We start from the raw sequence: 57,671 nt of genomic DNA on the forward strand, positions 1-57,671 counted from the left end.
CGTATGGGAGCCGGCTCTTCCCGGGGGCTGTCGATTTCACAAGCCACGTCCCCGCCTGCTAAAGTTGTTCTTCGCACCGCGCCGCCACGGCTGCTCGGAACGCGAGCACCTCTAGCTCAATTGGCAGAGCAACTGACTCTTAATCAGTGGGTTCTGGGTTCGAGTCCCAGGGGGTGTACCGATATCGACCTGAGGTCGCCGGGGACGGCGACCGCGCCCCTCGCGACAGGGCGCCGCCTGACACCGATTACGGTGGAGCGATGTCATCCTTGCGCAGCGCTCTCGGCCGACTGAACTCGGCCGCCATCGCGACCGCGTACCGCGCCGAGACGGGCCTGCGCGACTGGTGGGCGAGCCGCGCGGCCCGCAGCGGATGGAAGCCCGCCGTGCTCCCGTACTCCGGCTACTCGTGCGGGACCTCCGCGCGCGTGCTGGGTCGCGTGGTGCTGGCACCGCCGTCCTTCGACATCGACGCGCGCCGAGGGATGCGAGGGTGGCGCCACCTGCTGACGCTCGAGCACCCCCGCGCAGACGTGCAGATCGCAGTGGGAGGCGTCACGGTCGCCGTGAAGGCCGACGACTCGGGCATCGTGGATGCACGGATCGAGCTGGAGCGCGCTCTCCCCGGCGGAGCGGCGAGCGCGACCCTCAAGGTTTCCGGGCGCGATGCCGTGCGCGCGCCCATCCACGCCGTCAGCGATCGACCGGTCCGCGGCGTGGTGTGCGACATCGACGACACGGCGTGGGTCACCGGCCTCGCGCATCCCTTCCGCGCCGCATGGCGGACGTTGAGAGGAACCAGCGGATCTCGCCGATCCGTGCCGGGCATGGCGGACCTCGTCGCCCAGACGCTGAGAGACGAGCATCACCCTGCGGTGGTGTACGTGAGCAACGGCCCGTGGAACTTCGTCGGCACCATCACGCACTTCCTGGAGCTGCAGGGGTTCCCCGCAGGCGCGCTGCTGCTGACGGACTGGGGCATCAGCCGGACCCGATGGTTCCGCGACGGGAGACTGCACAAGCGCTCGTCGATCGCGCGACTCATGGAGGACATGCCGCATGTCACGTGGGTGCTCGTGGGCGACGACGGCGAGCACGATCCCGAGATCTACATGGCGGCCGCCGCCGACCATCCTGGTCGTGTCGCGGCCATCGTGCTGAGGCGGGCAGGTCTCTCGCGCGAGGGAGAGGACGTCGGCAGTGCGCACGGCGTGCCGGTCGTGCGGGGAGACGATGGCGACGCGCTCATGCCCTTGCTGCGAGCTGCGCTGGTGAGGACGGACAGGCCGGCGGGCGGCGTGAGCTGACCATCGCACCCACCCGGCGCAGAGCGAAGGCCCGGCCCCGCCTGAGCGGGACCGGGCCTCTCGCGTGGTGCGGCTAGCTGGTGGCCAGCGCGCCGTCGGAGGAGAACACGAGGCCGACGGCCACCTCGCCCGAGGTGATCGCAGTCTTGGTCAGCGGGCCGCCGGCGTCGAGCGAGCGGAACTCCGCGACCTCGATGCCGTAGGTCTCCTCGAGGCCGGGCTGGCAGAACGGACGCTCGGGGCATTCCGGGGGGCCGCCGAGGACGATGCCACCGCAGGCCTCGGCGAGCTCGCTCAGGGTGGTCACGCCGTACTGGTCGATGAAGCCCTGCGTCACGGCGAAGGCGTTCTGGTCCTGTGCGTCGGCGGGGCTGCCGACGGCGAGACCGTTCTCCTCGGCGAGCGGCTCGAGCGCGGCCACCGTCTCGGAGATGTCGCCCGACGCGACGGCGGTCTCGACGTCGCCGTCGAGGAACTCCGCGAACGTCGCGGCGTACTCGGGGACGATGTCGATCTCCCCACTCGTGAGCGCGGGCAGGTACGTCTCGCGGTTGCCGATCTCGCGAACCTCGGTGTCGTAGCCTGCCTCGTCGAGCACCTCCGCGTAGATCTCCGCGAGCGTGATGTTCTCGGAGAAGTTCGCCGCGCCGATGGTCAGCGAACCTGCGCCGTCGGCGCCGTCGATGGTGAGCCCCGCCTGGTCGACCCAGGCCTCGGCGACCTCCTCTGAGGTCTGACGGTCGATGTCGACCGACTTGTTGAGCTCGATGAGCGTCTCGGTGTCGAGCGCTGCCGACACCGCGTCGAGGGCCGCGATCACGTCCTCGCTCGCGGCGTCAGCGTTGAGAGCGGGGATGATGTTGTCCGAGGCCTGGAGCTGCTGGTCGTCCTCGAGGACCACGAGCTGCTCGCCGGGCACTGGCAGGCACTCCTGAGCCATGGCGGACTCGCCTCCCGTGGCGCCGCCGGTGGCGCCCATGGTCGGCTCGTCCGATCCGTCGGTGCCGGGATCGGAGCTGGAACAGCCTGCCAGCGTCAGGGCGGCGATCGAGAATGCCGCCAGGGTCAGGTTGCGAGTGCGCATGGGTGCTCCTCGAGTAGGGGACTGTCAGCGTCGCCAACCACCAGCCTGCCTGGTTTCTTCCCAGCGCGCTGCCCGACGAGGCGTGCCCGACTCGTCGTTCTCGGCGCGAAGAGCACCGAGCGTGGCCCGCGCCGCATGCAGGGGAGTGGTCGGTCAGGCCGACGCGGCGGCCGCGTCGCGCAGCGGAGCGGCGGTCACCGCCTTCTGGAGCCTGGCCATGATCGCATCCGTCGTGAGCGCGAGCGCGGCGACCAGGATCGCTCCCGCGAGCACCTCGCCGTAGCGCTGCGTCGCGAGCCCCGTGTTGATGATCACGCCCAGTCCACCGCCGGCGACGAGCGCGGCGAGCGGCACCGTCGCGACCGTCTGGACGGTCGCGGTGCGCAGGCCGGCCGCGATGAGCGGCACGGCGAGCGGGAGCTCGACCCGCGTCGCCACCTGGAACCGCGTGAGTCCCTGTCCGAGCGCGGCCTCGCGCACGTCCTGGTCGACCTCGGCCATGCCCGTGAAGGTGTTCGACAGGATGGGCGGGAAGGCGAAGATGGCCGCGGCGAGGATCACGGCCTGGTTGCCGAACCCGATCGCCGATGCGGCGAACAGGGTGAGGAGCGCGAGCGTAGGCACCGCACGGGTCAGGTTGGAGGTCACGACGGTGACGCCACCCCCGCGCCGCCGATGCCCGAGCCAGACGCCCAGGGGCAGCGCCACGAGCACCGCGAGCGACACGGCGGCGAAGCTCATCCACAGATGCTCGAGGGTGAGGCCGATGATCGAGTCCTGCGCGAATCGCCAACCGCCGTCATACGTCGGCGTCGTGATGCCGTTCGCGCCGGTCCAGCTCTCGGGGTCGGTGAGATAGTCCCAGGCCTCGGAGATGGTGCTCATGCGGCGGCCCTCCCGCGCGTCCACGGCGTCGCGAGGCGGCCCGCGAGGACCAGGATGAGGTCGAGGACCAGCGCGAGCGCGAGGCACAGCAGAGTCGCGGTCATGATCTGCGCGCGGTAGTCGGACTGCAGGCCGCGGAACATCAGCTGGCCCAGTCCGCCGTAGCCCACGACCACGCCCACGGTGACGAGCGCCACCGTGCTGACGGCGGCGATCCGCAGGCCAGCGATGATCGAGGGGAGCGCATTCGGGAGCTCGACCTGCAGCAGCAGCCGAGTGGGCTCGTACCCCAGGCCTCGCGCCGCATCGGTCACGTCGCGGTCGACCGACTGGAGACCCACGACGATGTTGCGCACGAGCACCAGCAGCGCATACGCGACCAGCCCGATGAGCACGGTGGTGCGGCCGATGCCGGTGAACGGGGCCAGCAGTCCGAACAGCGCGAACGACGGGATCGTGTACAGCACGCCGCTGACGCCGAGGACCGGCCCCGACAGGGCGGGGACGCGCCGCGCGAGCACGGCGAGAGGGAAGGCGATGGCGATCGCGATCGCGAGCGCCTGCAGCGTGAGCGTGGTGTGGATGACCAGCTGCTCGGAGACTTCATCCCAGTTGCGCTGGAGGTAGTCCAGCGAGAACCAGGGGTTGGCGGGCTCATCCACCTCACTGACGCTAGCAGGCCCGATGCGACACGCCGGGACGGTGCGCCTCTCGCGCGTTCCTCGACACCTCCCTCAGGGCTCGGCTCGGCGGCACGGTTCGGCGGCACGGTACGGTGGCGGAATGGACCACGCTGGCATCGCCTTCGACCACGTGCGCAAGGAGTACCCCGACGGCACCGTCGCCGTGGAGGACCTCAGCCTTGAGGTCGTGCCCGGCGAGATCCTGTGCCTGGTGGGCCCGTCCGGTTGCGGCAAGTCGACGACGTTGCGCATGGTCAATCGCCTGGTCGAACCCACCTCCGGCACCATCACCGTCGACGGGGCGGACGTGATGAGCCAGGACGCCGTGCAGCTGCGCCGGTCCATCGGCTACGTCATTCAGCACGTGGGCCTGTTCCCGCACCGCACCGTCGCCCAGAACGTCGCGACGGTGCCTGGCCTGCTCAAGTGGGACAAGCAGCGCACGCGAGCGCGCGGCGAGGAGCTGCTCGACCTCGTGGGGCTTCCTCACGACAAGTACGGGAGCCGGTACCCGCACGAGCTGTCGGGCGGCGAGCGTCAACGCGTCGGCGTGGCGCGGGCGCTCGCGGTCGAGCCGCCCGTGCTGCTCATGGACGAGCCGTTCGGCGCGGTCGACCCCCAGCGGCGCCGGAGCCTCCAGCAGGAGTTCAGGGACCTGCAGCGCAGCCTGGGGACCACGGTGATGATGGTGACCCACGACATCCGCGAGGCGGTGATCCTCGCTGATCGCATCGCGGTGTTCTCGCAGGGCGGCGTGCTCGAGCAGCTCGGCACGTCGGAGGACGTGAGCGAGAACCCTGCCAACGCGTTCGTCGAGGATTTCCTGGCGGACTTCGGCGCGCTCCGAGACTAGGCCGGTGGCGAACGATCAGCGCGCCGGCGAGCCTGGCGTCGCTGAGCCGTCGTCGGCGATGCCAGTGATCGGCGAGGCGGAGTCGCCTGCGCGCGGTGCCGCCGCGTCGCCCGCGCTCGGCGCCGACGGTTCGCCGTTGCGGGAGCGGCCCAGACGCCCGGGCTCGCGCCACTTGGATCGCCACCATGCGACCATCCCGCCCTCGGCCTCCTGCGCTTCCCGTTCGAGCCTCTCCTCGGCCTGACGCAGCTCGCGGTGGCGCCTGCGCCTGCGGCCGGTGGTGACGATCCGGTACACCGAGATGCCGATGAAGATGAAGAGCACGATGACGAGGATCGGCACGAAGATCGCGACCAGGCACAGCGCGACGGCGATCGCGTCCTCGGCGAACGAGGCGAGCGGCGCGCCCGTGCCGCCGGTCGTCGCGTTGACCGCGGGGCGGGAGGCCGCCTTCGAGATGTGCATGGTGAGGGCGACGACGGCGCCCACCAGACCCGCGATGAGCGGGTTGTCCTGCCAGAAGTTCGACTCGTCCACCACGGTCGCGGCTGCGGTGGCGGCGAAGATGACTCCGCCCACGAGCGGGCGCACCGCCGTCTGGATCAGGTCATTGACGTGATCGACCCCGGGGATCTTGTCGAGGATGAGCTCTGCGGTCAGGAGCACCAGCGAGATGATGATCGCGGGCCATGACTGCAGCCACTCGAGGTGCGGCGGCAGGTCGATGAACTCGGTGAAGCGGGCGAAGACGCCGACGATCACCAGGGGGATGAACGCATTGAGCCCAGCGGCCGCCGCGAGCCCTGCGCCGGTGAGCGCTGCGAGCATCGATTCCTCCATCCCGGACGTGGCCGGCGGCACGCGCCGCAGGCATGACGCTCCACGATAGCCCGTCGTGGCCGCCGGCCCTGTCGTCGCGCGGATCGGGAGGCCCTGCGGCCATGCCGTCACGCTGAAGAAGATCAGGGGATCACCCCATGGAAACCAGGGTATACACAGAGCGTATAGTCGCGGCATGGACAAGTTGCCGGCCCTCCTGGGCCTCATGAGCGATCGGCCCACGCACGGCTATGACCTCAAGCATCGGTACGACGAGGTCTTCGCCGCCGGACGGCCCCTCGCGTTCGGCCAGCTCTACGCGACCATCGCGCGAATGCTGCGCGACGGGCTGATCGTCACCGCCGGAGCAGAGGTCGCCGAGGGTCCCGAGCGCAAGCGCTACGAGGTCACTGACCGGGGACGCGAGCACCTGCGTGCCTGGCTGCGCACCCCTGACGACCCGACCCCCGCCCTGCAGACCAACCTGTTCGCGAAGACCGTGCTCGCCCTCATGCTTCACGACGACGCCGAGGAGCTGCTCGACGTGCAGCGCGCTTCGCATCTGGCCCACATGCGCGCGCTCACGTCGGCGAAGGCAGCGGCCCCGCTGCTCGAGCGGCTCGCCATCGATCATGCGCTCTTCCAGATCGAGGCAGACCTGCGCTGGATCGACCTGACCGGCGCTCGCCTCACCGACATCCGCAAGGAGATCCACCATGGCTGACGCACTCATCAGCGCCTCGGGACTGCGCAAGTCCTTCGGTCCCACCGCGGCCCTCCGCGGCATCGACCTCGACGTCGCGCGTGGCGAGGTGCTCGCCGTGATGGGACCCTCGGGCTCGGGCAAGTCGACGCTCATCCACTGCCTCGCCGGGGTGCTCGCGCCCGATGAGGGCACGGTGACGATCGACGGCACCGATCTCACGTCCTTGAGCGCCGATGCGCGTGCCAGGTTCCGGTTGGAGCGCATCGGCTTCGTCTTCCAGTTCGGGCAGCTCCTGCCTGACCTGAGCGCGCGCGACAACGTCGCGCTGCCCCTGCTCATGGGAGGCGCGCGGCGGCGCGCCGCCGTAGCGACGGCCGACCACTGGCTCGGCAGGCTCGGTCTCGCCGACCAGGCCGGCAAGTCGCCTGGCGACATGTCGGGAGGCCAGGCGCAGCGAGTCGCGATCGCTCGCGCCCTCGCGACCGAGCCCTCGGTGGTCTTCGCGGACGAGCCCACGGGATCGCTGGACTCGCTGTCGGCGGAGACGGTGCTCGAGGCGATGCTCGAGGCGGCGCGCGAGTCGGCGACCACGGTCGTGCTCATCACGCACGACGCCCGCACAGCTGCGCACGCCGACCGCGAGGTCATCGTGCGCGACGGCCGGCTCAGTGGCGCCGCCGCGGTGGCGCGGTGACGGCCGCATCGGCTCGCCTGCTGCTGCTCGGCACCGCAGGCGCCGCGCGCCGGCTGGCGGGCATCGTCGCTGGCGTCGCAGTCGCGGTCGCGATGCTGATCGTGCTGCTGGGGACGTACCTGCACATGCCTGACCGCGACGAGCGGACCGCGTGGCAGGTGCTGGTGGGCGAGCGCCTCGAGACGTCGGCCGACGGCACCACGACCGCGCCGGATCCCACCACTGACCAGATGCTGATCGCCAGTCGCCAGGACTACGTGCACGGCCAGCTGGTGACGGTCACGGCCGCGGCGGTCTCACCCGCGACCGACGTCGCCTTCCCCCACGGGCTGGAACCGCTCGTGCCGGGACAGTTCTACGCGTCGCCTGCGGTCGCCGACATGATCGACCACCTGCCCGCCGACCAGTTCGCCGATCGCTATGGCGAGCTCGTCGGAACGCTGCCCGACGCGATGCTGCGAGGACCGGACGAGCGCTCGGTGCTGGTGGGCGCACCGTGGGAGACCGTGGCGTCCAACCCCAACGCGCGCGTGCAGCCGGGGTTCGACACGGTGGGTCAGCGCTACGACGTCACCACCTACCGCGTCATCCTCGCGATCGGGTCGATCGCGATGCTCGTGCCCATCGTGCTGCTGATCTCGATCGTGTCTCAGCTGGGAGCCGCCCAGCGGCGTGAGCGGCTCGCGACCGTGCGCCTCATCGGCGCCGGCCGGAGGGCTGTCGCGGGCCTGTCCGCGCTTGAGATGGGAGCCGCGACGGCAGCTGGCGCGGTGCTCGGCGTGCTGGCTGCGCTCCCGTTGCGCGCGGTCGCATCCACGCTGTCCATCAATGGCGCCCAGTCATTCCCGGCGGATCTCACCCCATCGCCGGCATGGGTGATCGCGACGATCGCGGGCGTCACGGTCCTGGGCGCCGCAGTGGCATGGTGGCAGGCCTACCGCGACGACGTCGGCGCCCCAGGGGCGAGCCGCGAGCGTGCGGAGAAGCGCGTGACCGGATGGCGAGTGACCACGCTCGGCGTCGGCCTGACCCTCTTCGCGGGCTCGGCCTGGGTCGCGAACACCTCTCCCGCGGCCTCTGCAGCGGCGGCAGTGGTGCTCATCGCGTCCTTCGCGGTCCTGACCTTCGGCATCATCATCGCCGGGCCGTGGCTCACGCGCGCCGTGAGCAGCGCGTACGGCAGGGTCGCCGCCCGCGCGTCGGCCGTGGTCGCGGCCGGCCGCCTCACCCGTCATCCGCGCTCGACCTTCCGCTCGGTCGCCGGGCTCGTCGCCGCAGTGTTCATCGTGAGCGTGTTCGCGGGCGTGGTGAGCTCGGTGCGGGCCATCACCGTGCCCTCGGAGGAGCCGGGCATGCTCTCGCTCGACGTGGTGCTTGCCCACGCCGACGCCGCGCACGCGGACGCGATGGTGGCTGCCGCACGCGACGCCGATGGCGTCGAGCGCGTCGTGGTCGGGTACCGGCCGGGCGATCCCGATGCCGCCGGCGTGGTCATGGACGCGCAGGATGCCCGCGCGATCGGCGCGACCGCCGTGCCGGACGCCGCCGCGGTCATGGTCGACACGTTCGCGATGCTGTGGGGCACGTCGCTCGACGTCGATGCGCAGGCACCGGTCCCCGAGCCCGCCGACGGCACCGAGGGGCTCGAGCCGGCGGTGGTGATGGCCGTGACGGACGGCTCGCCAGCGGCGATCGAACGTGCTCGCACGGCGCTCGACATCGCGGGCGACCGGTCGCTCGCGCCCACCTCCCGCACGGACGCGGCCGCTGGCGGCGCAGCGGACATCACCCAGGAGCTCGCGGTTCTCGCGTACATCGGCATGGCCATCGCGATCGGCATCTCAGCGCTCGCGCTCGCGGTCGCGACCATCGCCGCCGCCCTCGAGCGACGCCGGACGTTCGGCCTGCTCCGGCTCGCCGGCATGCCGGTGGCGCAGCTGCGCGGCGTGGTGGCGACCGAGGCTGCAGTGCCCCTCGCGTCGACCCTGGTCGCATCGGCAGGTCTGGGGTTCCTGGTGGCCTGGATTCTGGTCATCACGTTGGGCAACGGGCTCGAGTTCACGTGGCCGGATGGCCGCTACTGGGTGGCTCTCGTGGGCTCGACGGCCTTGGCCGCGCTCGCGGTCGCAGCATCGTTCGGAACCGTGAGGCGCTCGACGGAGATCGACTCGACGCGGTTCGAGTGACGCGCTGCGCTCGGCGAGGGATCGCCGGCCCTCGCCGAGCACCAGCGAGCCCCCGGCGATAGCCTTCGAGGGACGGCGACCACTCCGACCCGGCGCCGGGAGGGGAAGGCCATGGGATTCTGGGACATCATCGGGCTCATCTTCGCGGGACTCGTCGTGGGCGCGCTCGCTCGGCTGTTCCTCAGGGGCCGGCAGGACATCAGCATGATCGTCACGATCCTGCTGGGAATCGCCGGTTCGCTCGCGGGCGCGTGGCTGTGGCGATGGCTCGGCGGGTCGGACACCTTCGGCATCGACTGGATCGCGTTCTTCATCGGCATCGCGGTCGCGGCTCTCCTGATCACCATCTACGTGGCGATCCGCGCCAAGGCGCGCGGCCGAGACTGAGCGCGGCGCCGCGGTGGCGCCCGCAAAGAGAGGAAGGGCCCTCCCTGACGGGAGAGCCCTTCCGAGTCCGTCGTCGACGGACAGCACACGGGTGGCTAACGGGACTTGAACCCGCGACCCTCGCGACCACAACGCGATGCTCTACCACCTGAGCTATAGCCACCATCGGCCCACTCGCGAGGGCCGACGACGATCATACCGTGTCCACTCGACTCACCGAAACTCTGGAGAACCTACGCGGGCGCGGCGACCTTCGCAGCGGCCTGCTTGGCTGCGTCCGAGTCCGGGCCGGGCAGGGGGGCGAGAATCGTCTCGCGGTAGTAGCGGAGCTCGCGGATGGAGTCGTGGATGTCGCCGAGCGCGCGGTGGCCGCCGGTCTTGGCGGGGGCGTTGAAGAACACCCGCGGGTACCAGCGCCGGACGAGCTCCTTGATGGAGCTGACGTCGACCACGCGGTAGTGGAGGTGGCCCATGAGGTCGGGCATGTCGCGCTCGAGGAAGCGGCGGTCCATGCCAACCGTGTTGCCGGCGAGCGGGACCTTGCCGGCGACGGGCACGTGCTCCTTGACATAGGCGAGCACCTGGGCCTGCGCATCGGCCATCGTCACGCCACCCTCGAGCTCAGGGAGCAGCCCGGACTGGACGTGCATGGACCGTACGAAGTCGCTCATCTGATCGAGCGCTCCCGCGGGCGGCCGGATCACCACCTGGACGCCCTCTCCCAGGATGGTGAGTTCCGCGTCAGTGACGAGGCAGGCGACCTCGATCAGCGCGTCCGCCTCCGTGTCGAGGCCCGTCATCTCGCAGTCGATCCAGACCAGGGGAGTGTCAGACATGCCCCCACTCTATTGCGGGGCGCAGACGCCGTCCGTCGGCCCCCTCCCCCGAGGTCCTTTCCCGCGGGGTTGACATCCTCCGGTCGGACATGGTTACTTAGTTACTGGACTAACTAACCAATGAACATCACGACGAACCGAACTGGAGCGCGACCCCATGGACGAAGGCCGGCCCCTCTTCCTCCAGATCGCCGATGCGCTGGAGGGGCAGATCCTCGACGGCACCCTGCCGGAGGAGTCCCAGGTGCCGTCCATCAACGAGCTGGCCGCGTTCCATCGCATCAATCCCGCCACGGCACTCAAGGGGGTGAACCTTCTGGTGGACTCGACCATCCTCTACAAGCGGCGAGGCATCGGGATGTTCGTCTCGCCGGGGGCGAGGGACCGACTCCTCGCCGACCGGCGCGCCGACTTCGCCGAGGGCCACGTCCGGCCGCTCATCGAGCGGGCCAAGGCGCTCGGCCTCACCGCACAGCAACTGCACGACCTCATCGACAAGGAGATGACATGACCGCGATCGTCGAGGTCGAGGACCTCACCAAGCGCTTTGGCCGCGTGACGGCCGTCGACCACGCCACCTTCTCGCTGGAGGAGGGCGGCATCCATGGGCTGCTGGGCCGCAACGGCGCCGGCAAGACCACCCTGATGGGTCTGCTCACGGGCCAGGAGTTCGCCACGTCGGGCGAGGCCCGCATCTTCGGCGAGGGTCCCGTCGAGAACGCGCGGGCCCTGCGCCGCGTGTGCTTCATCAAGGAGTCGCAGGTCTACCCGGACGACTTCCAGGGCAAGCACGTGCTGCGGGCCGCGCCGTGGTTCTTCGACAACTGGGACCAGCAGTTCGCCGAGCGCCTCGTGGACGTGTTCAAGGTGCCGCTCGACCGCAAGATGAAGAAGCTCTCGCGCGGCCAGCGCAGCGCCATCGGCGTCATCGTGGGACTCGCCTCGCGCGCGGAGCTGACGTTCCTCGACGAGCCCTACGCTGGCCTCGACGCCGTCGCGCGGCACCGCTTCTATGACGTGCTGCTCGAGGACTACACGGCTCACCCTCGCACGGTCGTGCTGTCGACGCACCTCATCGATGAGGCGGCCGACCTGCTCCAGCGGGTGGTCGTCATCGACGAGGGCCGCATCGTCATCGATGCGGACGCCGACGAGCTGCGGGGGTCGGCGACCACGCTCGTGGGCAAGGCGAGCGCGGTGGACTCCTTCGCGGCCGGCCGCACGGTCGTGGACCGGACCACGCTCGGCGGCATCGCCTCGGTGACCGTGGCGGGCCTCAGCAGCGATGACCGCCGTGCCGCCGCATCGGCCGGGCTCGAGGCCACTGCGGTGTCGCTGCAGGAGCTGATCGTGAGCCGCACCGGCGGCACCGACACCGACGACCAGGAGAGGGGGGCGGCATGACCGCCATCGACCACACACCGACCATCGCGCCCGCGCCGCGCCGCGTGCTCAACGTGATGCGACTGCACGTCGCGAATCCGTTTCCCACCCTCGCCCTGCCGTGGCTCATCACCGCGGCGATCTTCGCCGTCAACCTCGCGATCTGGCTCATGATCGCCAATGCCGCCGGGGGCGTCGACAACCTCGAGTCCGATGCCTTCCAGTACAACGGGGGCATCTCGTGGATCGTCTTCTTCATGACCGTGGTCGCGGTGCAGGCGATGAACCTGACGTTCCGATTCGCGCTGGGCTTCTCCGTCACCCGCCGCGTCTACTACGTGGGGACGGCGCTGTACTTCGTCGCGCTGTCGCTGCTGTACTCGCTGGGCATCACGGTGCTCGCCGCCATCGAGCGGGCGACCGACGGCTGGGGCCTGGGGGCGGCGTTCTTCGCGCCGTGGGGCCTGAGCAGCGAGCCGCTCCTGCTCGTGTGGTTCCTCTATCTCATGGCGATGCTGCTGTTCTTCTTCCTGGGCGCCGCGGTCGCGACCGTGTGGGTGCGGTGGGGGGCATACGGCCTCTATGCGTTCTTCATCGGGCTGGCGTTCCTGGTGGTGGGCGGAGCATGGCTGGTCACCGCGACCGACAGCTGGGGGGACGTCGGCGCGTTCTTCGCCACCACCCCGCTCGCGCAGATCGCGGCGTGGACCCTTCCGGTCACTCTGCTGTGCGGGCTGCTCGGCTACGTCTTCCTCCGCAAGGCGACGCCTCAAGGCTGAGGAGCGCTGAGGCTGCTCCTCCAGCCGCGGCCAGGGCCGATGCGCACGCACCCGGGTGCGTGCGCATCGGCCCTGTCGTCTGTCCCGGGAGTCCGGGGGTCAGGACGAGGGGGCAGCACCGCCTTCCGGCATGACGATGACCGTCAGCAGGCCGGCGTCGGATCCTGGCTGGGCCGCCCACGCCACATCCACCACATGCGCCCCGTCGCTCAGTCGCTGGGCGGTGACGGACCCCGCCACGGCGACGTCCTGATCGATCGCGAAGCCTGCCTCCTCGAGCGCGGCGACGTAGTCGGTCATCTCGAGCGAGGGTCCGGTCGCCGCGACGGTCCAGCCCGCACCCGTCGCCGCCGCGGCCGCGAGCTCGCCTGCGGGAGCGGGAAGGCCGGCGGGCCAGTCCTCAGGGAGAGTCGCGCCATCGCCGAGATCGACGGAGACGCCGCCGCCGGTGACCTCGTCCAACGCCTGCTGCGCGGCGTCCCCGGCGAACTCGCTCGCGGCTCCCTCGAGCCCCTCGGCCGAGCAGCCGGCGAGGAGAGCGACGGACAGGGTGGTGGCGGCTGCGGTGGCGGCCAGGCGCATGAGCGACTCCTTCGTGCTGCGGGTTACCGCTCTCAACGATCCTGGGACGCAAGGCGTTCCGCGCCGGCCGCGAGCGCGACGGGCCTCACGAGGAGCCGACCACGCAGGACGGCGCAGGTGTCCCGGAGCTGGGGTACGCGACTGCCAGCGCGTTCGCGATGCGCGCGCCACGCTCCACGTAGCCCGCGGTCGTGTAGTGGATGCGGTCCGACCCGAACCACGCGTCCTGCACCTCCGCGCGCCAGTCGTAGACACGGAGATTCGGGTAGCGGTCGCAGGCGTCGCGCAGGGCGTCGTTCATCTCGATCATGCCCGAGTCCTGGTACGGCCCTGCGTCCCGCAGCGTCTTGACGGTGGGCCACATCACCGGGTCGTCGCCCACCTTCTCCATGATCAGGTCGATGCGCTCGGGCAGGGGGTAGGCGCCCCCGACGGCCTGGTTCGCGACCTCGTTGATGCCCATCGCGATGACCCAGCAGCCCTCATACCCGGCATCGACACGCTGCTGCACGGCCTCCTGAGCGTTGGGCTGCCCCTTCCACCTCTCGACGATGGAGCGCGCACCGAGCACGTCGGTGTCGACGTCCTGGACGCCCACGCGGTGGTACTGGGCTGGGATCTGGTCCTCCTCCGGCGTGCCCTCGCCCACGAGCCCGAGGGAGGTGGAGTCGCCGACGTGGACCACGGAGGTGCACGAGGTCAAGCCGTCGGGCGCGGCGGTGGGCTCGGGAGTGGGCTCCGCAGAAGGTCCCGGGTCGGGCTCTGCGGTGGCTCCGGGCGTCGGCGACGGTGCGGAAGTGGGCGTCGGCGCGCTCGACGTCGACGTCACCGACGTGGCCTCGGTGAGCGGCAGATCGGCGGCGCGACCGGGGTGGGGAACGAGCGCCACCGCGAGCACGCCGATCGCGAGGCCGAAGGCTCCGGTCACCACCACGGCGCGTCCGCGCTCAGCGGAGGCGACGTCGCCCTCGCTGCGGTGGTGCGCGGTGCTGATGCCGCGCGTGCGGGGACGGGTCGCCGCACGCGAGAATGCGCCCGTCAGTCCGTAGCGGCGGATCGGGTCCTCGAGCCAGCGCCAGCTGCCTTCCGCGATCGCGATGGTGATGGCCAGCGCGACCAGCAGGCGCAGCCACGCACGACCGCCGAACAGGTCGATAGGCAGGATCACGAGGATGGGCAGGTGCCACAGGTAGATCCCATAGGAGCGCTCGCCGAGCCACCGCAGCGGCTCCCAGCCCAGCAGGGTCCCCAGCCAGGAGCGAGCGTACGACGCGGCCGCGACGACGGCCACGGACGCGAACGACAGCGCGAGCAGCCCCCACGAGTACAGGCTCAAGTCGTACTCGTCGACGGTCACCATCAGCCACACGATGGCGGCCAGGCCGAGGGCGCCCGCGATCTCAAGGAGCCATGGCGCGCGTTCGCGCCGGGGTGCGCTCATGAGCGTGCCGTCGCCGCCCGCGCGCGCCCGCATGGCGATCGCGACCATCGCGCCGATGAGCAAACCGCCCGCGCGAGTGTCCGTGCCCTCGTAGGCGCGGGTGTTGTCGAAGCCAGGCTCGGCGATCGCCCACAGCAGGACGAAGGAGCCGACGGCCAGGGCAGCCGTCGCGGCAGCGGTGCGGCGGTAGCCGCCCTTGAACAGCGTGAGCAGCCCCAGCAGGATCAGCGGCCATACGATGTAGAACTGCTCCTCGACGGCCAGTGACCACAGGTGGTCGAAGGGGGTCGGGTCAGAGAAGCGGTCGAAGTAGCTCTGGTCCGAGGTGATCGTGTCCCAGTTGGACATGTACAGCAGTCCAGCGATGGCCTCGTGGATGGCGGCGTGGAGGTGCTCCGGCCGCGTCAGCGCCGTCGCGATCACCACGACCACGAGCATGACGACGAGAGCCGGCAGAAGCCGGCGCGCGCGTCTCAGCCAGAAGTGCGCGAGGCCAAGGTTGCCGCGCCGCTCCCATGAGGACAGCAGGATCGAGGTGATGAGGAAGCCGCTGAGCGTGAAGAACACGCCCACGCCCATGAGCCCGCCTGGCATCCAGGTCATGCCGACGTGGAAGGCGATCACGCCGAGCACTGCGATGGCACGAATGCCGTCCAGACCTGGACGGTAGGCGGAGCTGTCTCCTACGGGGCGAGGCATGGAACCTCCGTGGTGAGGCGGGACGGTGTCGTCGCCTCATTGTGGCGACAGAAGACACGCATCGGCACCGCGCCGCGCCGCGCGCGTCAGCCGGAACCGACCGTGCAGCCTGCCGCGGGACCGGCTCCCTTGGGGAACGCGACGGCCAGCGCGTTCGCGATGCGCGCGCCACGCTCCACGTAGCCCGCGGTCGTGTAGTGGATGCCGTCCGACTGGAACCAGTCTTTGCTCACCTCGGAACGCCAGTCGTAGATCCGTAGCGACGGGCGTGCCTCGCACGCCTGCGCGAGCGCGGCGTTGAACTCCTTCATCCCCGCATCGGCATAGGCGCCGGCGTCGAGGGTGGTCACCGCGTTGACCCACAGGACGGGGTCATCGCCCGTCAGCGACAGGATGCGTTGGATGCGCTCGCCGACGGGATGCGCGCCGCCGACCGCCTGGTTGGCGGCCTCATTGATGCCCATCGCAATGACCCAGCAGCCCTCGAAGCCCGCCCTGACCCGTTCCCGGACGGCATCCTCGGCATTCGGCTCGCCCTTGAAGCGCTCGACGATCGAGCGGGCCCCACGCACGTCCGTGTCGACCGAGCCGACTCCCACACGCGCGTACTGCGCGGCGATCTGCTTGTCGTGCGGCGTTCCCTCGCCCACGAGTCCGAGGGATGTCGAGTCGCCGACATGGACCACCGACGCGCAGCTCGTGCGCGGCCCCGAGAACGTCACCTCGACGCGCGCGGCATCGTCGCGCGGCTGGGCGCTCGGCGCCGCCGCGACCGGCGGCAGCACGGGCGGGGCGGTGGCCGCTGCGGGCGTCGGCTCGATGACGTGGGGAGCGGCCGATGCGGTGGTCACCGCTCGCTCGACGCGCACGGTCAGTGCCACCGCGGCACCCGTGGAAGCGACCACGACGGTCGCGGCGATCGCGGTCGACGCGAGCACGCGGCGGGCCAGCGTCGCCTCGGGCGCGACCCGCGCTCCGGCGGACTCGCCCCAAGCACGCAGGCGCCGTGCGACGGCGGCGAGCCACCACCGCAGTCCGCGCACGCGTATCGGGTCCTCGAGCCATCGCCAGCTCGCCCATGCCAGGACCAGGGTGAGCGGCACAGCCACGGCGGCCGTCCACGCGCCGAGCGCGGCGGGCAGGAACGCGATGACGGGCATGTGCCAGAGGTAGATGCCGTACGAGCGCTCGCCCAGCCAGCGCATCGGCGTGGCAGAGAGCAGCCAGCCCACGGCGCCGCGACGGTAGGACGCCGCGGCGACCACCACGGCCGTCGCGAGCGACAGGGCCGCGAGCCCGCCGCCATACAGCGACATCGCATAGGCGTCGGTGGTCGCGAACTTCCACACCACGACGCCGAGCGAGACGAGTCCCAGGGCGTCGAGCCACCACGGCGCGCGCTCTCGCACCGGAGCGTCGCTCTCGGATCGGGAGGCGGCCATCGCGACCGCGAGCGCGGCCCCCACCAGCAGCCCGCCCGCGCGGGTGTCCGTGCCCTGGTAGACGCGCGTGTGGTCGAAGCCTGGCTCGGCGAGCAGCCACATCGCGAGGAACGACGCCGCGGCGAGGCCCATCGTCGCACCCGCCACCCGCCACAGGCGCCGTCGCGTGAGGGCGATGAGGCCGAGCAGGAGGAGCGGCCACAGCAGGTAGAACTGCTCCTCGATCGCGAGCGACCACAGGTGGTCGAGGGGGCCGGGGCCGGAGAAGCGATCGAAGTAGGACTCGCCCGCCGCGATGGTGGTCCAGTTCGACACGTAGAGCAGTCCGGCGACCGCCTCCCGCAGACGGGTCATGCCGTCCGCGGGCGCGACGATCGCCGTCACGCCGAGCGTGACGGCGACGACCGCCACGAGAGCTGGGACGAGGCGTCGCGCGCGGCGCAGCCAGAAAGAGCCGAGGTCGACGGCGCCGCGCTCGCGCCACGCGCGCACCAGGATCGAGGTGATGAGGAAACCGCTGAGCGTGAAGAACACTCCCACGCCCATGAGACCTCCTGGAGCCCACGGGGCGCCCAGGTGGTACGCTACGACGCCGGCGACGGCGAGCGCTCTGAGCCCGTCGAGGCCGGCGCGATAGGTGGCTTGCGAGCCCACCGGTCGCGGCATGCGGTGTTCCTTCTCGTGCGAGCGCCCGGACAGGGCGCGGGCACAAGTATCGCCGCTCGGAGGCCGCGAGCGTGACGCGCCGCGCGTGCGCGCGCGGAATGTCACACGGGCCGGCCGGGGCTGCGCGCGTCCTGCTCGCGATGGCGCGCAGTCCGGTTCGACGAGGGGGTGGCCGGCGCCGCCGTCGATGTGCCTGCTAGGGGCGCGCAGCGAAGGTGCCGCGCGCGTATTGGAACGGCCAGTAGTCGATCTCGTGGCCGAGCTCGTGGGCGGCGCGGAGCGCGAAGTGCGGGTCACGGAGGAACTCCCGGCCGGCCATCACGGCGTCCGCCTGGCCGGAGGCGACGATGTGCTCGGCCAGGTGCGGCTCGGTGACGAGCCCGACGGCGCACGTGGGGATCTCCGCCTGCTCTCGCACGGTGGCCGCGAAGGGCACCTGGTAGCCGGGACCGACCGGGATCGCGGCGTCCGCAACGTTGCCGCCGGTGGAGACGTCGACGAGGTCAGCGCCAGCCGCCTTCGCCCAGCCGGAGACCTCGACGGTCTGCTCGAGGGTCCAGCCCTCGGGCTCCTTCCAGTCGGTCGCTGACAGCCTCACGAAGACCGGCACGTCAGCGCCCGCCGCGCTGCGCACCTCGCGGATCACCTCAAGCAGCAGCCGCGCGCGGCCTGCGAGGTCGCCGCCGTAGTCGTCCGTGCGATCGTTGCTGAGCGGGGAGAGGAACTCGTGTATGAGGTAGCCGTGCGCGCCGTGGACCTCGAGCATCTCGAAGCCGGCGTCGACCGCCCGACGAGCGGCCGCGCCGAAGGCGGCAACGGCATCGGCTATCTGCTGCTGGCTCATCGCCACCGGCGCCGCCAGGCCAGGAAAGCCCAGCGTCGACGGTCCCAGCGGATCCCAGCCGCCCTCGTGGCGGGCGACGGCGCCGCGGCCCTCGAGGCCGCGATGAGTCGACGCCTTCCGGCCCGCGTGGGCGAGCTGGATGCCGGGCACCGAGCCCTGGCCGCGAATGAATGCTGCGATGCGGCTCCAGGCGTCGCGCTGGTCATCGTTCCAGATGCCGGTGTCCCACGGGCTGATGCGGCCCTCGGGGAGCACGGCGGTCGCCTCGGTCATCACGAGCCCGGCCCCGCCCCGCGCCATGCCGCCCAGGTTGACCAGGTGCCAGTCGGTGGGCACGCCGTCCTTGTCCTCGACGGAGTACTGGCACATGGGGGCGACCCACAGGCGGTTGCGGAAGGTGGTGGCGCGCACGCTCAGCGGCTGGAAGAGGGCGGGGGTGGTCATGGCAGGCGAACGTACCCGATGCACCCCGGATTCCCGCAGGTGGTCCACGTCACGGGGGCGACGTCCCGGCCGTCCAGCCTGCGCGGTGGAGGCGCTCGGCGCCATCGAGCAGCAGGTCAACGGCGAATGCGAACTCTGCCGCGTCGTCGCAGCCCGGGCCGACGGTGGTGCCGTCGTCGTGCCGGGCCGAGGCGGCGGACTCGAGGACGCCCGGCCAGCGCTCGGCCATGAGCGCTAGCGTCTCAGGGTCCGGGCCCGCTGCGGGCGGCGAAGGGGAGGCGAACACCTCCTGGCTGAAGCCCCACAGGCGCGAGCCGAGCGTGTGCATCATGTGGTGGGTGAGGTCCACCGACACGCCTCCATCGCGCAGCACCCGAATCATCCGTTCCATGTGGTCGAGCACCGCCGGGCTCGGGAGGGTGCGCGTCTCGAGGGCTCTCCACGCCCACGGGTGGGCGAGCATGACCGCGCGCGCCTGCAGGATCAGGGCGCGAGCGCGCTCCGGCCACGGACCCGCTGCCGGGGGCGGCCCGATCTCGGCGACGACGGCGTCGACCATCGCGTCGAGCAGCTCGTCCTTCCCGCGGACGTGCTTGTACAGCGCCATCGGGACCACGCCGAGGCGGTCCGCCAGCGCGCGCATGCTGAGGGCCTCGAGTCCGTCGTCGTCAGCCGCCTGCAGAGCCTCGCGCAGCACGCGTTCGCGGCTGAGGGGGGCTCGTCGTGCGTGATCCGCCATGTCCTTCCGCCCCCTCTGTTCATTGCACGTCCGCTTGACGGTGTACGCCCTACACCTTACGCTTCAGTCGTCGAGGTGTACGCCGTACACCATGCCGAGTCTCGAGGAGCCTTCATGACCACCGACCGTCGCCTCAGCGTCCTCGCGGGCGCGAGCTACCTGCTGACCCACTTCACCTCCGTGGGTGCCGTCGTCCTGTACGGGCCGATGCTGACCGTCCCTGGGTGGGCCGCCCAGGCTGGCTCCGGCCCCCTTCAGCTGCTCGGCGCCCTGCTCGACGTGGTGCTCGCCGTCGGCATCGTCGGCACCGCCGTGTTCCTGCTGCCGCTTGTGCGACGCCGCACGCTCGTCGGAGCCGCGGGCTATCTCAGCCTGCGGGGCGTGGAGGCGGCGGTGGTGCTCATGGGTGCCGCCGCGGTGATGGCCGCCGTGTCGATGCGCGCGGCCGGCGCGGACCCCGCGGGAGCCGGGGCCATGGTCGCGCTCTACGACATGGCGTTCCTGGTGGGTCCCGGCTTGATCGTGCCCGTGCACACGGTGCTGCTGGCGACCGTGCTGTGGCGCTACCGGCTCACGCCGCGCCTGATTCCCCTGCTGGGGTTCGTGGGCGGCCCGCTGGTGCTGGCGTCGAACCTGACGGTGCTGTTCGGGGTGCAGGACCAGGTCTCCGCGCTCGTGGCGCTCGCGGCGGTGCCGGTCTTCGCGTGGGAGATCTCCCTGGCGTCCTTCCTCATCGCGCGAGGCCTGCGCGGCGACGTGGCCGCGCGCGGTGATGGGGCGAATGTGAGTGCTCTCGCGGCGCGAACCACGTGAGGATGCGACCGCGTGATTCCGCGCGGTTGAAGGTTCACATCCGTTATGGAAACGTGATGCACGAGGCTTGCGCGCCCCCCAAATGTGAGCGCTAATATGACGAACGCGGGCCGCAGCGCGGCTCCGAGGGAAACCCAAGCACCCGGCAGAGGCGCCGGGGCAGAACGAGGAGGTTCTGAAGCATGAAGAAGAGTTTTCTTTCCACGATCGCGTTCGCCGGAGCGGCCGCCTTCGCACTGACGGCGTGCTCGTCCGACTCGGGAGAGACCGCCGAGGGCTCGGAGGACCCGGGCAGTGCAGGCGACGAGCTGATTACGGTGGGCTTTGCCCAGACCGGCTCTGAGTCGGGCTGGCGCAGCGCGAACACCGAGTCCATGCAGACTGCGTTCTCCGAGGAGAACGGATTCGAGCTGATCTTCAACGCGGCCGACAACGACCCGGCCGCGCAGATCAGCGCGGTGCGCAACTTCATCAACCAGGGTGTCGACGCCATCGTGCTGGCGCCCATCGTCGAGGACGGTTGGGATGATGTCCTGCAGGAGGCCGCGGACGCGGACATCCCTGTGATCCTCGAGGACCGCACCGTCTCCGCTTCGGAGGACCTCTACGAGGCCTGGGTGGGACTGGACTTCTACAAGGAAGGCGTGATGGCAGGCGAGTGGGCGGCCGAGCAGTTCGGCGACACGCCCACCAGGATGGTCGTCCTGGAGGGCACCACTGGCTCGGCTCCCGCGAACGACCGAGCCGCCGGCTTCAACGAGGCTATCGCCGGCACCGCGATCGAGACCATCGATTCGCAGACCGGTGACTTCACTCGCGACGGCGGCAAGGCGGTCATGGAGGGTTACATCGCCAACTACGGGATCGACAACATCGATCTTCTCTACGCGCACAACGACGACATGGGCCTAGGCGCCATCGAGGCGATCGAGGCCGCGGGCGGCGTCCCCGGCGAGGACATCACGATCATCACGATCGACGCTGTCAAGGATGGCATGCAGGCGCTCGTCGACGGCAAGATCAACTTCATCGTCGAGTGCAACCCACTGCTGGGCGACCTCGCTGCGCAGCTCGTCAAGGACGTGCTCGCTGGCGAGGAGGTCGAGAAGACGGTTTACGTCGAGGACCAGACCTTCACCCAGGAGCAGGCTGCGGAGGTCATCGACTCCCGCCTCTACTGAGTCCGGGCACTAGCCTGGCACTCAGCGGATCACCCGTTCGCCGAGGGTGCGGTCTCGCGATCGCGCCCTCGGCGGACGGTCCACCTCGAACCGAAAGACGGCTCCACGAATGACCACGGACACTGATGTCCCAGCCCTCGTCGAGATGCGAGGGATCACCATCGCCTTCCCTGGCGTGCTCGCGCTCGACGGCGTCGACTTCTTCCTGCGACCGGGCGAGGTGCACTCGCTCATGGGTGAGAATGGCGCGGGCAAGTCCACGCTCATCAAGGCGCTGACGGGCGTCTACACGATCGACTCCGGCACCATCTCCATCGCCGGCGAGCGCCGCAGCTTCGAGAGCACCGCCGATGCACAGCAGGCCGGGATCTCCACGGTCTACCAGGAGGTCAACCTCTGCACCAACCTGTCGGTGGGCGAGAACGTCATGCTCGGCCACGAGCCGAGCGGCACCTTCGGCATCGATTGGAAGGGCGTCCATGAGGCCGCCAGAGGTCACCTCACGAGCCTGGGACTCGACCTCGACACGCGCTCCTCGCTCCAGAGCCACTCGATCGCGATCCAGCAGTTGGTGGCCATCGCCCGCGCCATGGTGCTGGACGCCAAGGTCCTGATCCTCGACGAGCCCACGTCGAGCCTCGACCGCGGCGAGGTCGAGCAGCTGTTCGCCGTGATCCGCGACCTCAAGGACAAGGGCGTCGCCATCCTGTTCGTCAGCCACTTCCTCGACCAGGTCTACGAGATCTCCGATCGCATCACGGTGCTGCGCAACGGCGCGCTCGTGGGTGAGCACCTGGTGGAGGACCTTCCGCGAGACGCGCTCGTCACCGAGATGATCGGCCGTGAGCTGAGCGACCTGGCCGCTCTGTCGAGCGTTGCCGACCGCGAGATCGACCGGTCGGGCGACCCCGTGCTGCGCGCGCGCGGCCTCGGGCGCAAGGGCGTGCTGGATCCTGCGGACATCGACGCGTTCGAGGGCGAGGTCGTGGGCATCGCCGGACTCCTCGGCTCCGGACGCACCGAGCTGGTCCGCCTGCTCTACGGTGCAGACCGCGCGGACAGCGGGACCATCGAGATCGACGGCCAGGCCGCCAAGATCCACTCTCCCCGCCAGGCCATGGCCCACCGGATGGCGCTGTCCTCCGAGAACCGTCGTGCCGAGGGCGTGGTGGCCGACCTGACCGTCGCCGAGAACATGATCCTCGGCCTCCAAGCTCAGCGCGGATGGCTGAAGCCCGTCCCGAAGGCCGAACGCGACCAGATCGTCGGCGAGTACATGGACGCGCTCGGGGTCCGGCCCGCCGATCCCGACGTGCCCATCGGCAACCTGTCGGGCGGCAACCAGCAGAAGGTCCTGATCGCACGCTGGCTCGCGACGCAGCCCGAGCTGCTGATCCTGGACGAGCCCACCCGCGGCATCGACGTCGGCGCCAAGGCGGACATCCAGCGCAAGGTGGCCGAGCTGTCCGCGAAGGGGCTGTCCGTGATCTTCATCTCATCCGAGCTCGAAGAGGTGCTGCGCATCGCTCAGCGCGTGGTCGTCATGCGCGACCGCCGGCGCGTGGGCGAGCTCGACTCCAGCGCCGTCGACCTCGACGGCCTCATCGATTACATCGCCCACGCTGAGGAAGGGAGCGTGTCCCGATGACGCTGCTCAAGCATCGGCTCTTCTGGCCGGCGGCCGCCCTGGTGACGCTCCTGGCCGTCAACATGATCGCCAATCCGAGCTTCGCGCGCATCTCGCTGCGTGATGGACAGCTGTACGGAGCCTTGATCGACATCCTGCGACAGAGCGCTCCCCTCATGCTGGTCGCGCTCGGCATGACCATCGTCATCGCAACGCGCGGCATCGACCTGTCGGTGGGCGCGATCATGGCCGTCTCCGGCGCCGTCGCGCTCACCATCATCGACGGTGCGGGCGACGCGAACAGCTGGGGTACCGTCATGCTGGCGATTGGCATCGCCGTCCTCGTGGCCCTCGTGCTCGGCGCCTGGAACGGGCTCCTCGTCTCGGTGCTCGGCATCCAACCGATCATCGCGACGCTCGTACTCATGCTTGCGGGCAGGGGAGCGGCGCTGCTGATCACGGACGGCTTTATCACCACCGTGAACTCGTCGCCGCTGTCGTACATCGCCTCGGGATACCTGCTGATCCTGCCGTTCGCGTTCTTCGTGTGGTTGGCCGCCGTCGTCGTCGTCGGGCTCGTCGAGCGGCGCACCGCGCTCGGCATGCTCACGGAGGCCGTCGGCATCAACCCCGAGGCCTCGCGTCTGGCCGGAGTGCGCTCGCGCGGCATCATCTGGACGGCGTACATTCTGTCCGGCGTCCTCGCGGGCATCGCCGGCGTGATCTACGCGGCGAACATCAAGGCGGCCGACGCCAATGCCGCCGGCTACCTCATCGAGTTGTACGCGATCCTCGCGGTCGTCCTGGGTGGAACATCGCTCATGGGCGGCAAGTTCTCGATCGCCGGCACGGTGATCGGCGTGCTCACCGTGCAGGCGCTCGAGTCGACCATCCTTTTCCTCGGCGTGCCTCCCGCGCAGTCGCCGGTGTTCTTCGCCGTGGTCGTCGTGATCGTGGTCCTCGTCCAGTCCCCGCGAGTGCACCGGTGGGGTCGGTTGCTCGGTAGCCGGTTCGGCTCTTCCGGGGGTGACGGCAAGATGCCGCCCGTCGCGACGCCCGAGAAGCAGAAGGAGGTCGTTCGATGACCGCCGTGGAATCCCGTCCCGACACCACCCCTGGAGTGGTCGCGAAGATCTCGACCTTCACGTCTAGGCACGCGTCCGTCCTGCCGACGTTCGCGGCCGTCGCGATCCTGATCTGCCTGCTGGTGGGAGCCGAGCTGTACTTCGGCAACTTCCTGACCCCGCGGAACATGTCCGCGCTGCTGCTCGACAACGCGTACCTGATGATCCTCGCCGTCGGCATGACCTTCGTGATCGTGACGGCCGGCATCGACCTGTCCGTCGGCTCTGTCATGGCGTTCACGGGAATCTTCGGGGCGAGCCTCCTCGCGAGCGGAGTCCCGGCATGGATCGTCGTCCCCGCGATGCTCGTCGCAGGCGCCTTGATCGGCCTGCTGATCGGCGTGCTCGTGCAGCACTTCGACGTGCAGCCGTTCATCGCCTCGCTCGCGGGCCTGTTCCTCGCCCGCGGCCTCGCGTTCGTGGTGTCGCTCGCGTCGATCCGTGTTGAGGACACGTCCCTCCTGTGGCTGCAGTCGACGCGCATCAGACTCGGTGACTGGTACGTGACGCCCACGGGCATCATCGCGATCCTCACCGTCGTCGTCGGCGCCGTCGTCATGCACAAGACCAGGTTCGGACGCACGGTTTACGCGGTGGGCGGCTCGGAGCAGTCGGCGCGGCTCATGGGCCTCAAGGTGGCTCGCGCCAAGGTGATGGTCTACGTCATCTCGGGACTGTGCGGCGGCCTCGCCGGACTAGTGCTGACCGCCTACTCCGGCGCCGGCTACCCCCGCAACGGCATCGGCACGGAGCTCGATGTGATCGCGGCCGTCGTGATCGGCGGTACCCTCCTCACGGGTGGCCGCGGGTACGTGCTGGGATCGATGATCGGCGTGTTCGTGTACGGCACCATCAAGACGATCATCTCGTTCATGGGAGCCGAGCAGTCGTGGACCCACATCATCGTGGGCGCGCTGCTGCTGCTGTTCATCGTCGTCCAGAGGGCCATCGTCGCGCGGTCGGAACGCGGGAGCTGATCTGACCTCCCCGGGCCGGGGGAATCACGACGCGCCTCGTCCGTGCCATCATGGCGGCGTGGACGAGGCGCGGCCGCTCGTGGAGCTCACCGACGCGACCGTGCGTTTTGGCGCCACGGTCGCGCTCGACGGCGTTGACTTCCGGATGTTCGCCGGCGAGGTGCACTCGCTCATGGGCGAGAACGGCGCGGGAAAGTCCACGCTCATCAAGGCGATCACCGGAGTCCTGGCGCCGGACGCCGGCACTCTCACCATAGCCGGCGATCGAGTGACCTTCGCCTCGCCTCACGACGCGCAGGACGCCGGCGTCTCGACGGTGTATCAGGAGATCGACCTTCTTCCCAACCTGTCGGTCGCGGAGAACGTCCTGCTCGGTCGCGAGCCGCGCCGGCTCGGACTCATCGCTCACCGCACCATGCGCGAGCGGGCCGCCGAGATCCTCGCCGACCTCGGGCTCGCGATCGACCCTGCGTCCCCGCTGGGCATCCACTCCCTCGCGATTCAGCAACTGGTCGCGATCGCGCGCGCGATCTCGACGGATGTCAAGGTCCTCGTGCTCGACGAGCCCACGTCGAGCCTCGATCTCGACGAGGTCGCCGAGCTGTTCCGCGTCATCCGCGAGCTCAAGCAGCGCGGCGTCGCGATCCTGTTCGTCAGCCACTTCCTCGATCAGGTCTACGAGATCTGCGACCGCATCACCGTCCTGCGCGACGGCCGGCTCGTGGGCGAGTACCTCACCACGGAGCTGCTGCGGATCGACCTCGTCCAGAAGATGCTCGGACGAGAGGTGTCCTTCTTCAAGGCGCGCGAGCGGATCGAGGCCGCACCCGAGGAGCAGGAGGCCTTCCTCAGCGCGCGGGGCGTCAGCTCAGCCGGGATCGCAGGCGCGGACGTGGACATCGCGGAGGGCGAGGTGCTGGGCATCGCCGGGCTCCTGGGATCGGGTCGCACTGCTCTCGCGCGCGCCCTGACGGGCGTGGACCGGCCCACGTCCGGAATCATCCGCCTCGAGCAGCGGGACACTCGCTTCGACAGCCCCCGCAAAGCCCTGTCGCTCGGCGTCGTCTACTCCTCGGAGAATCGGCGCACCGAGGGCCTCGTGGGCGAGATGTCGATCGTCCAGAACATCGCCCTCGCGCTGCAGGCGCAGAAGGGCGCGCTGCGCCGCATCGCCCCCGCGCGGGCTCGCGAGCTCGCGCTCAGCTGGGTCGAGGCGCTGGACATCAGGCCGGCGGACATCGACACTCCGGTGAGGCACCTCTCGGGTGGTAACCAGCAGAAGGTCATGCTGGCCCGCCTGCTCGCCATCTCGCCACGACTGCTCGTGCTCGACGAGCCCACCCGCGGCATCGACGTCGGCGCCAAGGTCGAGATCCAGAACCTGGTGGGGGAGATGGCCGACAACGGGCTGTCCGTCGTGTTCATCTCCGCCGAGCTCGAGGAGGTGCTCCGCGTGGGCGACCGCGTCGCCATCCTGCGCGACGGCCGCATCGTCGAGACCGCAGCATCCGCCGACCTCGACGTGGACTCGCTCATGGCGCTCGTCGCCCGACCCGATCTTCCGGAAGCCTGAGGCGGCACCGTGGCGGACGACAGGCAGCGCGGCGACACCCCCCCGAAGGCGGCGAACATCTTCGATGTCGCCAGGCTCGCCGGCGTGAGCCATCAGACCGTCTCGCGCGTCATCAACGGCATGCCGAACGTCCGGCCCGCCACCAAGGAGCGGGTCGAGAAGGCGATCGCGCAGCTGCGGTACAGCCCGTCGCCGGCAGCGCGCGCCCTGGTGACGCGCCGCACGCGCACGATCGGCCTCATCACGCCGTCCGTCTCCGCCCACGGCCCCACGTCCATCACCATGCACTTCACCATCGCCGCACGTGCGGCGCGCTACTCCGTGGACTCCGTGAGCACGGCTCCCGACGATCCGGCGGCCGTGCGCGCCGCCGTCGAGGCGCTGCTGCGCCAGCGCGTGGACGCGATCGTCCTGGTCGTCGCCGACTCGACCGTTCTCGAGTTCGTCCGCGGACTCGACCTCGGCGTCCCGCTCGTGGCCGCGGCCGCCTCCGCGCGCCGCAGCCCCCACCTGGTGTCGATCGACCAGTACCGCGGCGCGCGTGCCGCTGTGCGCCATCTCGTCGAGCTCGGCCACGACCGCATCGTCCACCTCGCCGGACCGGCCACCGCGCCCGACGCGACGGAACGGCTGCGCGGCTGGAAGGACGAGCTGTCGGCGCATCGGCTCGAAGCCGCCGAGCCGCGCCACGGCGACTGGTCCGCGGCCTCCGGCTACCGGATCGGTCTCGACCTCGACCTCGGCGCGGGAGGGGCCGTGTTCGTGGCCAACGACCAGATGGCCATCGGCGTGCTGTCCGCCCTGCGCGAGCGTGAGCTGAGCGTCCCCGAGGACGTCTCGATCGTGGGCTTCGACGACATCCCCGAGGCCGGGTACCTGTTCCCGCCGCTCACCACCGTCCGGCAGGACTTCGAGGCGCTGGGCCGGATGATGCTGCAGAAGGTGCTGGTCGCGCTCGAGGAGCACCAGGACCTGAGCGAGGACACGCCGCTGCCGACGGAGCTGGTGGTGCGGCGGTCGACCAGGGCGAACGACGTGTGACCTGCGAGCGGCAGGCGGACGGCGCCCCCGGCAGGACTCGAACCTGCAACCTACGGATTAGAAGGCCGTTGCTCTATCCATTGAGCTACGGGGGCCGGGCGCCAGGGCGCTCGACACCAGGGTAGTGCGGCGCCGTCGGCCGGCGTGCCGACGCAGGCGTCCTCCCTCGCAGAAGCCGGGGATGGCGCGGCCGGTGGCGGCGGCGGAGGGCGCGCTCACGGTAGCCTGAGCGGGGCGAAGGAGGTCTTCGCGCGCGCTGACGGGAGGACTGCTCGGGATGACCATCCGGCCGATCAAGACGTGGTCGCATCCCGGCGCGCTCCTCGACGCGCTCGTGGAGACGCGCGCGGTGGTCGCGGACCTCGAGTTCCCCATCCCGTTGGGCGACGCCGACGACACCGAGCGGATGCGCTCCCACATGGTCGAGCAGCTCGACCACCATCTGATCCCACGCGTGCGCGAGGAGGCCTCGCCCGCCATCGTCGTGGTGGCCGGCTCCACGGGCGCCGGCAAGTCCACGGTGGTGAACGCCCTGCTGGGGGAGCAGCTGACCGCCTCCGGCGTGCTGCGGCCCACCACCAGGATCCCTCACGTCTTCCATCACCCGCTCGACGCTGAGGTGCTGAGCACGATCGCGCGCGAGGCGACCGTGATCTCCACCGAGGCCGTGCCACGGGGCCTCGCGATCATCGACTCGCCTGACCTCGACTCGGTGCGCGGCGAGAACCGCGACATCGCCGAGCGACTGCTCGAGGCGGCCGACCTGTGGATCTTCGTGACCACGGCGGCGCGGTATGGGGACGCGGTGCCGTGGGACGCGCTGCGGCGCGGCTCCGAGCGCGGCGCCTCGATCGCGATGGTCCTCAATCGCGTCACCGTGGACGTCGCCGCCCAGGTGCGTCGGGAGCTGGTCGAGCGTCTCACCACCGAGGACCTCGAGACGCTGCCGCTGTTCGTGATCCCCGAGGACACCGAGGGCGGAGCACATCTTCCCCAGGACGTCGTCGGCGGGCTCGGCCGGTGGCTCGACGGCGTCGCGGCCGCCTCCGCATCGACCATCGTCGAGCGCACCATGCATGGTGCGACCGAGTCGCTCAAGGAGTGGCTCGAGACGCTCGCCGAACGCATGGACGATCAGGCCGTCGCAGCCAAGGAGGTGCGAGCTGAGGTGCGCCGATGCGCGGCGCAGGCCGAGCATGCTGGCGGCGACGAGTGGTACAGGGAGATCGCGACAGGGACGCTGCAGGGGCGCTGGCGCGCCGCGCGCGCCGAGGGCGGGCCGATGCACAAGCTCCGTCACTCGCACTGGGCCCGTCGACGCAGCGCACGAGAGCTTCGCGACGCCTTCGTGTCCGAGGTCCGTGCCGACCTCCTCGAGGCCGTCGAGGCGTCGCTGTCCGCGGCCGCCGCACGCGCATCGGACGCCATGGTCGCCGCCCTCACGCACGGCGACGCCTCGCCCGGCGCATGGCTCGCGGCGCAGCGCGACCCGCGCGAGGCCCGCGTGGTGCGCGAGCGGCGGGCGGCGGACGCGACCCGCGCGTGGCTGGCGAAGGTGTCCGAGCATGCGATGAGCCTGCCTGGCGCGGCCCGCGGCGCTGAGATGATCGGTGAGGAGGGCGTCGCCGTGGCGCTCGCGTGCGCCGCGCTCGGTGTCGACGAGGCTCGCGGGGTGCTCGGGGTGCTGGTGAACCCGACGCTGGGCGACGCCGTCCACCTCGCGCAGGCCGAGCTGACGGCTGCCAGGCGCTACTGCATCAATCGCGAGGCGCTCGACCTCATGAAGCCCACGGACGTCCCCAGCCTGCTGCCCGATGCCTCGTCGAAGGTGCGCCTGCGCCGCGCGGAGCTGCGGGGGCTGCTGTGAGGGGGCAGACGTGAGCGTCCAGTTCGAGCACCTCGCGCCGCGCGACGAGACCACGGCGCTGCGAGAGCGAGTGGAGCGCCTGCGAGCTTCGATGGAGTGGGCGTCAGACGCGATCCCTGCATCGGTGCGCGACCTGGTCGAGGTCACGATCGGCCGCTGCCAGGAACGTCTCGCATTGGGCGTCGACCTCACGGTGGTCGCCCTCGCCGGAGGGACGGGATCGGGCAAGTCGAGCCTGTTCAACGCCATCGTCGGTCGCGAGTTCGCGGTTCCTGGCGTCGCCCGACCCACCACATCCGAGGTCAGTGCCGCGGTGTGGGGCGGCGGGGCCGACGCGCTGCTCGACTGGCTCGAGATCGGCGCCGACAGGCGCCTGGCCAGGGAGTTCGATCCGCTGGACGGTGACGACGAGGCGGACCTGTCAGGCATGGTGCTGCTGGACCTGCCCGACCACGACTCCATCAACGCCGGCAACCGCGCCGTGGTCGACAGGGTCGTGCCGATGGCGGACCTGCTGCTGTGGGTGGTCGACCCGCAGAAGTACGCGGACCACGCTCTGCACGAGTTCTACCTGCGCGTCGCCTCGCAGCGCGACCGTCCATCGCTCGTGGTGCTCAACCATGTGGACCGGCTGTCGACCGAGGACGCCTGGGCGGTGGCGCGAGACCTCCAACGCCTGCTCGCCGTCGACGGGATGACGCAGGTGCCCGTCATGCCGGTGAGCGCCAAGACGGGCCACGGCCTCGACATCCTGCGCGCCGAGCTCGCGGGCGCCGTGTCCGCGCAGACGGTCGCCGCCGAGGCCGTGCGTGCCGACCTCGTGAGCGCCGGCCGTGCGCTTGCCGGCGCTCTCGCCAAGGACGCCGATCCGTCCCTTCCGAGCCCTGACGAGCTGGTGGCCGCGCTCGCGCGCGCCGCCGGCGTGGACGCGAGGGCAGAGGCCGCCGCCGCGTGGGCGCGCGGCGCTCGAGCGGACGAGCCGGGGGAGTGGACGGTGGCCGTGGCGACCGTGGAGCGCGAGCGGCTCGACTGGATCGATGCCGCCACCTCGGGCCTCCCGCCCACGTGGCGTCAAGTGGTCGCGGACGCCGTGGAGCCCGCGCCCGAGCTCGCGCGACGCATCGTCGAGGCGCTCGAGGACGCGCACTGGCCGACCGTGGCGCCCCCCCAGGGGTGGCGGGCGGTCCTCGCCCGCGGACGGGCCTCGAACGCGGCGCGCAAACGCACGCTCGAGGTGGGGCGCACGGCGGTTGCGGCCGAGCTCCGACCGGCGGTCATCGAGCCCACGGAGACCATCCACGAGGCCTACCGCGCGCTCGACGAGCTCACGGAGCTCGACTAGCGCATCGGCCGTGCCTCACGTTCGTCAGGAGACCTCATGCATGGACCGTTCAGGACCCTGGCCATCCTCGGTGCCGGCAACATGGCCGGCGCTCTGGGACGAGCGCTCGCGGCGAGCGACGTCGTTGAGGAGATCCGGCTCACCACCGGTGCATCGCTGCCCGCGTGGGCCGATGACTTCGATCACGTGTCGCACCGCTCGATCGCGCAAGACGCCCACGCGAACCTTGCGGCGGTCGCCGGGTCGGACGCGGTGATCCTGGGGGTGAAGCCCCACGCGATCGCGGGGCTCGCGGGTGAGGTCGCTCCCGCGCTCGCGCCGGGTACGCTCGTGCTGAGCGTCGCCGGCGGCGTCACGCTCGAGACGCTCACGCAGGCGCTGCCTGATCACGCCGTCGCGGTGCGCACCATGCCCAACACCCCGGTGTCGGTGGGGCGCGGCATCACGGCCGTCGCCGTGGCGGACGGCGCCCCCGAAGGTGCGTCCGAGCGCGTGCACGCGCTCCTGAGGCCCACCGGCATCGTGGAGCCGATGCGCGAGGAGCTGATCGACGGCTTCTCCGCGATCGTGGGGTCCGGTCCGGCGTACGTGTACTACGTGATCGAGGCGCTGATCGCCGCGGCCACGGAGCAGGGCATGAGTGCGGAGAGCGCGGCACGGCTGGTGCCCGAGATGGTCGCGGGTTCCGTCGAGTACCTGCAGGCCACGGGCCGCGACGCTGGCGATCTGCGCGAGGAGGTCACCAGCCCCGGCGGGTCCACCGCCGCGGCGCTGGCGGTGCTCGAGCACGGTGGCGTGACCGATGCGCTGCGTGAGGGAGCCGCCGTCGCTGCGGCGCGCGCGGCTGAGCTGGGACGCCGCTGACCCGCGTACGCGCGTGAGAGCGGGTGAACGGCTCGACAACCTTTGGTAACCGCGTTCATCGACGTGTCATCGGAGCCGCCGTGATGGCCTCTTTCATAGCACCTATCAGGCTGTTCACCTTCCACGTGGCGCGTTCACCCGTCCGTTCCCCGAGCCGTTGCCCACCCTTGGCGAAGCGCTTAGTGTTCCTCACGGTCGGGCCCACCGGAGCCCCCGGATCGAAGGACCGACCAGCTTGTGATGGCGCGAGCGCTCCGGCGTCGGCGCCAGCCTCGCCGGACTCTCGCACGAGACTGGACGAGGTATCCCATGCAGATCAGCAAGGCCCTGGCGAGCACCACGGGTGTCGCCGCCGCCGCTCTCACCCTCACCGGGTGGGGCATCACCGCAGCCGTAGGGTCTGCGGACACTCCGGCGCCCGCCCCGGCGCAGGTGTCGAGCATCGACCAGATCGACGGCCCCGCCCCGGTGCTGCTCGAGAGCGTGCACGCGCCGGGCAAGGCGATCACGATCGTGGGGCGCGATGCCGAGACGGGCGCCTGGCCCGCCGAGAATCGCAGCATCCCTTCTGACGCCGAGGAGATCCTGGACCAGGCCGTCCAGATGCACCCCGTGGCCGGCGTCGAGAACGCATACGTCCTCACGAGCATCGAGGGCGACGTGCTCGCCCGCGTCGACGGCTCCCGCGACCTTGAGGTGCGCGATCAGGATGTGGCGACCGCGTCCGCGGATCCCTTGGCTACCTGGACCGTGACCTCGAACGGCACCGCGAGCAAGATCGTCAACGCGGCTCCGTTCGACGGCGTGGAGCAGGCACTCGACCTCTACGACTGGAGCACCGTCGACGGAGCGCGCGTGGGCGTGTGGGACGACAACGACTTCGGCACCAATCAGTCGTGGCGCATCCATCCGCTCACCGCGAGCGTCGAACGCATCGGCTCTGTGGTCGCCCCAGGGGATGCTCCGGAGCTTCCAGGCACCGTGGCCGGCTCGTACGGGTGGGGCGCGAGCGTCGAGGTGAGCGACATCGCCTGGGACGCGCCCGAGTCCGAGGCCTGGCAGGCCGACGGTGAGGTCACGTTCACCGGGGCGGGGACGGGGATGTTCGGTGAGGACGTAGTGGTCGAGGCCACCTTCACGGTCGGCACCGTCGGCGACGCTGCCCCCGTCTCGCTCAATACCTACGCGGGCGTGCTGCTGCACCAGCTGCGAGGTCAGGCGCCCACGACCGTCGAACGCTCCGTGAGCGGCTCCGCCGCGACTGTGACCGCTGATGTCGAGTGGGACTGGTCTGGCGTGACCCAGCAGGACCTGGACTCGGTGGGCTCGCTCGAGGTGGCTGCAGCCGAGGGCACGGGCTTCGCCGCCACCCTCATCGTGACGATCTCCGAGCCGGCGCGCGTGGCCGTGCTTGCTGGCGCGGCCGCAGATGCTGAGGTGCGCGGCTGGAGCCTGTCCGGCACCGATCCCGTCGCGCTCACGGACGGCGACACCGAGGCCGAGGGCTGGGGCAACTGGCGCAGCGGCGGCGCCGCGAACCGCGTCAGCCCCGACTGGGTGGCGTTCTACCTCCCCACCCCCACCCAGATCGACCGCGTCGAGCTGGTCGAGCCCGCGGGCGCGGACAACATCGGCGCAGTGACCGTCCAGTACCGGGACGTGCATGGCGGGTGGGTCGACGTGTCGACCGGCACCGTCGACAACTCGGGCGGACGGCTCGCGCTCGACACGACCTTCGACCCGGTCCTCGCGACCGGCGTGCGGGCCCTCATCGAGCACAAGAGCGACGCCACGTGGATGCAGCTGTCCGAGCTGCGCGCGTGGGGTCCCGGGCTCGCCGGCTGACCCGTTCACCCTCGCTGACACACTCTTGAGGAGCACCGACATGACCAGCTTCACCTCCACCCGCGCTCAGCGGGTCTGGGCCGCCAGCATCACCGGCGCGCTCATGACCGGGGTCGCCGCGGCGACGCCCGCCGTCACCCAAGCCGTGCCTGAGATCGAGCCCGCTGCGGCGACCGTCGAGGACGGATCGTCCCGGTTCACCGTGGCCGTGCTGCCGGACACGCAGTTCTACTCCCGCTACTCGGCCGCCCAGTTCGAGCCGAAGTACGGCACCGACCCCTTCGAGGTGCAGACGCGATGGATCGTCGAGCACGACGAGGAGCTGAATACGGCGTTCACGCTCCACCTCGGGGACGTCGTCGACCAGGAATGGGTGGCTGGAGAGTGGGCCGCGGCCAACCGCGCGATCTCGGCGCTCGAGGAAGGTGACGCACCGTTCTCGATCCTGCCCGGCAACCACGACGTCGCCAATCCGGGCCAGCGGGGGTCCGAGCAGAACGCCTCGAACTACCTGACGCACTTCCCGTCGAGCCGTGCCGAGGCCGGCGCGACCTGGGTCGCATCCCACCAGAACGGGTACTCCACGGCGCACGTCTTCGAGGCGGAGGGTCAGGAGTTCCTGGTGCTCGCGCTCGGATGGAACGCACCCGCGAGCACCTGGGCGTGGGCGCAGGAGGTGCTCGACGCTCATCCGACCCTTCCCACGATCCTCACGTCGCACGCGATCGTGGACGTCGACAAGTCCACGGGCGAGGCGACGGACACCGAGTTCGGCCAGGAGTTGTGGGACCAGCTGATCCGGTCCAACGACCAGATCTTCGTGACGCTCAACGGACACTTCCATGGCCAGACGCGCCGCACGGTGATCAACGACGCCGGCCACGAGGTGTACCAGCTCCTGCTCGACAGCCAGATGGCGGCCGACGGCGGCAACGGCATCATGGGCATGATGGAGTTCGACCTCGATGAGGGCGTCATCGACTTCGCGACCATCTCGCCCTGGGTCACCGTCAAGGACGAGGGCGCGATCACCCCCTCGGACACGCCCGTCCTCACGGGCGAGCAGTCGGACTTCACGCTCGCCGTGAACTTCGAGGACCGCTTCGCGGACTTCGCGCCGGACTTCGGTCCCGGCGACGGATCCTTTGGCGAGCTCAACGAGCGTGCGAAGGAGATCGTGTCCGACGGCTGGGAGGGCGGAGACGGCGCGGGCTCGCTTCAGGCTCCCGGCGACCGCACAGACTATGTCGAGGTCGACGGCACGCTCGCGCACTGGCGCTTCGGCGCGGTGGACACCGGCATCCTTCCCGAGGGCGGCGTGATCCCCGACGAGACCGGCGACAACCCGATGCACCGGCTCCCGCTCGACCAGACCAACGCGCCGGACGAGCTCGACCAGGTGACGATCTCGAGGGACAACGTCTCCGCGTTCTCCTCGGACCAGGGCGCGGTCTGCTTCGCGGATGCCTCCCGGAACACCGGGGTGACCAACTACATCACCACCGACTACGAGGTGCCGGTCACGAAGGCCGCGTTCGAGGATGGCTACACCATCGAGTCGTTCGTGTACCTCGCGGATGAGTGGAACGTCGAGGACAACCAGTGGGGCGGATGGCTCACGCGCACGGGGCGCCGCTCGACCCTGCCCATCTCGTGGGAGCGCTACGACTACGAGATGGGGCCGGCCTTCTTCTCCGTCTCCAACCTCCGCGAGTTCCAGTGGGCGACCTCCCAGGGCACGCCCTGGAGGGGAACCACGTCGCTCTGGTCAGGCGAGATCATGACGGGCAACTGGTACCACGTGGCGGCGGTCAACGACCCGCAGGCGCACACCACGATCATGTACGTCGACGGCGTGCCGGTGCTGCGCAACGCGGTGAACCACGACGGCATGACCTTCAATGACGGGTACCCGTGGGCCCTCGGCACGGTGTTCAACCACGACGAGGCGAGCAACGGGTGGAACGGCTGCGTGGGCGAGACCCGCATCGTCGATCATGCCCTCGACCCGAGCGAGTTCCTGATTCAGCGGCCTGACATCGATGCTGGCGGCGCGAACCTCAGCCTGACCGATGCGCCGGCAGGGGAGCTGGCGCCGGGATCGAAGGTCTCGTCGCTCCACGGCACCGGCTACGCAGGCGCGCAGGTGCGGGTCTCGAATGGTGACGTCGTGGTCGCGACGACCACGGTCGACGAGGGAGGCACGTGGTCCGCCGACTTCGACGAGGCCATCGCTGCGCCCGGGTCGCACCGCCTGTCGGTGGTGCAGTCGATCGGCACCCGTGACGGAGCGCCCGCCGCGGTGGAGTTCTCCATCCAGGCCAGCCCGAGCAGCGAGTTCGTCGACGTCTCCGGCGACGAGTCGTCCCCGCTGTTCAACGAGCACCACGCGGCGATCGCGTGGATGGCCGAGCGCGGCATCTCGACCGGGTGGGAGGACGGCACGTTCCGGCCCTACTCGCACGCCACGCGTGACGCCATCGCTGCGTTTCTCTACCGTGCGGCGGGCGAGCCATCGGTCGAGGACGAGGATGCCGCACTCGCGGCGTTCGCCGATGTCTCCGCGGATCCGCGTGATGGATCCTTCAACGAGCACCACACCGCAATCGCGTGGATGGCCGAGGCCGGCATCACGACGGGTTGGGAGGACGGCACGTTCCGGCCCTTCCAGCCGGTCACCCGCGACGCGATCGCGGCCTTCCTCCACCGTGCGGCGGGCGAGCCGTCGATTGAGGACGAGGACGCTGCGCTCGCGGCGTTCACGGATGTCCCCGCCACGGTCGAGCACCGCTCGGCGGTCGCGTGGATGGTCGAGGCCGGCATCACGACGGGTTGGGAGGACGGCACGTTCCGGCCGTTCCAGCCCGTGACCCGCGACGCGATCGCGGCGTTCCTGCGGCGCGCCAGCACCGACGGCGCTTGACGCCCGGCTCTCCCCATCACCGGCGGCGCCGGTCCCGTCCGCGGGGCCGGCGCCGCCGTCGTCCCCAGCACGCGCGCGGCTCGAGCGTGTCCCCAGATCGCGCGACGGCGAGCCCGTGCGGTCCGTGCACGGCTCGATGCTGAGTGGCAGTCGCAGACAGCGGCGGTAGTCGAGGAGGAGACATGAACGACCTGACAGTGACCGTGACCGGGTGGGTCGCGACCGATCCCGTGCTGCACAGCCTGGGCGAGAACAAGGGCAAGGTATGCGCCTTCCGCATGGGCCACACTCCCCGGTACCGCGACGGCGACGGGATCTGGAGGGACGGCGACACCGAGTGGCTGGCGATACGCGTCTTCCGTGCCGGCTCCCAGAACGTGGGGGAGTCGATCCACAAGGGACAGCCCGTGGTGGTCCACGGCCGGCTGCGCAGCAACATCTGGACCACGAACGACGGCGTGGAGCGCACCGAGCTTCAGCTGGATGCGAGCGCGGTGGGCCACGACCTGACGAAGGGCACGGCGCGGTTCACGCGCCAGGTCGAATCCGCGAGCGCCACGAGCCGCGGCGAGGACGAGGATCCGGCAGTCGTGGAGGCGGACGAGGACCAGGACGCGGTGGACGGTGCTGACGCCGAGCCCCGAGCCGAGGACGCGGAGGACGGCGACCGCGCCGCCGTCCTCGCCTGAGACCCGTCCCGCGCGCCGCACCCCCTCTGCGGCGTGCGGGACGCTCGGGGCGCGCCGCGCCGGGCTCCTGCGACCGCGTAGGCTTGAGGACAACTGTTCAGGCGCATCGGCGCCGCACCCCTCGACCTCACGGAGCAGCAGTGGCTGAGTTCATCTACACGATGCAGAAGGCGCGCAAGGCGCACGGCGACAAGGTCATCCTCGATGACGTGACGATGGCGTTCTACCCCGGCGCGAAGATCGGTGTGGTGGGACCCAACGGCGCGGGAAAGTCGACCATCCTGAAGATCATGGCGGGTCTCGAGGAGCCCTCGAACGGCGAGGCGCGCCTGAGCCCCGGCTACACCGTCGGCATCCTGCTGCAGGAGCCTCCGCTCAACGAGGACAAGACGGTGCTCGGCAACGTCGAGGAGGGCGTGGCGGAGATCAAGGGCAAGCTCGACCGCTTCAACGCGATCTCCGAGGAGATGGCCAACCCCGACGCGGACTACGACGCGCTGCTCGCGGAGATGGGCCAGCTCCAGGAGGAGCTCGACCACGCGGATGCCTGGGACCTCGACAGCCAGTTGGAGCAGGCGATGGACGCTCTGCGCTGCCCGCCGGCCGACGCCGACGTCTCGGTCCTGTCGGGCGGCGAGCGCCGCCGCGTGGCGCTGTGCAAGCTGCTGCTCGAGAAGCCCGACCTGCTGCTGCTGGACGAGCCCACCAACCACCTCGATGCCGAGTCGGTGCTGTGGCTCGAGCAGCACCTCGCCAAGTACCCCGGCGCCGTCATGGCGGTCACCCACGACCGCTACTTCCTCGACCACGTGGCGCAGTGGATCTGCGAGGTCGACCGCGGACGCCTCTACCCCTACGAGGGCAACTACTCGACCTATCTCGAGAAGAAGCAGGAGCGCCTGCAGGTCCAGGGCAAGAAGGACGCGAAGCTCTCCAAGCGTCTCAAGGAGGAGCTCGAGTGGGTGCGCTCCAACGCCAAGGGCCGTCAGACCAAGTCGAAGGCCCGCCTCGCGCGCTACGAGGAGATGGCGGCCGAGGCGGAGAAGACCAGGAAGCTCGACTTCGAGGAGATCCAGATCCCGCCGGGCCCGCGCCTGGGCAACGTCGTGATCGAGGCGAAGGACCTGAAGAAGGGGTTCGGCGACCGCACGCTCATCGACGGGCTGTCCTTCTCCCTGCCGCGCAACGGCATCGTCGGCGTCATCGGCCCCAACGGCGTGGGCAAGACCACGCTGTTCAAGACCATCGTGGGCCTCGAGCCGCTCGACGGTGGCGACCTCAAGGTGGGCGAGACCGTCTCGATCTCGTACGTCGACCAGTCGCGCGGCGGGATCGACCCCAAGAAGTCGCTGTGGGAGGTCGTCTCTGACGGCCTGGACTACATCAATGTCGGCAAGGTCGAGATGCCCTCGCGCGCGTACATCTCGGCGTTCGGGTTCAAGGGACCCGATCAGCAGAAGCCCGCCGGCGTGCTGTCGGGAGGCGAGCGCAACCGTCTCAACCTCGCGCTCACGCTCAAGGAGGGCGGCAACGTGCTGCTGCTGGACGAGCCCACCAACGACCTCGACGTCGAGACGCTGGGCTCGCTCGAGAACGCGCTGCTCGAGTTCCCGGGGTGCGCCGTGGTGGTGAGCCACGATCGGTGGTTCCTCGACCGTGTCGCCACGCACATCCTCGCCTACGAGGGCACCGAGGAGAATCCTGCGAACTGGTACTGGTTCGAGGGCAACTTCGAGGCCTACGAGCAGAACAAGGTCGAGCGCCTGGGCGCGGACGCCGCGCGGCCGCACCGCGTGACGTACCGCAAGCTCACCCGGGACTGACTCTCGCGTGCCGCGGGTGCTGAGGAGGCGTCCCGCGGAGGTGGTCTGCACCGCACGCGCGCTAGCGTGACGCCATGAGCCGCATCCACGTCCCCGTCACCGTCCGCTGGTCCGACCTCGACGCTTACGGCCACGTCAACAACGTCCAGCTGCTGCGCCTGCTCGAGGAGGCGCGCATCCGGGTGTTCTGGGCGAGCTCCAGTCCCGACGCCCCGAGCACGGCAGTGGTCGAGGCGGGACCGGACGCGGCGACGACGACCCTGATCGCATCGCAGCGCATAGACTACCTCGCGCCCGTCCCGTTCCACCGGGAGCCGCTCGACGTGCAGCTGTGGATCGGCTCGATGGGCGGCGCGAGCCTCGACATCTGCTACGAGATCCGCTCGCCGGCGGGCGAGGAGCCTCCGTCCGTCTATGCGCGCGCCGCGACGACTCTCGTCCTGATCGACACCGCGACCCAGCGTCCGCGGCGCCTGACCGAGGCGGAGCGCGCCGCGTGGCGCCCCCACCTCGACGACCCGGTCGACTTCCGCAGGCGATGAAGCGAGACCACGCACGGTCGCCCCAGGTTCGGGCTCTACGTGTGGGCGGTCAGCCGGACGCTCTGCCGAGCAGGTGCTCCCATTCCTGGACAAGGACGCCACTCTCATCGATCTTGAAGACATCGACCGAGATTCGGCCCTCTTCGTCGATGAGCTCGGTGGCCACCAGGCCTTCCGAGCCACGCCGCACGTGGCTGACGACGAAGTCGCTCGCTCCGCCGTCGCGGTATGCAGCCATGAGCCGGTCAATGTAGGCCTGTGCGCCCACAACACGCGACTCTTCACGGTCGATGACGGTCCAGATCACATCGGGATGCAACAGCATCCGCAGTCTCTTCCAATCACGACGGCGCTCGGCGTCGAAGAGGCTCTCGAGGGTGTCGGGAAGGTGTTCCATATCGCTACTGTGCCTGACCCGGTCCTGGTGCGTCTCCCCCTGGGGTCAGGATGACTGCAGGCGCTCACCTGGTGCGCTTCGTCCTGAGACGTCCTGACAGCACGCCGCGCGGGTCCGGGACCGTCACAGGTCTCCTCATCCGAGCCCGAGGGGGGCGGGGAACTGAGTGTCGCGTGGCCGGACGCACGAACGCCGGCCGGCCCCGCAGGACCGACCGGCGTTCGTCATGGAGAGGCGTTACGCGGTGAGCGAGTCCACCCACTCCTGGTTCTCCGCGGCCCAGTCGGCCACGATCTGCTCGTAGTCGCCCTGGTCGGCGTCACGCAGCTGGTTCTCGAGGTCGTACAGCGCCTCGGCCTCCATGGTGAAGCCACCGAACCACTCGGCGACCTGGGGGAACTCCTCGGAGAGGCCGGCGCGACCGTAGGTGACGATCTCCTCGGCCTCGCCCATGATCCCCTGCGGGTCCTCGAGGTTCTTGATGTCGTACGCGCCATAGGCCCAGTGCGGCTCCCACAGCGTCACGATGATGTTCTCGCCTGCAGAGGTGGCGGAGTCGAGCTCCGACAGCATCGCGGGCGTGGACGAGGTGATGAACTCGTAGTCCGACAGTCCGTAGGCCTCGATGGCGCGCTCGGTGGCGCCGGTGAGTCCCGCGCCGGGCTCGATGCCGACGATGCGGCCGCCCATCTCGTCCACGTACTCGGGAAGATCCTCGAGCGAGTCCACGGGGGCATCGGCGTTCACGGCGATGGTGAGCGCGGCGTTGTCGAACCAGGCGCCCAGCTCCTCCATGTCGTCGCCGTACTCGTTGATGTACTCCTCGTGCGTCACGGGCAGCCAGACGTCGGTGACGATGTCGTAGTCGCCGTCGGCGACGCCCTGGAACACGACCGCAGGGTCCGCGTACTCGAGGGTGACGTCGTAGCCCTCGTTCTCGAGGACGTGCTGCCACACGAGCGAGCTGGCGAGCGACTCGTCCCAGCCGTTGAAGACGGCCAGGGTGAGCTCGCCGCCTGCCTCGGTGGTCTCCTCGGAGCCACCGTCGGTGGCGCCGTCGGTGGGCTCCTCGTCGGCGGACGAGCAGCCGGCGAGCGCGAGGCCCGCGGCAGCGGTCACCGCGAAGGCGGTGGCGGAACGCTTGAACATGGTTCTTCCTTTCTCGGCTCGAGGTGTCTCCTCGTGCCGGGGAAGCACTCCGCCGTTCGGAACGGGCGGAGCGCCCGCAGCCCTCAGCAGGCCGCGAAGTCTGGAGTTGTGCGGGGGTGGGCTCAGTACGGAGCGCGGCGGGCGCCGGCGGCCGCGTACTCGTCGGCGTCGATGCGCGCCTGCTCGTCGGCCTCGCGCTGCAGCCTGCGACGCTTGGACCACCGGGCGTAGAGGCCGCTGCCCTTGCCGAAGGCCGCCGTGAAGCGGTCCAGCAGGATCGCGAGCGCCACGACCGACAGGCCGGCCTCCCAGCCGAGCTCCGCATCCAGCGCGGAGATGGCGCGCACCACGTCGCCTCCGAGGCCGCCGGCGCCGACGAACCCGGCGATGACGACCATGGACAGCGCGAGCATGATGATCTGGTTGACGCCGGCCATGATCGACGGCATCGCGAGCGGGATCTGGATCTGGCGCAGGATGCGGCGCGGGGTGGCGCCGAAGGCCTCGCCGGCCTCCACCACCTCCTTGTCGACCCCGCGGATGCCCAGCTCCGTCAGTCGCACGCCTGGGGCGATCGCGAACACGAGTGTCGCGACCACGCCGGGAGCGATGCCGACCCCGAACAGCGCGATGGCGGGGATGAGGTAGACGAAGGCGGGCAGCGTCTGCAGGAAGTCCATGACGGGCTTCACCGCGGCGGACACCGCATCGTTGCGCGCCGCCCAGATGCCGAGCGGCACCGCGAGCGCGACCGCGATGAACGCGGCGACGAGGACCAGCGCGAGCGAGTCGACCGCGTTGTCCCACTGGTTCACGCTCACGATGAAGGCGAGCGCGACGACGGAACCGATCGCGAACTTCCACCCGCGAGCGAGCAGGGCCGCGGCTGCGACCACGATGATCACCGCCCAGACCGGCGGCGTGATGAAGAGCCACACGATGGCGTCGACCATCGCGAGGAAGATGTCGCCCAGAGCCTCGAAGAACCACGAGAAGGTCGCCTCGAGCCAGTCGAAGAAGCCGGCGATCCAGTCGCCGATGGGAAGACGGAGGTCCATCACACGCCTCCCTTCGCCGCGGCGGATCCGAGGGCCTTGTCGACCACCTCGCCTGGCAGCGGCTCGGTCACCGGCAGCGCGGACGTCGCGGCCTCGGGCTCGCCGCCCAGGGCGGCGAGCAGCGTCACCCGGGGGATCACGCCCACCAGGTGGTCGCGCTCGTCGGTCACGGCGAGCGCGAGCGCCGCCTCGAGCGACGGGATGAACAGGTCGGCCAGAGCGGAGTCCTTCGACACGGCCCCGTGGTCGGTCTTGATCGCCGAGGCGAGCGACTTCTCGCCCTTGCGCACGAGGTCGAGCACGTCGCGGTCGCGCACCCAGCCCACGATGGTCCGGTCGCGCTTGGTCACGTACAGCGCGGACAGCTCGTTGTCGCGCATGGCCTTGAGCGCGGCGTGCGGGCCCGAGTCCTCGCGGATCACGGCGCGCGGGGCGCGCATGACGGACTCCGCGGTCAGCACCTTGGAGCGGTCGACGTCCTGCACGAACTGCTCGACGTACTCGTTGGCGGGATTGGTGAGGATGTCCTCGGGGGCGCCGATCTGCACGATGCGCCCGTCGCGCATCACCGCGATGCGGTCGCCGATGTACATGGCCTCGTTGAGGTCATGGGTGATGAAGATGATGGTCTTGCCGAGCTCGCTCTGCAGCTCGAGCAGCTGGTCCTGCATCTCGCGGCGGATCAAGGGGTCGAGCGCGGAGAAGGCCTCGTCCATGAGCAGCACCTCGGTGTCGGCCGCGAGAGCGCGAGCGAGTCCCACGCGCTGCTGCATGCCGCCCGAGAGCTCGGAGGGGTGCTTCTCCTCCCAGCCCTTGAGGCCGACGACCTCGGTCACCTTGAGGGCGCGCGCGATGCGCTCGTCGCGTCTCATGCCCTGGATCTCGAGCCCGTACGCGACGTTGTCGATCACGGTGCGGTGGGGCAGGAGCGCGAAGTGCTGGAACACCATCGACACGCGCCCCCGCCGGATCTCGCGCAGCTCGGCAGGGCTCGCATCGGTGATCGACTGGTCGCCGATGGACACGGAGCCTGCGGTCGCTGGCTGGAGCCCGTTGAGGGCGCGGATGAGCGTGGACTTGCCCGATCCGGACAGTCCCATGACCACGAAGATCTCGCCGCGGCGCACCTCGAAGGAGGCGTCGATCACGGCGGCGGTGGCGCCGTCGAGGTCGTCTCGGGCGGCGCCCTCGCGCAGGCGCTTGACGGCGCCGGAGGGGTTCTTGCCGAACACCTTGTACAGGCCGTCAGCTCGCAGGGCGATGCTGTCGTTCACGTGAATCCTCTAGCCCCCGTGCGTCAGGCGGGGCTTGCTTCGCGGCCTCGAAGTGACGAGGGGACTCGCAGCCGTCGGACGGCAGTCACGGGCCCGCGTGACAGCGACAGGTGCCGCCGCCAGCGCTCGACATCCGGCGCACACCGGGGTGGGTGCAGCCGAGGCCTGGGCTGGTCATTGGCGCTTCGGTCGTGACTGACGCGAACCCCGAAACGGCTCGTCGACGCTATCAACGGGCGTCGCCGTGATTCAAGCCGATGCGCGCTCAGCCGAGCCTTTCACGCTCGCTTCCTCGCGCATCGGCGCTGGTAGACGGCTCAGTTGAGGGTTCGAGTAACGTTTCGGTAAAGGTCGAGCATGGGCCGCTACTGCGGCAGGCGCACCATGCCCTCCTGCGACGCCGAGGCGACCAGGCGGCCGTCCTCGGAGAACACCCACGCGCCGCCGAGCCCTCGCCCGCCCTGGGCGGTGGGCGCATCCTGGACGTACAGCAGCCACTCGTCGGCACGCGCGGGACGATGCCACCACATGGCGTGATCGAGGCTCGCGAAGGACAGGCCCGGAGTGCGCCACGACGCGCCATGGCGTCGCAGCAGGGGCTCGAGCATCACCTGGTCGCACGCGTACGCGAGCAGCGCACGATGCACGAGGTCGGACACCTCGACGGGTCGACGGGTGCGCACCCATGTGGTCTGGTACTGCTTGGGCCGAGGGTCGGGTTCGAACAGCACCGACCCCTCGACGGGACGCAGGTCGAAGGCCGTGCGCTTGAGCCAGTAGTCGGCGTGGGGATTGCCCTCGAGGGGAGCCAGCAGGTCGATCGGCGATGCCACGGCGTCCGGCCCCGGAACCTCCGGCATGGTCACCTGGTGCTCGGCGCCCTCCTGGTCGAGCTGGAAGGACGCGATCATCGACAGGATGGGCTTGCCGTCCTGGAACGCGTGCGTGCGCCGGGCGGAGAACGACCCGCCGTCGCGCAGCACCTCGACCTCGAACGTGATGGTCTTCGCGACATCGCCCGGCCGCAGGAAGTAGCCGTGCATCGAGTGCATGCGGCGCTCCTCGTCGACGGTCAGTCCCGCCGCGAGCAGCGACTGCGCGAGCACCTGGCCGCCGTAGACGCGGCCGTTCGGCATCGGCAGCGAGTCGCCTTCGAAGCGGGTCTCGTCCAGGCGGCGCAGATCCAGCACCGCCAGCCCCGACGCGACCGCCTGGTCCGCCCAGATGTCCTCGACATGCTCCATCAGCTCTCCTCGGTGCCGGGGGTGGGCTCGAAGGTGTTGACCATCGAGTGCGCGGCGCGCTCCAGGTAGTCCATGAGCGTGACGGCGTGGAGGGGCGCCAGGTCCGCGGCGGCGACGGCGTCCCTCATGTGCTCGATCCAGCGGTCGCGAGCGTCGGGATTGACGTGGAAGGCGACATGGCGCATGCGCAGGCGCGGGTGGCCGCGGTTGTCGGAGTACGTCGTCGGGCCGCCCCAGTACTGCTCGAGGAAGAGGGTGAGGCGCTCGATCGCCCCCTCCAGGTCCTCCTCGGGATACATCGGTCGCAGCACCGGGTCCTCCGCGACGCCGCTGTAGAAGCGGCGCACGATCCGCTCGAAGGTCGCGTGTCCGCCCACAGCCTCGAAGAAGGACTGCCCGTGCTCCTGCGGAGCCTCGGAGCCGATGCTCATGCCTGGCGTGGTCACGTCAGTCGCCATCCGCATCGTTCGGAGGCGGCAGGGGACGCCCATCGGCGCTGCGCGGCTGCTGATCCGAGTCGGGGCGGTCGGAGTCGTGCAGGGTCACGGCGTTCTTGGGCTGCTTGGTGTCGAAGACCATCGCCTCGCCCGGCACCGCGAGGGAGATGCCCCGGTCGGCGAAGATGCGGCGCATCTCGCGACGCACCTCGCGCTGCACGTCCCACTGGGCGGCCGGGTTCACCTGGCACAGCAGGCGCAGCATGATCGCGTTGTACTCCAGAGACTCGATGCCCGCGACCTCTGGCTCGCCCAGCAGAGCGGAGGCGACGTCCTCGCTGCCGTCCTTGGCCGCCTCGACGGCGTCGATCATCGCCTGGCGGGCGGCCTCCACGTCCGTGTCGTACGCGAACCGCACCTCGACCATGACGCGGCTCCACATGCGGGTCATGTTGCCCACGCGCATGATCTGCCCATTGGGCACGTACCAGACGGTGCCATCGAGCGAGCGCAGCCGGGTGCAGCGCAGGCCCACCTCCTCGACGGAGCCGGTCGCCTCGCCCAGGTCGACCACGTCGCCCACGCCGTACTGGTCCTCCATGAGCATGAAGATGCCGGACAGGATGTCCTTGACGAGCGACTGCGCACCGAAGCCGAGCGCGACGCCGAGGATTCCGGCGGAAGCGAGCATGGGCCCGATGGGCACGCCGAGGGTGGCGAGCAGGGTCACGATCACGATCGCGATGAGGAAGACGGCCAGGAAGGACTTGAGGACCTTGCGGAGCGTGCCGGCGCGCTGGCGGCGCCGCTCGTCCTCGAGGCGCTGGTCGATGGTGTCGACCGCGGGCAGCTTGATCTTCGCCTTCGCGAGCGCGCGACGGGTGCGCGCGTCCTTGATGGGCGCGCCGCGTTCGATGCCGCGTGTCACCGCGTTGATGATCGCCCTGCCGATGAACCACAGGATCACGACGACCACGAGCACGACCACGAACCCGATCGCGTTGGTGGAGACGTTGTCGAACCACTCGACGATCGCGTCGGGGTCGATCTCCGGAGGGCCGGGGGAGGTGGTGGGCTCTGGCTCGGTGGTCGATGTCAGGTGCAGCACGCCTCCCAGGGTAACCATCCCGAGGGCGACATTCGACGACGAGGCGAGCGGTCGCATCGGCCCCGCTCCTTCAAACCCGGGTAAAGACCTGGCAGGATGGGCGTGTGAATGAGGCCCCCGAGACACCGTCGCCCGCCCTGGCCGAACTTGCACGCGCCTGCGGCGTGTCGGTGGAGTACACGGCGTGGAACGGCGAGCGCGTCTCGAGCTCGGTGTCGGCGGTCCGCGCGGTGCTCGCGTCGCTCGGCATCGACGCCCACGACGACGATGCCTGCCGCTCTTCGCTCGAGGACGTCGCCGACCTCGAGTGGCGGCGGCTCGTGCCGCCCATCACCGTGACGGTCGAGGGCGCGGGGGGCGAGGTGCCTGTCCACGTGGCGCACGGTGCGCCTGCCGCGGCTTCCCTGACACTCGAGCACGGCGAGGTGAAGACCCTCGAGCAGCTGGACGTCTACGTCGCGCCACGGACGGTCGACGGGCGCGACGTCGGGCGCGCGACCTTCCGGCTCCCCGCCGACCTCCCGCTGGGATGGCACCTCATCGAGGCGGCGACGACCGGCCGACGCGGGCGCGGCTGGGTCGTGGTGACCCCAGCGCGCATCGACGTGCCGGATGTCGTGCGGAGGGAGCGCCCGTGGGGACTCGCCGCGCAGCTGTACTCGGTGCGATCGGAGCGCTCGTGGGGCATCGGCGACTTCGGCGATCTCGCGGACCTGTGCTCGCTCGCCGCGATCCGCGAGGGCGCCGACTTCCTCCTCGTCAACCCGCTGCACGCCGCCGAGCCGGTGCCGCCGCTCGAGCCGTCGCCGTACCTGCCCACCTCACGCCGGTTCCTCAACCCGCTCTACATCCGCATCGAGGACATCCCCGAGGTCGCATACGTGCCCTCCCAGCATCGCGCCGTCATCGAGTGGGAGTCCGAGAAGCCGCGCCGGGCCAACCACGACGCGGACCTGCTCGACCGCGACGCCTCCTGGCGCGCGAAGTCGGCGGCGCTCGAGAAGATCTTCGAGGTCCCCCGGTCGGCTGCCCGGCAGGCGCTGTTCGAGGCCTACTGCCTGCGCGAGGGAGACGCGCTCGAGGAGTTCGCGACGTGGTGCGCCATCTCCGAGGCGCACCGGGGCCTGCCGTGGCCAGCGGAGTTCGCGAGCCCGCGCTCCCACGCCGTCGACGCGTGGCGCGACGAGCACGGCGACCGTGTGCTCTTCTATGCGTGGCTCCAGTGGATCGCGGACGAGCAGCTGGGTCGCGCCCAGGCCGCCGCGCGCTCGGCTGGCATGAACATCGGCGTGATGACCGACCTCGCCGTCGGCGTCCATCCCTTCGGCGCCGACGCCTGGGCGCTGGGCCGCGTGCTCGCGCCCGGGATGCAGGTGGGGGCGCCGCCGGACATGTACAACCAGCACGGCCAGAACTGGTCCCAGCCCCCATGGCAGCCGCGGGCCCTCGAGGCCGCCGCCTACCTGCCGTTCCGTGACGTGGTCCGCTCCGCCGTGCGCCACTGCGGAGCGCTGCGCGTGGACCACATCCTGGGCCTGTTCCGCCAGTGGTGGATCCCGGCAGGCCACCGTGCGGACGACGGCGTCTACGTGAACTTCGACCACGAGGCGCTCATCGGCATCCTCGCGCTCGAGGCGCAGCGGGCGGGGACCATCGTGATCGGCGAGGACCTGGGCACCCTCGAGCCCTGGGTGTCGGACTACCTGAACCAGCGCGGGCTCCTCGGCACGGTGGTCGCGCTGTTCGAGAAGGACCACGACGGCCGCCCCCAGGCGCCCGAGAACTACCGGGCCGATGCGCTGGTGTCCGTCACCGTCCACGACCTTCCGCCCACCGCGCCCTTCCTCGCGGGAGAGCACGTGCACCAGCGCGAGCAGATGGGCCTGCTCGTGGGCGAGCCACAGGACGCCCACGACGCCGCGATAGCCGACCGCGACGCGATGGTCGCCTACCTGCGGGAGCGTGGCTGGCTGATCGAGGACTGGGAGGAGGACGATCTCGTGGCGGGCGTCCACCGCCTGGCCATGAACTCGCCGGCCCTCCTCACCGCCGTGTCGCTCACCGACGCCGTCGGGGATCGTCGCTCGCAGAACCACCCCGGCACGCACAACGAGTACCCCAACTGGCGCATCCCGCTCACCGACAAGGCGGGAGCGGTGGTGCTGCTGGACGACGTGTTCGACAACGAGCGCCTCCACCGGCTGCTCGAGGCAGTGCGCACGGCGCGGGGCTGATTCCCCTCTCGCCGCCACGGCTACATCGCCTGTTGCGCGCGTTCCGCGCGACGCACATCGTCGAGGCCCTCGGTGACGATCTTCGCCAGCACGGGCGGCGCGTCGGCGTTCGCCGAGAGCCACTCCTCGAGCCGCGGCGCCAGGTCAGGCACGCGACCAGCGAGCACCGTGGGGAACGCGTAGGTGGCGGTGCGCATCGCCATGAAGGCGTCCATCGACTGGAACATGGGACGCAGACCGTCGAGGATCTCGCGGGCGAGCGGAGCGAGCAGCGCCGGATCGGCCGCGCGCACCAGCCCCTGGGCGGCCTCGTAGGCGATGGCGTTGGGCGGCAGCTGTCCCGAGGCTCCCGAGATGAAGGCCCACGCTTCGCGCTTCGCCTCGACGGACGCGATCGACGCTCGCGCTCCCGCCGCCCGGCGCTCGCCGGCCGCGCCGGGGTCCGCCGCCAGACGCTCGTCGATGTCACGGCCGTCGGCGCGCCCGCACACCGCGAGGGCCGTCACGAGGTCCCACGTCAGCTCGGAGTCGATGGGCAGCCCATCGAGCTCCACCGATCCGTTTAGCAGCGCGTCGATGCGGTCGGCATGGGCGTTGGTGCAGGCCACCCCCGCGAAGCCGCGCAGCAGCGCGAGCTGGAGATCGGAGCCAGGCTCGGCCTCGCCCAGCAGCGTCCAGAGGCGATCGGCCGCCGCGGCACCCACCTCCACCGTGGTGGCGGGATCCGCGTACAGCCGGACCGCGGTGACGACATGCGCGAGGTGGGTCCCGATCACGTTCGACACCGCGAGGGCGGGCACGGCCGCGATCACGGCGTCGACGTAGTCGGGCGCGGCGAGCGAGCCGTCCCGACACATGTGCCACAGCGCGTCGAGGGCTAGGTACTGCGCCATGGGACTGTCGAGCGCCGCGATCGACGTGCGCGCGGTCGCGAGCGAGCGGGCGTCGAGATGCGTCTTCGCGTACGTGAGGTCCTCGTCGTTGACCAGCACGAGCGCAGGTTCCTCGATCCCGACGGCCTCGGGAACGTCGGTGGGGCCACCGTCGAGGTCGACATCAGCGAACCACACGCGTTCCAGCCTGTCGTCCACCCACGCGTAGGCTCCCACGCGCAGCCGGTGCGGGTGGGGCACGCCACCGTCGGGCACGTGCTCGGCCACCGTCAGCGATGCGACGCGACCATCGTCACGCAGGGTGATCTCCGCCGCGAGAGTTGTCACGCCGGCCGTCTCGAGCCAGGCCTCGGTCCACGCGCCCAGGTCGCGGTCGGCCGCGGCCTCGAGCTCCGCGACCAGGTCGGCGAGCGTCGCGTTGCCATGGTGGTGGGCGCGGATGTAGGCGGCGACGCCGGCGAAGAAGCTCTCGGCGCCCAGCGTCGCGGCGAGCTGCCTCAGCGCCGATGCTCCCTTGGCGTACGTGATCATGTCGAACGTGCCAGCGACGGAGTCCACGGTGGGCACGTCGCTCACCACCGGATGCGTCGTGGGCAGCTGATCCTCGCGGTAGGCGGTCGAGCGGCGGGAGCCGAACGTGACCCACGCATCGGCCCACTCGGTGACCTGCTCGGCGGCGTACGTCGCGATGAACTCCGCGAACGACTCGTTGAGCCACAGGTCGTCCCACCACCGCATGGTGACGAGGTTGCCGAACCACATGTGGGCGAGCTCGTGGAGCACCACCACGTCGCGGAACTGCCGCTGGGCGTCCGACGGTCGCGTGCGATAGAGCAGCCGGTCCTCCGAGATCGTCACGCAGCCGGCGTTCTCCATCGCGCCAAAGTTGAACTGCGGCACATAGACCTGGTCGTAGGAGTCGTACGGGTACTCCGTGGCGAACAGCCGCTCGTACAGGTCGATGCCTATCTGGGCGACCTCGAAGAGCCTGTCGGCGGCTAGCGAGTCGCGCACCTCGGAACGGCCGTAGACCCGAGCCGGGATGTCGCCTCCCGCAGAGACCAGGGTGGTCTCCTCGAAGACGAACGGCCCTGCGACGACCGCAGCCGCGTAGCAGGGGAGCAGGACCGTGGGGGCGAAGGCCCAGGTGCGCGCGCCATCGGCAGGGATCGGCTCCTCGGCGCGCGTGTTGGAGATCACCTCCCACTGCGCGGGCGCCGTCACCGTGAACTGGAACGTGCCCTTGATGTCGGGCTGGTCGAAGCACGCGAAGGCGGCTCGCGCATCGTCGGCCGCGAACTGGCTGTAGAGGAAGGTGTCCCCCGACGCCGCATCCTCGTAGCGGTGGATGCCGGCGCCCGTGGTGCGGTACTCGCACTCGGCATCGACCACGAGCACGTTGGCCGGCTGCAGCTCGGTCAGCGGCAGCCGGCCGTCCGCGTGAGTCGCGACGTCGAGCTCGCGGCCGTTGAGCGTGGCGCTGCGCAGCTCTCCTACGAGGTCGAGCCAGGTCGCGGCGCCGTGAGGCGCGTCGAACTCGATCTCGACGCGCGACCGGAAGGTCGCGCCGCCGCGCGTGAAGTCCAGCTCGACGCGGTACTCGGCTGTCGGAATGATGAGCGCGCGAGCGTGAGCCTCTTCACGGGTGAGCATGCGGCCAGTCTCGCACGAGCGCATCGGCGCCGATCCATCCCCACCCCGAGAGCCGATGCGACCCTGCGTCCCATGACGACGCCCGGGCCCCTCTCGGGGACCCGGGCGTCGGCGCGGTCAGGAGCTGATCACGACTCCTGCGCGTCGCGCTCCTGGTTCACGAGTGCGCGGCGCACGCCGTCGCGCCCTTCGATGATGAGACGCTTCAGCGCATCGTGAGCGTCCGTGTTGTCGGCGAGCCAGGCATCGGCCTTGTCCTGCAGGTCCGCGACCCGACCAGCGAGCTGCGTGGGGTACAGCCCCTCGATGAGGGTGGTCGCCATCTCGTTGGTCTTGTCCGCGTAGATGCGGCGCACGGACGCGAAGTACTCGTCGACGAAGGGCACGAGCACGGTGGGGTCGTTCACGTGGGCGAACCCGGCGGTCGCCTCGAACTGCAGAGCGTTCGGCAGGTCCTTCTCCGCGTTCACGAGCAGGTCCCATGCGGCACGCTTGCCCTCGGCGGTGGGGATCGCGGCTCGCGCGTGGGCGGCGCGACGCTGGCCCGACGCCGTCGCGTCCCTGGTCAGCTGCAGCTCGATGCCGATCTCGTCGATGCGACCCCCGACCACCAGGCCGATGAGCAGGTCCCACGCGAGGTCGGTGTCGACCTCCAGCCCCTCGAGATGGAGCTTGTCGTCGAGCAGTCCCTGCAGGTTGTCGAGCTGGATCTCGGTGCACGCCAGCGACGCGAACGCCTTCACCAGCTGCAGCTGAGTGTCCGAGCCGGGCACGGCCTCGATCGCCAGCTTCCACAGCGCCTCCGACGCGTCCGCGCAGGCGTCTGCCGACGCGTCGGGGTGCACGTACAGCGACAGCGTGGTCGCGAGCTGGCGCAGGAGGACCAGCACCGTGGTCGACTCGGTCTCGCGGGCGATGGTGTTGAGCACGAGGTCCACGAACTGGCGCGCGGGCATCTCGCCATCCCTGGTCATGTCCCAGGCCGCCGTGAGCACCATCGAGCGAGCGAGGGGGTCGGCGAATCCGCCCACGTGCTCGACCGCGGTGGCGAGCGACTGCTCGTCGAGGCGCACCTTCGCGTACGCGAGGTCGTTGTCGTTGACGAGGATCAGCGCGGGGCGGTGCTTGCCGAGCAGCTCAGGGATCTCCGTGCGCGCGCCATCGATGTCCGTCTCGACGTACATCGAGCGCTCGAGGCGCGCCGTGCCGGTCGAGTCGACGACGACGTCGTAGCCGCCGATCCCGAGGCGGTGCGGTCGCTGCGTGGGCCACTCCGCTGGCACCTCCTGGACCACGGCGAAGGACACGATGTCGCCGTTCGAATCGGCCTCGATCTCGGGTCGCAGGGTCGTGATGCCCGCCCTCTCGAGCCACAGCTCCGACCATGCTGCGAGGTCGCGGCCCGAGGTCGCCTCGAGCTCGACCAGCAGATCCTTGAGCGTGGTGTTCGAGTGATGGTGCTTGCGGAAGTACTCGGCTACGCCCGCGAAGAACTCGTCCTGGCCCACCCATGCGGCGAGCTGCTTGAGGACGGACGCGCCCTTCGCGTAGGTGATGCCGTCGAAGTTCACCTCGACATCCTCGAGGTCCTTGATGTCGGCCATGATCGGGTGGGTGCTGGGCAGCTGGTCCTGACGCGCCGCCCAGGTCTTCTCGAGCGAGTTGAACGTGACCCAGTTGTTCTTCCACTTGGTGGTCTCGACGGTCGCGACGGTCGAGGCCCACTCCGCGAAGGACTCGTTGAGCCACAGGTCGTTCCACCACCTCATGGTGACCAGATCGCCGAACCACATGTGCGCGAGCTCGTGCAGCACCGTGACCGTGCGGCGCTCGACTCGCGCCTGGGTGGGCTTGGAGCGGAACACGTAGTCCTCGAGGAACGTCACGCAGCCCGCGTTCTCCATCGCACCGGCGTTGAACTCCGGCACGAAGATCTGGTCGTACTTCTCGAAGGGGTAGTCCGTCTCGAACTTGTCCTCGTAGAAGGTGAACCCGGCCTGGGTGTCCGCAAGGATCACGTCAGCGTCGAGGTAGGGAGCAAGCGCGGTGCGGCAGTACACATCTGCGCCCAGGGTGCCCTTGCGCGACTCGACCGTGCCCTCGACCCGGTGGTAGGGGCCGGCGACGATGGCGGTGACGTAGCACGGAAGCCTGGTGGTCTCGCTGAAGTCCCACCGCGCGACCCCACGCTCCTTGTCGGCGATGGTGACCCGCGCATCGGCGATCTCTGTCTTGGTGCCAGGGTTGTTGGACAGCACGTGCCAGTGCTCGGGCGCGGTGACGGTGAAGGTGAAGGCCGCCTTGAGGTCGGGCTGCTCGAACACCGCGTACACGCGCCGGGTGTCGGCGACCTCGAACTGCGAGTACAGGTACACCTCGCCGTCCTCAGGGTCGACGAACCGGTGCAGGCCCTCGCCCGTGTTCATGTAGGCGCAGTCAGCGACGACGGTGAGCTCGTTCGTGTCCTGCAGGGCCGGCAGCGTGATGCGGCTGTCGGCGAAGTGCTCCGCTGGGTCGAGCTCGACGCCGTTCAGGGTGATCGAGTGCACGGTGGGGGCGATGAGATCGATGAAGGTCGACTCGCCCGGTGTGGCGGAGAAACGGACGGTGGACGTCGAGCGGAAGGTCTCCTCGGAGGTGGTGAGGTCGAGCTCGACGGCGTACGTCTCGGTGGAGACGATGGCGGCGCGGGCTTGAGCCTCCGCGCGGGTGAGGTTGGTACCTGGCATGCGCCGATTCTGTCACGGCGCGCGCGATGCCACAGCCCGCGCTCGCTGGCGCAGTCGCTCCCGGTATCTCCGCCATGGAGGCGGGAGATCCGGCACCAGCCGGGGCGGGGCGCCCGCGATCGGTCGCAGGCGATGGTCGAGCCGGCGATCATGGCTCGTGCGCGGTGTCGGCTCGGAGGTCGTGCGGTACGCCGCCTCGACGCGGCGGAGCCGGCGCACGAGCAGCCAGAACTGGTGCCTGCCGTAGGCGGTCATGCGTGCGATGGTGACGCGACGGTCGTGGTCCGACTCGGTTCTCGTGACCAGCCCCGCGCGCTCCATGCGGGACACGATCTGGCCGACGTTGGCCATGGTGGTGCGGGTGTGCGACGCGAGGCGTGACAGGGGCATACATACCCCGCTTCGCCCAGACGAGGTACTGCGCGTAGTGGGCCTGGATCGCGGTCATGACGAGGTCGTGCTGGGCGGCGCGGCCACGACGCCTCGCGTCCCGGTCTCCGTGGCGCAGGGCGTCGATGATGGGTGCATGGCGGGCGAGGGGGCCCACTTCCATTCGCCTCATGCTTCACACGTTAAGCAATTCGGCGAGAGTCATCGCATGTCCGCTACCTCGGCTGAGGAGGGCCGATGCGCGTGCCCCTCCTGGGGACGCAAGGTGCCTCACCGCGGCGGCGGCCGGGCGGTGCGGCGCCACGGGCATACGATGGGCCGGTCCCGTGTTGCCCGGGACGTCGCTCGACGGCGAGCGCGACCCGCCACGACCTCGGAAAGCGACACCATGACTGACCTCAGCCCCGCGCGCACGCGCCTCGCGTTGCTTGCACTGGCCCTCGGCGGATTCGGCATCGGCACCACGGAGTTCGTCGCGATGGGGCTGCTGCCGGACATCGCGCGTGACCTCCTTCCTGACATGTGGGGTGCGAGCCAGGAGGACGCCCTCGCCCGCGCTGGCGTCGTCATCTCCGCGTACGCCGTGGGCGTGGTCGTGGGCGCACCCACGATCGCCGCCCTGTCCGCGCGCTTCCCGCGCAAGAAGATCCTCGGGTGGCTGTCGGTGTCGTTCGCCGTGGGTTCCGTGGCCTCCGCCCTCGCCCCGACGTTCGAGCTCGTCGTCCTCTTCAGGTTCCTCTCGGGCCTGCCGCACGGCGCGTTCTTCGGCGTGGCCGCGCTCGTCGCCGCAAGTCTCATGGGTCCCGGCAAGCGAGGTCGGGCCGTCGCGTACGTGCTCGCAGGCCTGACGATCGCCAACGTCGTGGGAGTGCCCGCGATCACCTTCCTCGGCCAGCACACCACCTGGCGCATCGCCTACCTGGCCGTCGCCGGGATCTTCGCGCTGTGCACCGTGGCGATCCTCGCGCTCGTGCCTCCCCAACCCGGTGACGCACACGCCACGATGCGCCGTGAGCTCGGCGCCTTCACACGTCCGGCGGTGTGGTTCGCGCTCCTCACCGGAGCGCTCGGCTTCGGTGGCCTGTTCGCCGTCTACACCTACGTGTCGCCACTGGCCACCGAGATCACGGGCGTCCCCGAGCGGCTCGTGCCCATCGCCCTCATCGTCCTAGGGGTCGGCACGACGGTCGGCAACGTGATCGGCGGGCGCATGGCGGACCGGGGCGCGATGCGCGCCGTGTTCATCCTCTTCGGTGCGCTCGCGGCAGCGCTCCTCTCGCTCGCTCTCCTGGCCGGGACCTCCTGGGCTGGCCTGCTCGTGGGACTGTTCCTCGTGGGCCTCGCGGCCGCAGCGATCTCTCCCGCCATCCAGACGCGCCTCATGGACGTCGCCGGCGACGCCCAGACGATGGCGGCGGCCGTCAACCACTCGGCGCTCAACATGGGCAACTCGCTCGGCGCGTTCCTGGGCGGCGCGGTCATCGCGGCCGGGTATGGCTACCTCGCGCCCACCTGGGCGGGGCTCGCGCTCGTGGTCCCCGGCGTCGCCTGCGCGCTCGCGGGCTGGGCGGTCACGCGTAGGCCGGAGCACCGGCCGTCGAACACGGCCGATGCGCCGGTCGCGGCCACGCGGTGAGCGCGGCTCGGGCGCTGCGGCGCCGTGGGCGTCGCCATGCAGTGCGCCGATGCGCGGGTAGGCTTCCGCGGTGACCGAGCCCGACGCTGGGGGCATGCGCCGGCGGACGCTGGTCGACCTCGCCCCCCTCAAGAGCTCGCCGGCCTTCGCGCGTCTGTGGTTCGGCGGCGCGATCGCAGGAATCGGCGCGCAGATGTCGATCGTGGCGGTCGGCCTGCAGATCTACGACATCACCGAGTCGAGCTTCGCCGTGGGGCTCGTCGGCGGCATCGCGCTGGTGCCCATGATCATCGCGGGCCTCTGGGGAGGCATGCTCGCGGATGTGTTCGACCGGCGTCGGCTGCTGATCGCATCGAGCATCGTCGCCTGGTCCAGCACCCTCGCGCTCGTGGCCTTGGCGACCTGGGACGCGGCACTCGCGGATGACGGTTCCCGCGCGCCGGTGTGGCCGTTCTACGTCGTCACCACCGTGAATGCGGTTGCCGCCACGATCTCGGGCGCGACGCGCACCGCGCTCGTGGGGCGCATCCTGCCTGCCGACATGATCTCGCGGGCAGCGGCGCTGAACGGCATCGCGTTCGGCACCACGCTGACCCTCGGACCCGCGCTCGCTGGCGTCCTCGCGGCAACGGTGGGCCTCGCGTGGACCTTCGCCGTCGATGCCGTGCTGTTCACCTTCGGCTTCCTCGGCGTGTGGATGCTGCCGGCGCTGCCACGCCTGGGCGAGCGCGTCGAGGCGGGTTGGCCCGTGCTGCGCGAAGGCCTGGGCTTCCTGAGACGCGCGCCCAACATCCGCATGAGCTTCGTCGTCGACATCGTCGCGATGACGTTCGGCCGACCCATCGTGCTGCTGCCCGCCCTCGGCGCGACCATCGTGGGCGGCGGTTCGCTGACAGTGGGAGCCCTGACCGCATCGGCCGCGGCAGGGACCATCCTCGTGAGCCTGTTCTCCGGTCCCGTCGCTCACGTCCACCGTCACGGGGTGGCGGTGGCCAGGGCGATCACGGCGTTCGGGGTCTTCGCGGCGCTGTTCGGCGTCGCCGTCGCCGTCATGGGCGCGATCGACCACGAGGCCGGGCCCGGATGGGACGGGATCTATTGGCCGGCCCTCATCCTGTGCGGCCTCGCCATGGTCGGCATGGGGGCCTCCGACGAGGTGAGCGCGATCTTCCGGCAGACGATGCTCATCAAGGCCGTGCCCGACGAGATGCGCGGGCGGCTGCAGGGAATCTTCGTGGTGGTCGTCACGGGCGGCCCCAGGATCGGCGACATGTACGCCGGAACCTTCGCCGTCACCACGGCACTGTGGTGCCCGCCGCTGCTCGGCGGGATCGCGATCATCGGGCTCATCGCCGCGCTGACGCGACTGCGCAGCCCGCGCATCGGCGCGTCCTTCCGCGACTACGACGATCGTCACCCGGTTCCCTAGTGGCACCGCAGCGACCGCCGAGCGTCAGCCGGCGGTGTCGAACCCTGACTGCCGCCACGCCTCGTAGGTGACGAGGGCCGCGGCGTTCGACAGGTTGAGCGAGCGACGCCCGGACAGCATCGGGATACGTACGCGATCCGTGACGCGGGCGTGGGTCATGGTCTCCTCCGGCAGGCCCGTGGGCTCGGGGCCGAACAGCAGCACGTCGTCCCGGCGATACTCGATGTCGGCGTAGACGGTTCGGGCATGAGCGGTGAAGGCGAAGACCCTTGAGCCGGGCAGCGCAGCGAGGAACGCCTCGAAGTCGGCGTGCACGGTCACCGTGGCGAGGTCGTGGTAGTCGAGGCCGG

General features: G+C 70.4%; 48 protein-coding genes and 3 tRNA genes (1 of these 51 only partly in view). 28 read left to right on the top strand and 23 right to left on the bottom strand.

Annotation, left to right across the window (positions count from 1 at the left end; all coding sequences use genetic code 11):
- Positions 1–105: 105 nt before the first annotated feature.
- Both B7K22_RS08465 and B7K22_RS08470 read left to right on the top strand, forming a co-directional pair.
- A tRNA-Lys gene (locus B7K22_RS08465) sits at positions 106–178 on the top strand.
- 82 nt (positions 179–260) lie between these two features.
- Positions 261–1,307: an App1 family protein gene (locus B7K22_RS08470; protein WP_084039476.1), complete on the top strand. Its 1,047-nt coding sequence runs from the start codon at positions 261–263 to the stop codon at positions 1,305–1,307.
- Between the two features lie 73 nt (positions 1,308–1,380).
- Here the strand turns inward: B7K22_RS08470 and B7K22_RS08475 are convergent, their stop codons facing one another.
- The 3 genes from B7K22_RS08475 to B7K22_RS08485 all read right to left on the bottom strand — a co-directional run bounded on the left by B7K22_RS08475 (position 1,381) and on the right by B7K22_RS08485 (position 3,938).
- On the bottom strand, positions 1,381–2,391 hold the full coding sequence (locus B7K22_RS08475) for a glycine betaine ABC transporter substrate-binding protein (protein ID WP_084039477.1): 1,011 nt from the start codon (positions 2,389–2,391) through the stop codon (positions 1,381–1,383).
- A 153-nt stretch (positions 2,392–2,544) separates the two neighbouring features.
- A complete protein-coding gene (locus B7K22_RS08480; RefSeq protein ID WP_084039921.1) occupies positions 2,545–3,276 on the bottom strand; it encodes an ABC transporter permease in 732 nt (243 codons plus the stop codon).
- A complete protein-coding gene (locus B7K22_RS08485; protein WP_144276314.1) occupies positions 3,273–3,938 on the bottom strand; it encodes an ABC transporter permease in 666 nt (221 codons plus the stop codon). The genes B7K22_RS08480 and B7K22_RS08485 overlap by 4 nt, the downstream gene beginning before the upstream one ends.
- Before the next feature lie 121 nt (positions 3,939–4,059).
- Here B7K22_RS08485 and B7K22_RS08490 point away from each other — a divergent pair, with 121 nt between their 5' ends.
- Positions 4,060–4,812, top strand: a complete 753-nt coding sequence (locus tag B7K22_RS08490; protein WP_084039479.1) for an ATP-binding cassette domain-containing protein — start codon at positions 4,060–4,062, stop codon at positions 4,810–4,812.
- A gap of 15 nt (positions 4,813–4,827) precedes the next feature.
- Here the strand turns inward: B7K22_RS08490 and B7K22_RS08495 are convergent, their stop codons facing one another.
- Complete coding sequence (locus B7K22_RS08495; protein WP_144276315.1) at positions 4,828–5,640, bottom strand: DUF4126 domain-containing protein; 813 nt, start codon at positions 5,638–5,640, stop codon at positions 4,828–4,830.
- 187 nt (positions 5,641–5,827) lie between these two features.
- Between B7K22_RS08495 and B7K22_RS08500 the strand changes: the two genes are divergently transcribed.
- From B7K22_RS08500 to B7K22_RS08515, 4 genes are all read left to right on the top strand, one after another.
- The gene (locus B7K22_RS08500; protein ID WP_084039480.1) at positions 5,828–6,355 is read left to right on the top strand and encodes a PadR family transcriptional regulator; all 528 of its coding nucleotides are present in this window, start codon (positions 5,828–5,830) and stop codon (positions 6,353–6,355) included.
- On the top strand, positions 6,348–7,031 hold the full coding sequence (locus tag B7K22_RS08505) for an ABC transporter ATP-binding protein (RefSeq protein ID WP_084039481.1): 684 nt from the start codon (positions 6,348–6,350) through the stop codon (positions 7,029–7,031). Before B7K22_RS08500 ends, B7K22_RS08505 begins: the two co-directional genes overlap by 8 nt.
- A complete protein-coding gene (locus B7K22_RS08510) occupies positions 7,028–9,217 on the top strand; it encodes an ABC transporter permease (protein ID WP_084039482.1) in 2,190 nt (729 codons plus the stop codon). Before B7K22_RS08505 ends, B7K22_RS08510 begins: the two co-directional genes overlap by 4 nt.
- Before the next feature lie 111 nt (positions 9,218–9,328).
- A complete protein-coding gene (locus B7K22_RS08515) occupies positions 9,329–9,604 on the top strand; it encodes a GlsB/YeaQ/YmgE family stress response membrane protein (RefSeq protein WP_084039483.1) in 276 nt (91 codons plus the stop codon).
- Between the two features lie 90 nt (positions 9,605–9,694).
- Here B7K22_RS08515 and B7K22_RS08520 read toward each other — a convergent pair.
- Both B7K22_RS08520 and orn read right to left on the bottom strand, forming a co-directional pair.
- Positions 9,695–9,767: transfer RNA gene (locus tag B7K22_RS08520), tRNA-His, on the bottom strand.
- Between the two features lie 70 nt (positions 9,768–9,837).
- A complete protein-coding gene (gene orn / locus B7K22_RS08525) occupies positions 9,838–10,440 on the bottom strand; it encodes an oligoribonuclease (protein ID WP_084039484.1) in 603 nt (200 codons plus the stop codon).
- A 157-nt stretch (positions 10,441–10,597) separates the two neighbouring features.
- Here orn and B7K22_RS08530 point away from each other — a divergent pair, with 157 nt between their 5' ends.
- From B7K22_RS08530 to B7K22_RS08540, 3 genes are read left to right on the top strand one after another with little or no spacing between them, the layout of a single operon-like run.
- Positions 10,598–10,951, top strand: coding sequence for a GntR family transcriptional regulator (locus tag B7K22_RS08530; protein WP_084039485.1), 354 nt, complete (start codon positions 10,598–10,600; stop codon positions 10,949–10,951).
- Positions 10,948–11,844, top strand: coding sequence for an ABC transporter ATP-binding protein (locus B7K22_RS08535; protein ID WP_084039486.1), 897 nt, complete (start codon positions 10,948–10,950; stop codon positions 11,842–11,844). The genes B7K22_RS08530 and B7K22_RS08535 overlap by 4 nt, the downstream gene beginning before the upstream one ends.
- Positions 11,841–12,602, top strand: coding sequence for a hypothetical protein (locus tag B7K22_RS08540; RefSeq protein ID WP_084039487.1), 762 nt, complete (start codon positions 11,841–11,843; stop codon positions 12,600–12,602). The genes B7K22_RS08535 and B7K22_RS08540 overlap by 4 nt, the downstream gene beginning before the upstream one ends.
- 99 nt (positions 12,603–12,701) lie before the next feature.
- On the opposite strand, the gene B7K22_RS08545 is transcribed toward B7K22_RS08540, so the two are convergent.
- From B7K22_RS08545 to B7K22_RS08565, 5 genes are all read right to left on the bottom strand, one after another.
- Positions 12,702–13,184, bottom strand: coding sequence for a hypothetical protein (locus B7K22_RS08545; protein WP_084039488.1), 483 nt, complete (start codon positions 13,182–13,184; stop codon positions 12,702–12,704).
- A gap of 85 nt (positions 13,185–13,269) precedes the next feature.
- A complete protein-coding gene (locus B7K22_RS08550) occupies positions 13,270–15,324 on the bottom strand; it encodes an acyltransferase family protein (protein WP_084039489.1) in 2,055 nt (684 codons plus the stop codon).
- A gap of 86 nt (positions 15,325–15,410) precedes the next feature.
- Positions 15,411–17,432: an acyltransferase family protein gene (locus B7K22_RS08555; RefSeq protein ID WP_084039490.1), complete on the bottom strand. Its 2,022-nt coding sequence runs from the start codon at positions 17,430–17,432 to the stop codon at positions 15,411–15,413.
- Between the two features lie 196 nt (positions 17,433–17,628).
- Complete coding sequence (locus B7K22_RS08560) at positions 17,629–18,720, bottom strand: NADH:flavin oxidoreductase/NADH oxidase (RefSeq protein WP_084039491.1); 1,092 nt, start codon at positions 18,718–18,720, stop codon at positions 17,629–17,631.
- A gap of 49 nt (positions 18,721–18,769) precedes the next feature.
- Positions 18,770–19,459 (bottom strand): TetR/AcrR family transcriptional regulator, encoded by a 690-nt coding sequence (locus tag B7K22_RS08565; protein ID WP_084039492.1) that lies wholly within the window; start codon positions 19,457–19,459, stop codon positions 18,770–18,772.
- 114 nt (positions 19,460–19,573) lie between these two features.
- Between B7K22_RS08565 and B7K22_RS08570 the strand changes: the two genes are divergently transcribed.
- The 7 genes from B7K22_RS08570 to B7K22_RS08600 all read left to right on the top strand — a co-directional run bounded on the left by B7K22_RS08570 (position 19,574) and on the right by B7K22_RS08600 (position 27,795).
- Positions 19,574–20,272, top strand: coding sequence for a DUF4386 domain-containing protein (locus B7K22_RS08570; protein ID WP_084039493.1), 699 nt, complete (start codon positions 19,574–19,576; stop codon positions 20,270–20,272).
- 182 nt (positions 20,273–20,454) lie between these two features.
- Positions 20,455–21,453 carry an ABC transporter substrate-binding protein gene (locus B7K22_RS08575; protein ID WP_084039494.1) on the top strand — a complete coding sequence of 333 codons (999 nt, stop codon included), beginning with the start codon at positions 20,455–20,457 and terminating at the stop codon, positions 21,451–21,453.
- A 109-nt stretch (positions 21,454–21,562) separates the two neighbouring features.
- Positions 21,563–23,101, top strand: coding sequence for a sugar ABC transporter ATP-binding protein (locus B7K22_RS08580; RefSeq protein ID WP_084039495.1), 1,539 nt, complete (start codon positions 21,563–21,565; stop codon positions 23,099–23,101).
- On the top strand, positions 23,098–24,165 hold the full coding sequence (locus B7K22_RS08585; protein WP_084039496.1) for an ABC transporter permease: 1,068 nt from the start codon (positions 23,098–23,100) through the stop codon (positions 24,163–24,165). Before B7K22_RS08580 ends, B7K22_RS08585 begins: the two co-directional genes overlap by 4 nt.
- The gene (locus B7K22_RS08590) at positions 24,162–25,181 is read left to right on the top strand and encodes a sugar ABC transporter permease YjfF (RefSeq protein ID WP_084039497.1); all 1,020 of its coding nucleotides are present in this window, start codon (positions 24,162–24,164) and stop codon (positions 25,179–25,181) included. The genes B7K22_RS08585 and B7K22_RS08590 overlap by 4 nt, the downstream gene beginning before the upstream one ends.
- A gap of 58 nt (positions 25,182–25,239) precedes the next feature.
- Positions 25,240–26,754, top strand: a complete 1,515-nt coding sequence (locus tag B7K22_RS08595) for a sugar ABC transporter ATP-binding protein (RefSeq protein ID WP_084039498.1) — start codon at positions 25,240–25,242, stop codon at positions 26,752–26,754.
- A gap of 9 nt (positions 26,755–26,763) precedes the next feature.
- Complete coding sequence (locus tag B7K22_RS08600) at positions 26,764–27,795, top strand: LacI family DNA-binding transcriptional regulator (RefSeq protein WP_084039499.1); 1,032 nt, start codon at positions 26,764–26,766, stop codon at positions 27,793–27,795.
- Between the two features lie 22 nt (positions 27,796–27,817).
- On the opposite strand, the gene B7K22_RS08605 is transcribed toward B7K22_RS08600, so the two are convergent.
- Positions 27,818–27,890 (bottom strand) — tRNA-Arg (locus B7K22_RS08605).
- Positions 27,891–28,072: 182 nt separating this feature from the next.
- Here B7K22_RS08605 and B7K22_RS08610 point away from each other — a divergent pair.
- The 8 genes from B7K22_RS08610 to B7K22_RS08640 all read left to right on the top strand — a co-directional run bounded on the left by B7K22_RS08610 (position 28,073) and on the right by B7K22_RS08640 (position 39,690).
- Positions 28,073–29,662: a dynamin family protein gene (locus B7K22_RS08610; protein ID WP_084039500.1), complete on the top strand. Its 1,590-nt coding sequence runs from the start codon at positions 28,073–28,075 to the stop codon at positions 29,660–29,662.
- Positions 29,663–29,672: 10 nt separating this feature from the next.
- Entirely contained in the window at positions 29,673–31,004 is a 1,332-nt protein-coding gene (locus B7K22_RS08615) for a GTPase (RefSeq protein ID WP_159448815.1), read from the top strand.
- A gap of 36 nt (positions 31,005–31,040) precedes the next feature.
- On the top strand, positions 31,041–31,868 hold the full coding sequence (gene proC, locus B7K22_RS08620; RefSeq protein WP_084039502.1) for a pyrroline-5-carboxylate reductase: 828 nt from the start codon (positions 31,041–31,043) through the stop codon (positions 31,866–31,868).
- Between the two features lie 309 nt (positions 31,869–32,177).
- Positions 32,178–33,713 (top strand): RICIN domain-containing protein, encoded by a 1,536-nt coding sequence (locus B7K22_RS12105; protein ID WP_159448816.1) that lies wholly within the window; start codon positions 32,178–32,180, stop codon positions 33,711–33,713.
- Positions 33,714–33,753: 40 nt separating this feature from the next.
- Positions 33,754–36,636 carry an S-layer homology domain-containing protein gene (locus B7K22_RS08625; RefSeq protein ID WP_159448817.1) on the top strand — a complete coding sequence of 961 codons (2,883 nt, stop codon included), beginning with the start codon at positions 33,754–33,756 and terminating at the stop codon, positions 36,634–36,636.
- A gap of 182 nt (positions 36,637–36,818) precedes the next feature.
- Positions 36,819–37,325 (top strand): single-stranded DNA-binding protein, encoded by a 507-nt coding sequence (locus B7K22_RS08630; RefSeq protein ID WP_084039504.1) that lies wholly within the window; start codon positions 36,819–36,821, stop codon positions 37,323–37,325.
- Between the two features lie 140 nt (positions 37,326–37,465).
- Positions 37,466–39,148, top strand: coding sequence for an energy-dependent translational throttle protein EttA (gene ettA, locus B7K22_RS08635; protein ID WP_084039505.1), 1,683 nt, complete (start codon positions 37,466–37,468; stop codon positions 39,146–39,148).
- A 74-nt stretch (positions 39,149–39,222) separates the two neighbouring features.
- Positions 39,223–39,690 (top strand): thioesterase family protein, encoded by a 468-nt coding sequence (locus B7K22_RS08640; protein WP_084039506.1) that lies wholly within the window; start codon positions 39,223–39,225, stop codon positions 39,688–39,690.
- A 49-nt stretch (positions 39,691–39,739) separates the two neighbouring features.
- On the opposite strand, the gene B7K22_RS08645 is transcribed toward B7K22_RS08640, so the two are convergent.
- The 7 genes from B7K22_RS08645 to B7K22_RS08675 all read right to left on the bottom strand — a co-directional run bounded on the left by B7K22_RS08645 (position 39,740) and on the right by B7K22_RS08675 (position 46,357).
- Positions 39,740–40,087 (bottom strand): DUF4440 domain-containing protein, encoded by a 348-nt coding sequence (locus tag B7K22_RS08645; protein WP_084039507.1) that lies wholly within the window; start codon positions 40,085–40,087, stop codon positions 39,740–39,742.
- A gap of 237 nt (positions 40,088–40,324) precedes the next feature.
- On the bottom strand, positions 40,325–41,236 hold the full coding sequence (locus B7K22_RS08650; protein ID WP_084039508.1) for a glycine betaine ABC transporter substrate-binding protein: 912 nt from the start codon (positions 41,234–41,236) through the stop codon (positions 40,325–40,327).
- Between the two features lie 122 nt (positions 41,237–41,358).
- Positions 41,359–42,294: a proline/glycine betaine ABC transporter permease gene (locus B7K22_RS08655; protein WP_144276316.1), complete on the bottom strand. Its 936-nt coding sequence runs from the start codon at positions 42,292–42,294 to the stop codon at positions 41,359–41,361.
- Complete coding sequence (locus B7K22_RS08660) at positions 42,294–43,568, bottom strand: glycine betaine/L-proline ABC transporter ATP-binding protein (RefSeq protein ID WP_084039510.1); 1,275 nt, start codon at positions 43,566–43,568, stop codon at positions 42,294–42,296. The genes B7K22_RS08655 and B7K22_RS08660 overlap by 1 nt, the downstream gene beginning before the upstream one ends.
- Positions 43,569–43,933: 365 nt before the next feature.
- Complete coding sequence (locus B7K22_RS08665) at positions 43,934–44,812, bottom strand: acyl-CoA thioesterase II (RefSeq protein WP_084039511.1); 879 nt, start codon at positions 44,810–44,812, stop codon at positions 43,934–43,936.
- Positions 44,812–45,243 (bottom strand): globin, encoded by a 432-nt coding sequence (locus tag B7K22_RS08670; protein WP_084039923.1) that lies wholly within the window; start codon positions 45,241–45,243, stop codon positions 44,812–44,814. The genes B7K22_RS08665 and B7K22_RS08670 overlap by 1 nt, the downstream gene beginning before the upstream one ends.
- 16 nt (positions 45,244–45,259) lie before the next feature.
- On the bottom strand, positions 45,260–46,357 hold the full coding sequence (locus B7K22_RS08675) for a mechanosensitive ion channel family protein (protein WP_159448818.1): 1,098 nt from the start codon (positions 46,355–46,357) through the stop codon (positions 45,260–45,262).
- Positions 46,358–46,461: 104 nt separating this feature from the next.
- Between B7K22_RS08675 and malQ the strand changes: the two genes are divergently transcribed.
- The gene (malQ, locus tag B7K22_RS08680) at positions 46,462–48,591 is read left to right on the top strand and encodes a 4-alpha-glucanotransferase (RefSeq protein WP_084039513.1); all 2,130 of its coding nucleotides are present in this window, start codon (positions 46,462–46,464) and stop codon (positions 48,589–48,591) included.
- Positions 48,592–48,611: 20 nt separating this feature from the next.
- On the opposite strand, the gene pepN (B7K22_RS08685) is transcribed toward malQ, so the two are convergent.
- The 3 genes from pepN (B7K22_RS08685) to B7K22_RS08695 all read right to left on the bottom strand — a co-directional run bounded on the left by pepN (B7K22_RS08685) (position 48,612) and on the right by B7K22_RS08695 (position 54,256).
- Positions 48,612–51,137: an aminopeptidase N gene (gene pepN, locus B7K22_RS08685; RefSeq protein WP_159448819.1), complete on the bottom strand. Its 2,526-nt coding sequence runs from the start codon at positions 51,135–51,137 to the stop codon at positions 48,612–48,614.
- Positions 51,138–51,265: 128 nt separating this feature from the next.
- Complete coding sequence (gene pepN / locus B7K22_RS08690; protein WP_084039515.1) at positions 51,266–53,866, bottom strand: aminopeptidase N; 2,601 nt, start codon at positions 53,864–53,866, stop codon at positions 51,266–51,268.
- A gap of 12 nt (positions 53,867–53,878) precedes the next feature.
- Complete coding sequence (locus B7K22_RS08695; protein WP_084039516.1) at positions 53,879–54,256, bottom strand: MarR family winged helix-turn-helix transcriptional regulator; 378 nt, start codon at positions 54,254–54,256, stop codon at positions 53,879–53,881.
- Between the two features lie 388 nt (positions 54,257–54,644).
- Here B7K22_RS08695 and B7K22_RS08700 point away from each other — a divergent pair, with 388 nt between their 5' ends.
- Positions 54,645–55,892, top strand: coding sequence for an MFS transporter (locus B7K22_RS08700; RefSeq protein WP_084039517.1), 1,248 nt, complete (start codon positions 54,645–54,647; stop codon positions 55,890–55,892).
- A 70-nt stretch (positions 55,893–55,962) separates the two neighbouring features.
- Entirely contained in the window at positions 55,963–57,321 is a 1,359-nt protein-coding gene (locus tag B7K22_RS08705; protein WP_234983364.1) for an MFS transporter, read from the top strand.
- A 24-nt stretch (positions 57,322–57,345) separates the two neighbouring features.
- Here the strand turns inward: B7K22_RS08705 and B7K22_RS08710 are convergent, their stop codons facing one another.
- Positions 57,346–57,671, bottom strand: partial view of a tRNA (cytidine(34)-2'-O)-methyltransferase gene (locus B7K22_RS08710; RefSeq protein WP_084039518.1) — the 3' portion only. The gene runs 145 nt beyond the window's last position; only the last 326 of its 471 coding nucleotides appear in the window; its start codon lies beyond the right edge, outside the window; its stop codon occupies positions 57,346–57,348.

It is taken from the genome of Demequina sp. NBRC 110053, assembly GCF_002090095.1.
Lineage (GTDB): Bacteria > Actinomycetota > Actinomycetes > Actinomycetales > Demequinaceae > Demequina.

Coding starts and splice junctions, on each gene's coding strand:
- B7K22_RS08470 (WP_084039476.1), top strand. CDS start 261: ATGTCATCCTTGCGCAGCGCTCTCGGCCGACTGAACTCGGCCGCCATC.
- B7K22_RS08475 (WP_084039477.1), bottom strand. CDS start 2,391: ATGCGCACTCGCAACCTGACCCTGGCGGCATTCTCGATCGCCGCCCTG.
- B7K22_RS08480 (WP_084039921.1), bottom strand. CDS start 3,276: ATGAGCACCATCTCCGAGGCCTGGGACTATCTCACCGACCCCGAGAGC.
- B7K22_RS08490 (WP_084039479.1), top strand. CDS start 4,060: ATGGACCACGCTGGCATCGCCTTCGACCACGTGCGCAAGGAGTACCCC.
- B7K22_RS08495 (WP_144276315.1), bottom strand. CDS start 5,640: ATGCTCGCAGCGCTCACCGGCGCAGGGCTCGCGGCGGCCGCTGGGCTC.
- B7K22_RS08500 (WP_084039480.1), top strand. CDS start 5,828: ATGGACAAGTTGCCGGCCCTCCTGGGCCTCATGAGCGATCGGCCCACG.
- B7K22_RS08505 (WP_084039481.1), top strand. CDS start 6,348: ATGGCTGACGCACTCATCAGCGCCTCGGGACTGCGCAAGTCCTTCGGT.
- B7K22_RS08515 (WP_084039483.1), top strand. CDS start 9,329: ATGGGATTCTGGGACATCATCGGGCTCATCTTCGCGGGACTCGTCGTG.
- orn (WP_084039484.1), bottom strand. CDS start 10,440: ATGTCTGACACTCCCCTGGTCTGGATCGACTGCGAGATGACGGGCCTC.
- B7K22_RS08530 (WP_084039485.1), top strand. CDS start 10,598: ATGGACGAAGGCCGGCCCCTCTTCCTCCAGATCGCCGATGCGCTGGAG.
- B7K22_RS08535 (WP_084039486.1), top strand. CDS start 10,948: ATGACCGCGATCGTCGAGGTCGAGGACCTCACCAAGCGCTTTGGCCGC.
- B7K22_RS08540 (WP_084039487.1), top strand. CDS start 11,841: ATGACCGCCATCGACCACACACCGACCATCGCGCCCGCGCCGCGCCGC.
- B7K22_RS08545 (WP_084039488.1), bottom strand. CDS start 13,184: ATGCGCCTGGCCGCCACCGCAGCCGCCACCACCCTGTCCGTCGCTCTC.
- B7K22_RS08550 (WP_084039489.1), bottom strand. CDS start 15,324: ATGCCTCGCCCCGTAGGAGACAGCTCCGCCTACCGTCCAGGTCTGGAC.
- B7K22_RS08555 (WP_084039490.1), bottom strand. CDS start 17,432: ATGCCGCGACCGGTGGGCTCGCAAGCCACCTATCGCGCCGGCCTCGAC.
- B7K22_RS08560 (WP_084039491.1), bottom strand. CDS start 18,720: ATGACCACCCCCGCCCTCTTCCAGCCGCTGAGCGTGCGCGCCACCACC.
- B7K22_RS08565 (WP_084039492.1), bottom strand. CDS start 19,459: ATGGCGGATCACGCACGACGAGCCCCCCTCAGCCGCGAACGCGTGCTG.
- B7K22_RS08570 (WP_084039493.1), top strand. CDS start 19,574: ATGACCACCGACCGTCGCCTCAGCGTCCTCGCGGGCGCGAGCTACCTG.
- B7K22_RS08575 (WP_084039494.1), top strand. CDS start 20,455: ATGAAGAAGAGTTTTCTTTCCACGATCGCGTTCGCCGGAGCGGCCGCC.
- B7K22_RS08580 (WP_084039495.1), top strand. CDS start 21,563: ATGACCACGGACACTGATGTCCCAGCCCTCGTCGAGATGCGAGGGATC.
- B7K22_RS08585 (WP_084039496.1), top strand. CDS start 23,098: ATGACGCTGCTCAAGCATCGGCTCTTCTGGCCGGCGGCCGCCCTGGTG.
- B7K22_RS08590 (WP_084039497.1), top strand. CDS start 24,162: ATGACCGCCGTGGAATCCCGTCCCGACACCACCCCTGGAGTGGTCGCG.
- B7K22_RS08610 (WP_084039500.1), top strand. CDS start 28,073: ATGACCATCCGGCCGATCAAGACGTGGTCGCATCCCGGCGCGCTCCTC.
- proC (WP_084039502.1), top strand. CDS start 31,041: ATGCATGGACCGTTCAGGACCCTGGCCATCCTCGGTGCCGGCAACATG.
- B7K22_RS12105 (WP_159448816.1), top strand. CDS start 32,178: ATGCAGATCAGCAAGGCCCTGGCGAGCACCACGGGTGTCGCCGCCGCC.
- B7K22_RS08625 (WP_159448817.1), top strand. CDS start 33,754: ATGACCAGCTTCACCTCCACCCGCGCTCAGCGGGTCTGGGCCGCCAGC.
- B7K22_RS08630 (WP_084039504.1), top strand. CDS start 36,819: ATGAACGACCTGACAGTGACCGTGACCGGGTGGGTCGCGACCGATCCC.
- B7K22_RS08640 (WP_084039506.1), top strand. CDS start 39,223: ATGAGCCGCATCCACGTCCCCGTCACCGTCCGCTGGTCCGACCTCGAC.
- B7K22_RS08645 (WP_084039507.1), bottom strand. CDS start 40,087: ATGGAACACCTTCCCGACACCCTCGAGAGCCTCTTCGACGCCGAGCGC.
- B7K22_RS08650 (WP_084039508.1), bottom strand. CDS start 41,236: ATGTTCAAGCGTTCCGCCACCGCCTTCGCGGTGACCGCTGCCGCGGGC.
- B7K22_RS08655 (WP_144276316.1), bottom strand. CDS start 42,294: ATGGACCTCCGTCTTCCCATCGGCGACTGGATCGCCGGCTTCTTCGAC.
- B7K22_RS08665 (WP_084039511.1), bottom strand. CDS start 44,812: ATGGAGCATGTCGAGGACATCTGGGCGGACCAGGCGGTCGCGTCGGGG.
- B7K22_RS08670 (WP_084039923.1), bottom strand. CDS start 45,243: ATGAGCATCGGCTCCGAGGCTCCGCAGGAGCACGGGCAGTCCTTCTTC.
- pepN (WP_159448819.1), bottom strand. CDS start 51,137: ATGCTCACCCGTGAAGAGGCTCACGCTCGCGCGCTCATCATTCCGACA.
- pepN (WP_084039515.1), bottom strand. CDS start 53,866: ATGCCAGGTACCAACCTCACCCGCGCGGAGGCTCAAGCCCGCGCCGCC.
- B7K22_RS08695 (WP_084039516.1), bottom strand. CDS start 54,256: ATGCCCCTGTCACGCCTCGCGTCGCACACCCGCACCACCATGGCCAAC.
- B7K22_RS08700 (WP_084039517.1), top strand. CDS start 54,645: ATGACTGACCTCAGCCCCGCGCGCACGCGCCTCGCGTTGCTTGCACTG.